Below are 55318 nucleotides of genomic sequence, written 5' to 3'. Positions count from 1 at the left end.
GGCCGACTCCGGCGGACGCGACGATGCGGCGCATGGTGTTCGCATCGTGCACGAAGTTCTGTCCGAGCTGCTTGGTCGGGCGGACGCCGAAGCGTTCGGCCAACTCCCGCACCTCGGCGGGACCGAGCAGTGCGGCTTGACCACGACCAGCGGTTTCGGATTCGGACACTCTGCGAAACCTATCAACCCCGGATCAGGGCGTGACAGGCGCGGCCAGAATGCGGTCGGCGAACGCGCCGATGGCGGCCCACATCTGGTCGTTCAGCTGGCAGTGCGTGCCGTTGCCCACGACGGTGCCGAAGTCCACGCCCGCGGCGGCGAACTGGGCGGCCAGCGCGGCGTGCAGCGGCGCGGGCACGGTGAGGTCGTTGGTGTTGAGCAGCAGCAGGATCGGCGCGTCGTAGCCGGTGGCAGGGATGGCCATGTAATCGGCGATGGCACTGCGAAAGCGTTCGTCGGACAGCGGCCGGGACAGCATCTCGCCCAGTGACACCCCGTCGGCGACCTTCATGATGTCGCCGAAGCACATGCTGCCCGCCCGATCCAGGATGTCGCGGCCGCGCGGGGTGAGGTAGCTGTTCATGTCGAGCTCGGGCCGGGTCTCGCGCAGGCCGACGAACATACTCAGCACGAAGGCGTCGACGGCATTGCCCGCCTGGCCCGGGATGTCGGGGACGTACGGTCCGCCCAGCGGCACCAGTTTCTCCACATCGGAGGCCGGGTCGACGGCGACGGTGCCGCGGAAGTCGAGTTCGGGCGCGAGGACCGACTGCAGGTTGGCGGTGCCGAGCGCGGCGTGCCCGCCCTGCGAGAAGCCGAAGACGCCCCAGGTGCGCGACAGGTCGGTGCGGGCCGCGCGGGCCGCCTTGACGATGTCGATGGTGGCGGTGGCCTCGCTGCGCAGTTCCAGGTACGGGTGCGGGCCGGTGTCGAAGCGGCCGAGTCCCAGGTAGTCCGGCGCGACGACGGCGAAGCCCTTGTTCACGAAGTACTGCAGGACCGCGTCCTCGTTGGGCCGGGCCACGCGGCTGTTGTCGGATTGCCCGCCGCAGCCGGGTCCGAGGCCGGAGGTGCCGTGGTCGTAGGCCATGATCGGCCAGCCGCCTTCGGGCGCGGGGCCGTCGGGGACGAAGAGCGCGCCGCTGGCCTGCACGGCGTCGCCATTGGAGCGGGTGGTCCAGTAGTCGACGGTGAAAGCGTTTGCCATGCCCCGGAATTCACCGGATTTCGCCGTCGCGGTGATCAGGTCGCCGGAGGCGGCGGCCTGGGCGGGTGAGCCGGGCAGGGTGAGCAGTGCGCCCGCTGACACCACGGTGGCGGTGAATACCCGTGCGCGCCAACCGAACAACCGCATAAATCCTCCATCTTCCCGACCCAGACGATTTCGTGTGCGCCGATGAGCCTAGCGGAATTGATCAACCGTCCAGTATGAGAAAACTCTGAGATCGCCGCCGCCGATGCCCTTTCCGGCCATTGACGGGCGCTGTAACTTGTTCTAATTTCTCGCCATGTTGCGCAGATACGAAAACCGCCGGGTCCTCGTCACCGGAGCCGGCTCCGGCATCGGCCAGGGCGTCGCCCTGCGATTGCTCGCCGAGGGGGCACAGCTGGTGGCCGCCGACATCAGTGACCAGGGCCTGCAGGCCACCCTCGAAGCTGTCCCCGCCGATCAGCGCGAGCGACTCGAAACCCTGACCCTCGATATCTCCGACCCGGAATCGGTGCGCGCCGCCACCGCCGCGGCCTTCGAATTCCTCGGCGGGCTCGATGTTCTCGTGAACGCCGCGGGCATCCTGCGCGCCGCGCACACCCACGAAATGCCGCTGGAGGACTGGAACAAGGTGATCTCGGTGAATCTCACCGGCACCTTCCTCATGATTCAGGCGGCGGTGCCCAAGCTGATCGAATCGCAGCGCGGCGTGATCGTGAACTTCTCCAGCACTTCGGCTTTCGGTTCGAATCCGTATATGGCCGCGTACGCCGCGTCCAAGGCGGGCGTCAACGCGCTCACCCACACCATCGCCCTCGAATACGTGAAGAAGGGCCTGCGCGCGGTGAATATCGTGCCCGGCGGCATCAGCACCGGCATCACCGCCGGACTGGCCCTGCCCGCCGACGCCGACTGGAGCCTCATGGCCCGGCTGCCCGGCTGGCTGGAAGGCGGCGCACTCGGCAAGCCCGAGGACATCGCGGGCGTGGTGGCCATGGCGGCTTCGGATGACGGCCGCTACATGACGGGCACCGAACTGCGGGTCGACGGCGGCGCGCTGATGTAACCCACCCTCGTCATCGCGGATTCGGCCGGGATCCACTTCGGGCAGAGGTGGATTCCGGCCGAAAGCATGCCGGAATGACGGGGTCGAGCACGCCCGGAAAGACGGGTCAGCTGATTCCCAGGCGGCTGGTGCAGGCGGGCCAGGCGCCCCAGCCCTGGCGCGCGCGGGTCACCTCGGCGATGGCGATCTGCTCCTCGCGGGTGGCGAGGTCGGCGCGAGGGGCGTAGCGCAGGCCGCCCTGGCGGGCCCAGGTGCTCGCGTCGAACTGGATGCCGCCGTAGTAGCCGTTGCCGGTGTTGATGGCCCAGTTGCCGCCGGATTCGCACTTGGCCAGCGCATCCCAGACGTGGCCGTCGCGAACCTCGGGGACCTCGGTGCCGGGCTTGGCGCCCTTGCGCACGGTCTTGGGCGCGGAGGGGACGATCACCGTCGAGCTGATCGGATCCTTGGCGGCCTCGACACCGTTCACCGTGGAGATGGCGAAGGTGACGTCCTGCACGCCGGGCGTGCCCGGGTTCTCCACGATGACGCGGCTCATGTTCATCGTCGGATCCTCGATGACGTTCTCGGTCGGATCCAGCGGAATGCGCTCGACGCGGTTGGTGACGGTCTTGCGGGTGACGGTGATCTTCATGCCGTCGGTGAGCGGGGTGCTCGCGGCCGGTTCCACGAAGTCCTGATTGATCAGCGGCCGGCCCTGCACCTGCAGCAGTTCGCCGACGGTCGGCGCGGCCAGGCGCACCAGCGACAGCGGATTGCCGTCATCGGAGAGTTCCACCGTGCGCGGGTTGGTGATGAGCATCTGCGCACCCTCGAGCGGCAGCGGCGAGGGGCGCGCGGGCGAGGTGAAGACGTCGTCGGGCAGGCCCAGCTTCACCACGGCTTCCGCGACGGTGAGCGCGGTGGTCCAGGCGGTGGAGGGTTTGCCGTCCACGATGAGCGCGACCTCGCGAGCCCGGTTCAGCGTGATGGTCTCGCCGTCGCGGATTCGCGATGCGGCGGAAGGGGATACGTCGTCGCGGTCGTCGAGGGTGAAACCGGCGTCCTTGAGCACACCGCGAACGTCCCGGAACATGCTGTGCTGCACGAGCTTCTGCCCGTCGACAACCAGCGTGACTTCCTTCTTGTTCACGATGGCCAGACCCGCACCCACGATGAGCGTGACGAGCATCGCCGCGATGGCTCCGTACAGGAGCGGCGATCGCGACGAGTTGATCTTCGCCAAAGCGTTCAACGGAAATCCCGGCATGGTCACAGTACGATAACGAGGGGGTCAGCGATTGACAACCTATCCACGCGGACCTGGATATCCGGAAATAACGAGCCGATATCGATTCCGCAGGTAGATCACGATCCGGCTCATCATAGTGAGCCGAAACACATTCCGCGAACCAACCTGCGGGTATGCACGTTTCGCCGGTTTCACCAGGCCATTCACACAGAAACCGTGCGAAACGTGAGAAAAGGTGCGAGAGAGCTAGATTCGGTACAGCCGCCGAGCCGTCGCCGTGGTGATCTCCGCGAGCTCCTGCGGATCCTGGCCGCGAATCTCCGCCAATGCCCGCACCGTGTACGGCAGCATGTACGACTCGTTGGGCGCGCCGCGGAAGGGATGCGGGGTCAGATAGGGCGCATCCGTTTCCACCAGAATCTGATCTTGCGGAACCAGTTTCGCGGCCTCCCGCAATTCATGGGCATTCTTGAAACTCACGGTGCCCGAGAAACTCAGCACATATCCCTCTTCCACGCAGGCGATGGCCATGTTGGCGTCACCCGAGAAGCAGTGGAAGATCACCTGATCCGGCGCGCCCTCGTCCAGCAGCACCGCCAGCAGATCGTGATCGGCCTCGCGGTTGTGGATCATGAGCGGCTTGCGCACCCGCTTGGCGAGATCGATGTGCCAGCGGAAACCCTCCACCTGCTCCTCGACATTCGCGCAGCCGTCGAGCTTGCCGGGCCAGTAGTAGTCGAGCCCGGTCTCCCCCACCGCGACCACGCGCGGATCCCGGGCCAGCTCCTCGAGTTCCTTCTTCGCGGCATCGTCGAGCGCGTTGGCCCGGGTCGGGTGCAGCGCGACAGCCGCGTAGACGCGATCGTCCCAGTGCGCGGCCCGCACCGCGGCGCGCGCGGCCTCGATGTCGTCGGCCACCGTCACGATCTTGCCGACGCCCACGGCTTCGGCCCGATCGACCAGCGCCGCAACCGATTCCGGATCGGTCGCGCCACAGGCGTCGATATGGGTGTGCGCGTCCACCAGCGGGGCCAGCGGCTCCGGCGGCTCGGGGGCGGGCCGGCGGCTACTCATGGGCGACACCGGTGACGGGGATATTCACGCGAGCGTGTAGAGGCACGCAGATAGAGTAGACACACCATGAGCGCATCCGACCGCCCCGCCTTTTACATCACCACGGCCATCGCGTACCCGAACGGCGCACCGCACATCGGACACGCCTACGAGTACATCTCCACCGATGCCCTGGCCCGCTTCAAGCGACTCGACGGCTTCGACGTGTTCTTCATGACGGGCACCGACGAGCACGGCCAGAAGGTGCAGCAGGCCGCCAAGGCCGCGGGCGTCCCGGAGCAGGAGTACGCCTCGCGCAACTCCGATGTCTTCGAGGCCATGGACAAGGCGCTCGACATCTCCTTCGACCGGTTCATCCGCACCACCGACGAAGACCATCACGCGGCGTCGGTCGCCATCTGGGAGAAGATGGCCGCGAACGGCGATATCTACCTCGACACCTACGCGGGCTGGTACTCGGTGCGCGACGAGGCGTTCTACACCGACGAGGAGACCACCGTCCTCTCCGACGGCACCCGCATCTCCACCGACACCAAGACCCCGGTGGAGTGGACCGAGGAGTCGAACTACTTCTTCCGCCTGTCCAAGTACCAGGACAAGCTGCTCGAACTGTACGAAACCCAGCCGGATTTCATCGCGCCCGCGACCCGGCGCAACGAGATCGTCTCGTATGTGAAGGCCGGGCTGAAGGATCTGTCCATCTCCCGCACCACCTTCGACTGGGGTGTGCCGGTGCCGGGCGATCCGGCGCACGTCATGTACGTGTGGGTGGACGCGCTCACCAACTACCTGACCGGCGCGGGCTTCCCGGATGTGAATTCGGCCGCGTACCAGAAGTTCTGGCCCGCCGACCTGCACATCATCGGCAAGGACATCACCCGCTTCCACACCGTGTACTGGCCGGCCTTCCTCATGTCGGCCGGAATCGAACTGCCCAAGCGGGTTTTCGTGCACGGCTTCGTGAACTACCGCGGCGAGAAGATGTCCAAGTCGGTCGGCAATGTGGTCGATCCGATGGCGCTGGTGGAGACCTACGGCCTGGACGCCGTGCGGTTCTTCCTGCTGCGCGAGATCTCCTACGGGCAGGACGGCTCCTACAGCGAGGAGGCCATCGCGGGCCGGATCAACACCGATCTGGCCAACGAGTTCGGCAATCTCGCGCAGCGCTGCCTGAAGATGGTGGCGCGCGACTTCGGCGGCGTGGTGCCGACCCCGGGCGAGTTCACCACCGAGGACACCGCCCTGCTGGAGCGGGCGGGCGGCCTGCTGGAGAAGGTGCGCGCCGAATTCGACCAGCAGCAGATCCATCTCGGCCTGGAGCAGCTGTGGCTGACCCTGGGCGAGACCAACCGCTACTTCTCGGCACAGGCCCCGTGGACGCTGGCCAAGTCGGGCACGCCGGAGGACATCGCCCGCGAGGGCACCATCCTGTACGTGACCATGGAGGTCGTGCGGATCGTGTCGCTGCTGGTGCAGCCGGTGATTCCGGCGTCGGCGGGCAAGATCCTGGATCTGCTCGACCAGACCGACCGCACCTTCGCGGCCGTCGCCACCCCGATCGCGCCGGGGGCCACCCTGCCCGAGCCGCAGGTGGTCTTCCCGAAGTACGTCGCGCCCAAGAACTGACGCGAGCCTCGTGGACCCGCACACGCCGATGTGTGCGGGGGTTCGAGGGCCGGGGTGCGGCACAGCCGTTCGTTCGGGGCACACCGCGCAGTGCGGTGGAGATTCCCCTCCGAACTCCACAACTTCTCAACCGGTAATACCTGCTGTGCCGACCGCAGCCCGAACAGCATCCGATTCGGGTCCGTCCCAGGTCAACTCGGGTCGGCGACACTTATTGGGGCACCGGCCCGGTCAGGCGCTGCGCGGGGTCAGCACGAAGAGCTGATATCCGGTGTCGTCGGGATGCACGGCGTTGTAGGAGCGCATGGTGAAGAACAGCTGCTCGCCGGAGTCCGGCACGTTCACCACCACGCGGGCGCTGTTGAACACTTCCTCGGTCATATCCGTCGACCACATGGCCTCGAAATGCGGGTTGCCCCGGCAGGTTTCGAGGATCTGCGCGATCCGCTCCGGCGGCACGATGCCGGGCGCGGCCACCCGCATGTAGAACAGCAGCCGGTGCACGATCTCGTACCAGTTGTCGAGCACCCGCGGGGCCTCCGGGGCCGTCATCATCTGCTCGATCACATTGGTCGGCCGGACCGCGCCCTGATCCGCGGGCAGCAGCCATGAAAAGGCTTCCCGGGCGGCCGCATTGGCGGCGAGCACATCGTATTCGGGCACGCGGTGGAAGAACGCCGGGAACGGGAAGGCCTCCAGGTGTTCGAGGTCCTCGTCCTTGAGCGCCGGGGGCCAGGAACCCTTGGCGATGGACGCCGACAGCATGGGCAGCGCGATCGACACCATCTTCTGCAGCATCCAGATGGGCGCGTTGACAGCCGCGCACCAGTCCTCGAGTCGGCTCATCGACAGCGGGCGTTCGCCCTTCTCCAGCTTGCGGTAGAGCGAGAGGCTGACGTACATGCGCCGCGCGACTTCCTCCTGGGTGAGCCCCAGGCCCTCACGCCGGTATCGCATATATCGCCCGAGCATCGGAATCTCGGGCAGGGTGTCCGCCTGACCGAATCTGCCGCCCACTGTGCCGCCAACCTCCTGAGACATTCCCAGGGCGATTATGGCGCACTCAGGCCAGTGCCCTCGCACGGGCCCGCAGCGCCCGCAGCTCCGGGCCGCTGTGGGCGGAGAAGACGGTCACCTCGTCGGCGTGATCGTGGGCCAGCTCACACAGTCGTTCCCAGTTGTGCCGGCGGGCCTTGCCGTCGGCCGCGGCGAAGGCTTCGAAAGCGGCGACGACCCATGGCCGTTCGATATCGCCGGGGCGGCCGAGCTGACCGAAGTGCGCGTCGCCGGCGTGCAGCAGCCACGAATCACCGGTGCGCACCGCCACTCCCGCGTGACCGCGACTGTGCCCGGCCAGCGGTACCAGCACGATCTCCTCGGGGATGCCGGGCAGGGTGCGCGCACCGGTGAAGCCGAACCAGGTGTCGCCGCCCTCGGCGTGTAGTCGCCAGCGTGGGCCGTGGCGCAGCTGCGGGGTGCGGTAGCGCTGGGTCTCGCCGATGCCGCGCGGGAATTCCATTGCGCGCAGCTCATTTTCGAAGACGTGCACGCGGGCGTTCGGGAAGTCAGCGAGGCCGCCCGCGTGATCGAGGTCCAGGTGGGTGAGCACGATGTCGCGGACGTCGTCGCGGTGGTAGCCGAGCGATTCGACCTGTGCCAGTGCGGATCCCGCGATATCGGGGTCGGGGCGGAAGACGCCGCACCAGGCGCGGCCCAGCCAGGCGGCGGGATCGCGTGCGGCCTGCTGGCCGAGGCCGGTGTCGACCAGGGTCAGTCCGGTGTCGTGTTCGATGAGCAGACAGTGGATCACCAGGTCCATGCCCCACAGCCACTCTCCGCCGAGCGGATCGATTCCGCCGCACTCCAGATGATGGACACGCATGGCAACCCCCTGCACCGGAACCACGCCGCGGGAGCCGAGAAAGTCGCGGCCTCAGCAGTTTTCGGTCTGCGAGGCTCGAACGTCAATGCCGCGGGCCGACACAATCTGGGTGCGGGGCCGCACGAACTCAGGGCGTGAGGCGGGTGACCGTACCCAGAAAACTTGTGGCATACAGGGAGTGGACATCCCAGCCCGGCCCGGAGCCGAAGCGGACGGACGTGGTGAAGGGCAGGCCATTGGCCACCACGCAAGTGCGCGCGGTATCCGGATCGACCCGGACCACCTGGCCGAGCACATTCAGGGCTACATATACCGCACCGTCCGGTCCGACCGTCAGATCGTCGGCGGCGTTCATCGGGCCCGGTCCGGGGATGGTGATGCGCTGCGGCTCCGCGGACAGATCGTCCACGTCGAAGACGGCGAGGGTGCTGGTCGCGTCGAAGGTGGTCGAGACGAACAGCTTTCGCCGTTCCGGATCGTAGGCGAGGCCGTTGGTGGAGGTGAGGCCCGGCGCGGGACGCTGCATCGAGCCGTCGGGCAGGACGCGGGTGAGGGTGGTGTCCGCGCCCATATCGCGACTGACCACGAATCCGCCGTCGGGCAGCTGCGCCAGGCCGTTGGGCATGGTCAGGCCGGTCGCGACGGGGCGGACGGCACCGGTGCTCAGGTCGACGGCCTGAATGGAGCCGTCCGCGAGGCCGGACAGTCCGCTGTTGGCGGTGTTGCCGGAGTTCACGAAAGCCGTTGCGCCGGAGACCACGATGCCGCCGGGCGCTTCGATGTCGGCCACGGTGGAGCGCGCCCCCTCGGCCGTGAGACGCTGCAGCGCGCCGCCGGAACCGCTGAGGCTGATCTCGGACAGCAGCAGGCCGCCGCGGCCGTCGAAGGCGAGGTTCTCCAGGCTGCCGTAGCCGGAGGCGACGGTCGTCTTGGCCCACTGACCGCAGCCGATGAGCCCGGGATCGGCCGTGGCGGGGGCGGTCGCGCCCAGGGCGGCCAGCACGGTCAGTTGTACGGCAGTGATGCCGCCGGTCATTACAGCCCGAAGTCGCACCCCCACAAGCTAATCGTGACGGCTCATGAAATCCATAGCGATTCGGGCAGTGAAAGGCACTGTCGCTCAGACAGTTTGCCGCTACCGGTAGACGCGACTCCGCCGCCGTGTGACGGATCACGTTCGGGCAGGACACCGATGGTGAAGTCTCTCACAGGGAAACTAGCAGTCCGATAACTCCGGAGGGCAAATCCCCCGATGGCGGAGAGATAGCGGAAGGCTATGTGCCACCTTCGAACCAACCGGCTGACCCGCTCGTTCTCCAGATTCAGCGATTGCTGACCGGTCACTACTGCCTGTTACCGGCAGTTCCATAAACAGCCTATTCGGGCATTGTCTCAGACAATGCCTCGACTTTGTGTCGGTCGCTCGCCTAGTTACCGTCGGGTAGCCTCAATCCATCCTGCTAGCGAGCGTAATTCTTCCTACTTACCAGGAGTTCCCCGTGCCACATTCTCGCTTCGAGTCGATCGGGGCTTATCTGCCCTCGAAACGTGTCACCACCGAAGAACTCATCGCGCAATTGCAACAGGCTCCGGGCTTCGATCTCGAGAAGATCACGGGCGTCAAGGAACGACGCATGCGCGATACCACCCCCGCGAGTCACGAGGACTCGTTCGTGCTGGCACTCAAGGCAATCGAAGACGCTTTGTCCAGGTCACAGTACTCGGCTTCGGACCTCGACGTGATCATCTCCACCTCGATCACGCGCAGCAAGGACGGCACCAAGATGTATATGGAGCCCTCCTTCGCGGGCTCCATCGCCCGCGCCATCGGAGCGCGCGCCGATGTCATTCATTTCGATCTGTCCAATGCCTGCGCGGGAATGCTCACCGGCACTTACATTCTCGATCGAATGATCCGGTCGGGCGCCGTGCGACGCGGAATCGTGGTGAGCGGCGAGGCAATTACTCCCATTGCGGAAACCGCCGTCGCCGAAATTACCGAAAAGTATGACCTGCAATTCGCTTCGCTGACCGTCGGCGATTCCGGTGCGGCGGCCATCCTCGACGAATCCGTCGACGAGAACGACCGCATCCACTACGTTGACCTGACCACGGCCTCGGAATACTCGCATCTGTGCCTCGGCATGCCCAGTGACAAGTCGCAGGGCGTCGCGCTCTACACCGACAACCGCAAGATGCACAACGAATCCCGCTTCCTGCTGTGGACCGACACCCAGGGCACCTTCCTGGAGAGCCAGGGCACCACCTTCGCGGACGAGAAGTTCGACTATCTGATCCACCACCAGTTCGGCGCGGGCGCGGTGCCTTTCATCAACGCCATCGCCGCGCGCGAGTTCGGCGTGCCCATGCCGCCGGATCTGAACGTGATCGAGAAGTACGGAAACACCTCCACCACTTCGCATTTCATTGTGCTGCACGATCACCTGAGCCAGCAGAACATCGAAGCAGGATCCAAGATCCTGATGATTCCCGCCGCCTCCGGCGTCGTCGCGGGTTACCTGTCCACCACGATTTCGTCGCTGAAGGTCTGAGGTCTGTCATGGGCGTGCGCATCAAATCCACCGGAACCAGCCGGGCCGGAGACACTTTCAGCATCGTGGAGCTCAGCGCGCGAGCGGCGAAGCAGAGCCTGGAGCGCGCCGGCGTGCGCGCCGACCAGGTCGGCGTGCTGATCAACGCGGGCATCTTCCGCGACTCCAATACCGTGGAACCGGCCGTCTCGGCGCTGATCCAGAAGGCCGCCGGGATCGGGCTGGACTACGAGAAGAACGACCCGCGGTCGTTCTCCTTCGACCTCATGAACGCCGGCGTCGGCGTGCTCAACGCCGTGCAGGTGGGGCAGTCGATCCTGGCGATGGGCGGGGTCGAGCACGTGCTCATCGTGTCGGGTGACACCCACCCGTCGATGCAGCGCGGAGCCGCCGACGACGAATTCCCGTACGCCAGTGCGGGTGCCGCGCTGCTGCTGGAGTACACCGAGGAGCCGGAGGGCTTCGGGCGGGTGCACACGGTGTCCGGCGAAGGCTCCCCCGCCATCGAGTCGTACGTGGACGTCGCGACCATGGGCACCCGCGGCCGGGAGATCATGACCCACCTGCGCGACGCCGACGCCGAGGAGCGGCTGCTCGCGGTGGCCGTCGACGCGGCAAGCGCCGTGCTCGCCGAGAACGAACTCCCCCTGGCCACCACGGCGCTCATCGCGTCCACCCCGACCGCCGGATTCCCCGCGCGGCTGGCCGCCGAACTCGGCATCGCCGCCGACGCGGTGCGGACGCCGGACCTGGCGCAGGGCGATCCGCACACAGCCGCCCTGCCGCTGGCCTACGACCTGGCGGTGCAGGACGAATCGCTGCGCGGGTGCACGCACGTGCTGTTCGTGGCCGCCGGTGCGGGGCCGTCCGCCGCCGCGGTCGTCTACCGGCTCCCGGCCCTCGTCGGAGCGGACGCGTGACCGTCGCGACCTACTGGGGCGCCCTCGACCGCTTCAAGACGGTCGTGGACGCCCATCCGGAGCGGGAGGCGGTGATCTTCCCCGACGGGAAGACCGCCTCCGGGCTCCCGGACTACCGGCACCTCACCTATCGGGAACTCGACGCCTGGTCCGACGCGCTCGCGACCCGGCTCGACACCGAGGGCGTCGGTCGCGGCACCCGCACCATCGTGCTGGTACTGCCCAGCCCGGAGCTGTACGCGATCATGCTGGCGCTGTTGAAGATCGGCGCGGTGCCGGTCGTCATCGACCCGGGCATGGGATTGCGCAAGATGCTCAACTGCCTGCGCGCCGCCAATGCCGAAGCGTTCATCGGCATTCCGCAGGCGCACGCGGCACGGGTGCTGTTCCGCAAGTACTTCCGCGAGGTGCGGATCCCGATCACGGTCGGCCGCCGCTGGTTCTGGAACGGGCCGACCCTGCGCGGGTGGGGGCTGACCAGCGCCAGCTGGGGCACCGTGGCGCTGGGTCCGGCCGCACAGGCCGATTCGGTTCCGCAGCGCATCGGCGCGGCCGTGAAGGGCGTCGCGAATCGCTTCGGCGCACCGGACAACTCGCACACCGGCGCCGCGCACGGTGGGGTGCTGAAGGGCCGGGTGCCCGCGCCCGCCGATGAGCTACTGCTGATCGCCTACACCACGGGCAGCACCGGTCCCGCCAAGGCCGTCGAGATGACGCACGGGAATCTGACCGCGATGGTGGATCAGGTGGACGCGGCACGCAATCGCGTCGCGCCGGGCACCTCGCTGATCACGCTGCCGCTGGTCGGGATCCTCGACATGCTGCTCGGGTCGAGATGTGTACTGCCGCCGCTGATTCCGAGCAAGGTCGGATCCACCGATCCGCTGCACGTGGTGGACGCGGTGAACCGGTTCGGGGTGCGGACCATGTTCGCCTCGCCCGCCGTGCTGATTCCGCTGCTGCGGCATCTGCAGCTGCATCGCACGGAAGTGCCTACGCTGCACAGCATCTACTCCGGTGGCGCGCCGGTGCCCGACTGGTGCATCGCGGGGCTGCGCACGGTGCTGGCCGCCGACGCCGAGGTGCACGCCGGATACGGCTCCACCGAAGCGCTGCCCATGTCGACCATCGAATCGCGGGAACTGCTGGGCGGATTGGTCGAGCGGGCGCATCGCGGCGAAGGCACCTGCATCGGTCGTCCCGCCGAGGGCGTGCGGGCGCGGCTGGTCGCCATCACCGATGACGCGCTGCCGACCTGGGCCGAGGTCGAGGCCCGCGCCGGGGAACTGAACGCTACGCGCGGCATCGGTGAACTGGTCGTCGCCGGGCCGAATGTGAGCACCCGCTATTACTGGCCGCACGAGGCCAATCGGGCGGGCAAGATCGTCGACGGCGACACCGTGTGGCACCGCACCGGCGACCTGGCCTGGATCGACGACGAGGGCCGGATCTGGTTCTGCGGGCGCAAGAGTCAGCGCGTGCACGCCGCCGACGGTCCCATGTTCTCCGTGCAGGTCGAGCAGGTGTTCAATGTGCTCGACGGCGTGGCGCGCACCGCCCTGGTGGGCGTCGACGCGAAGGGCGCGCAGGAGCCGGTGCTGTGCGTGGAGACCGAGGCGGGCGTGGACCGGGGCGCGCTCAGCGCCGTACTGCGCCGGCGGGCGGGCGAATTCGCCGTCACCGCAAAGGTTTCCAGATTCCTGTTCCATCCCGGTTTCCCGGTGGACATCCGACACAATGCCAAGATCGGCCGCGAACAACTCGCGGTCTGGGCGGCAGAGCAGATCGGAGCGGAGAAATGAAGGTACTGGCACTGCGGGCGGTCCCGGTGTTCGGCTGGCTCTACATCGCGGTCGGCGTGATCGCGATCCTCACCGACCGCGCACCCGCCAACCGGCTGCTGCGCGCGGCCTTCTGGATCGACGTCTTCCTCAGTGTCGTCGTGCACGCGGCGCAGATCCCGGCCGCCCTGCGCGCGTCGAAGGGCAGCGATCGGTCCGCGGTCGAAACCGCGGTCATGACACAGATCTTCGGACTCACCTGGTGGAAGACACAGGAGGCGGCATGAAGGCACTGGTGACGGGAGCGTCGGGGTTTCTGGGCGGCGCGCTGGTGCGCCGCCTGGTGCGCGACGGGGACTACCAGGTCGCGATTCTGGCGCGGCCGACCAGCAATCTGCGTGACCTCGCCGAGGTGATCGATCAGGTGGAGGTCATCCACGGCGATCTCACCGACGCGGTGTCGCTGCAGCGCGCCACCAAGGGCGTGGACGTGGTGTTCCACAGCGCCGCCCGGGTGGACGAGCGCGGCACCCGCGCGCAGTTCGTGGCCGAGAACATCACGGCCACAGAGCAATTGCTGCGGGCCGCGCGCGCCAACGGGGCGCGCCGGTTCGTGTTCATCTCCAGCCCCAGCGCGCTCATGGATCGCGACGGCGGCGACCAGGTGAACGTGAACGAGTCGCTGCCCTATCCGACGCGGTATCTGAACCTCTACTCGGAGACCAAGGCCGCCGCCGAGCGCGCCGTATTGGCTTCGAACACAGCGGAATTCACCACCTGCGCCTTGCGTCCGCGCGCCATCTGGGGCGCGGGCGACCGGTCCGGGCCGATCGTGCGGCTGCTCAGCCGCGCCGCCGCGGGCGCACTGCCGGATCTGTCGTTCGGCAAGCAGGTGTACGCCTCGCTGTGCCATGTCGACAATATCGTCGAAGCCTGCGTGAGAGCCGCCGCCTCCGAGAACGTCGGCGGCAAGGCGTATTTCATCGCCGACGCCGAGCAGACCGATGTGTGGGGCTTCCTCGGCGAGGTGGCGGGCGGGCTCGGATACGCGCCGCCGTCCCGGCAGCCGAATCCGAAGGTCGTGAACGCGGCCGTCGCGCTCATCGAAACCATCTGGCGCATCCCGTATGTCGCCACCCGCTGGTCGCCGCCGCTGTCGCGGTACGTGGTGGCGCTCATGACCCGCACCGCCACCTACGACACGACCGCCGCCGCACGCGATTTCGGCTACGCGCCGATCGTGGACCGCGCCACCGGGCTCACCTCGTTCCTGGCCTGGCTCGAAACCCAGGGCGGGGTCGTCGAATTGACCAAGGACATCCGGTAGGCCGCTACCGGGCTCATCGCGCGAGCCCGGTACCTGCCGCCCCCACGCCGCAGAGGACGCCATGACCTTCCGCCGACCCATCACCCCGACCGAGCTCATCTATTTCCCCATGCGGGATCTGGCTCCGCCGTTCCTCATGCAGATGGCCTTCGCGGGTGACGGCCGGATCGACCCCGAGGCCCTGCGCCGGGCGGTAGCCGTTGCGGCGGAAGCCAATCCGGGCGCACGCCTGGTGCGGGACGGCAAATACTGGGTGGACAGCGGGGTCGCACCCAGCGTGCGGGTGCTCCCGCATGCCCTGCAGTACCCCGCGCTGGAGGCGGATCCGGTGCTCACCAGCCCGATCGGCCCCACCCCGGAGTCCACGGTGGAGGTGCTGCTGCTCACCGCCGACCCGGTCACCGTCGTCTTCCGTATCTTCCACGGTGTCATGGACGGTATGGGCGCGGTCATGTTCGCCACCGACGTGTTCCGGGCGCTGCGCGGCCAGACCCCGATCGGCGCGGACGAACCCGTCGCCGACGCCGAACTGGTGGACCGGGTCGGCGCGCCCGGCCGCCCCACCCTCATGCAGCCGCGCTTCCGCGCCGCCGTCGGCCACGGCCGCCAGGATCCGGGCGAACCGCGACACCTGCTGCGCCACCGCACCATTCACGCCACCGGCCGCAATGCGCTGGAGCGGGTCGCCGCCATCCTGGCTTCGGAGGGCGGCCCGATCTCGCGCATCATGATCCCGGTCGACCTGCGCCGTCACCTGCCCGGCCTGCGCTCCACCGGCAATCTCGCCCTCCCCCTGTTCGTCGACGCCACCCCGGGTATGACCTGGCAGCAGATCCGCGACATCAAACGCGCCGGCCTGGACGAGGGCCGCGAACTCAACCAGATGGACAACAGCGGTCTCACCAAGCTGCCGCCCGCCGTCGGCCGCACGCTGGCCCGCACCCTCAATGTGCTGGGCGCCCGCCTGGGCCGAAACCTGGCCTCCGCCACCGTCTCCCACATGGGCCGCTACGACCTCGACGACCTCGCCGTCCCCGGCTGGCAGCCCACCTCGGTCCGCATGCTCCCCCAGCACAGCGTCGCCATGCCCCTGCTGTTCGCCCTCACCGAAGGCGGCGGCCGCACCGAACTCACCGTCTCCGCCCGCAGCGGCCGCGGCATCCCGCAACGCCTCGACGCCCTCCTCGACCGAATCGTCACCACGCTGGAAGCGGAACTGCCGCAACCCGACCACACCCCGGCCACCGCGAAACCAAGCCTCCCCCATCCGGATTCGGTAGCGCCGTAACGCTCCGCAGACAACGATCAGAGGTCGCACTATGAAGGTTTGGGCAGGGCTGGTCGTGGCGCGGCCGAAACTGGTGCTGGTGGCGGCCGTGCTGTTCGCGCTCGCGTGCGGCCTGTTCGCGACCGGGCTCGCGGAGAAGGTGAGCGCGGCCGGATTCACCGATCCGGCAAGCGAATCCAGTGCGGTGGACGCGTGGGTGAAAGAACAGTTCGGGCCGCAGAATCCGGATGTCATCGCGATCTACACCGCGCCCGAGGGGCAGACGCTCGACGATATCGGGGCGCGGGTGCAGGAGTCGGTGGGGCGGATCGATCCCGGTCTGCTCGACCGGCCGGTCGAAACCTATTGGAACAGTGCGCGCAAGCAGTACCTGCGGTCGGCCGATGGGCGCCACGCCGTGGCCGTGGTGTTCGCGGCCGGGGACGACAACCGGCGGATCGCGGTGTTCCCGGAAATCGAGGAGTCGCTGCGGGTTCCGGGCATCGAGACCGAGCTGACCGGATACAGCGCGCTGGCCGACGACATCAGCGCACAATCGCGGCGCGATCTGATCATCGCGGAGTCCATTTCCATTCCGCTCACCGCCATCGTGCTGGTGCTGGTGTTCGGCGGGGTGGTGGCCGCCGCGCTGCCGGTGGCGGTGGGCACGCTCGCCGTGATCGGAGCGCTGGGCGCGGTCGGGATCATCGCGCGGTTCACCGAGGTCAGCATTTTCGCCATGAACGTGGTGTCGCTGCTGGGGCTCGGATTGGCCATCGACTACGGGCTTTTCGTGGTGGGACGGTTCCGGGAGGAACTGGGCCGGGCCCGCGGCGGTGAACTCGGAGACGGCAGTGGCGGCTCCGGCCGCGACAGCCGAATCGGTGCCGACGCGGGCACCCGACGCGGCGACCCACTCGACGAGGGCGACAGCGCCGGCTCCGGGCGCGACCCCGATGTCGGCGCCGCGGTTGTCCGCACGCTGCAAACCGCCGGTCGCACCGTGCTGTTCTCGGCCCTGCTGCTCATGTGCGCGTTCGCGGGCACGCTGGTGTTCCCGCAGTCGGTGCTGCGGTCACTCGGGTACGGGGCGATGGCGGCGGTCGGGCTCGCGGCGCTGCTGTCGGTGACGGTGCTCCCGGCCGCGCTCGCGCTGCTGGGGACGCGGATCGGCAAGTGGAGCTGGCGGGCGGATGCCTTCGAACGCTCCGAGGAACGGGCGCAACGGTTCTGGGGCCGCGTGGTCACGGCCGTCATGAAGCGGCCGGGGACGGTGGCCATCGCGGTCGGCGCACTGCTGCTGGTGCTCGCCGCCCCGCTGACCGGAGTGCGGCTCGGCGACATCGACCACACCGCGCTCCCCGCGGGCAATGAAACCCGGCTCGCGACAGAGGAATTGGCGGCCGAGTTCCCCGCCGCGAACAGCGGCGCGACCGTCGTGCTGCGTGGAATCGACGGCGCGGCGCCGCGCTCCGCCGCTGTCAGCACGGCGCTGCGCGAGATCAGTGCCGTGCACGGCGTGCGCCAGGCCGTCCAGATCGGGACGAAGGACAATGCGGCGGTGATTCACGCCGCGCTGGCCGCGCCCGATCGGTCGCCGGACGCGCAGGAGATCGTGAAAGACCTTCGGGCCCTGGAGATCGACGGTGCGACGGTGCGGGTGGGCGGGCAGAGCGCCGCCACCGCCGACAGCGTCACGGCCGTGCTGGCGAAGCTGCCGCTCATGATCGTGGTCATGGTGGCGGTGACGCTGCTGATGCTGGCCCTGGCCTTCCGGTCGATCATCCTGCCGGTGAAGGCGGTGCTCATGGCCTTCCTCAGCCTGGCGGCCACCTTCGGCGTGCTGACCTGGATCTTCAGTGACGGGCATCTGGCCGGTGTGCTGGGTGTCAGCGTCGGTCCGCTCTCCGCCGGGATGATGGTGCTGATCATCGCCGTGGTGTTCGGCCTGTCGACCGATTACGAGGTGTTCCTGCTGTCGCGCATGGTGGAGGCGCACGAGGCCGGAGCCGATACCGAGGAGTCGGTCCGCATCGGCACGGTGCAGACGGCACGTGTAATCACCGCCGCGGCAACGCTGCTCGTGCTCATCACCGGCGCGTTCGCCCTCTCCCCGCTGACGCCCATGCGCTTCCTGGGCCTCGGCATGGTGATCGCGCTGGTCATCGACGCCACCCTGGTCCGCATGCTGCTCGTGCCCGCCCTGGTGAAACTCATGGGCGAGGCGAACTGGTGGACGCCGGGTCGGCGCACTCGCACGGCCGCTCTCGCCTCCGGCTACTCCGAGGAACCCGCCAAAACCTTCTGACGAGCACTGTCGCGCGCCACGCTCCAGCTCAGCACCAGCGCCGCCACCAGGAAACTCGCGCCCGCGTAGTAGCAGACCTGCGGCACGCCGAGCGTGTCGTCACCCATCACCAGGTACAGCGTCACGTTGATCAGCCAGTGCCCGATGGTGGCCGTCACCACCCGCTGCACGAAACTCCCGTTGGCCAGATATCCCAGCACCACCGCGAACCCCATGGCCGCCACCAGAAACGACCCCGCCACCACCGGCCCCATGGTGAACGCCCGCACATGCCACAGCGCCCAGATCAACCCGGTGACGCCGACGGCCACCAGCCGCCCGTACCGAAACTCCAAGGCGGGCTGCAGGAATCCGCGCCAGCCGACCTCCTCCCCCGCCGCCCCCACCAGCTGGAACACCAGAAATACCAGGAACGGGATCTCCCCCACCGCACGCGGCCCGACCAGTGTCATCCCCCCGAGCACCGCCGCCATCGCCACCAGCACCCCGAGCAACGCCACCACCCCCACCAGGGTCGCCACATCCGCCCCGACCACCCGCCACGGCACCGCCGCGGTGACCACCCCCCGAATCCGGTTCCCGCACACCACCACAACGACGGCCACCGCTACCGCCGGCCCGAACTGCGCCAGCGACAAGGCCGCCGCATCCAGCCCCACCCGCTCCTGCACCCCCAGCAGCACCCCCGAAACAACCACCGCGAGCACGACATACGCCGCAACAGCTCCCCACCCACAACCCGCACCGCGTATCCGACGTGTCACAGCCACCCCCCGATCTTCGCACCGCCGACCGACAGCCGGGTGGGGCTCCGAAGGCTCCCCGGCGTGTCCGCACCGGGGAGTCCCGCGCCCACCGCCACCGCCCGGGAACCCTTGCCGCACTGGACCTTGCCGAAGCGCCCGAGAGGGGGCGTGCTGGAAGGCCGCCGTGCGGAGAGCGGGCGGGGGCAACGGCGCGATACGCCAGGGGCTGTTCGCATAAGCCCCCGGCATCAGGGCACGAGCCCTGCGCCGAGCCGCTCGAAACACCAGGCGCTACTGAGGATGACAGCGCGATTTCGCGAGCGACCCTTGAGGCGACATCACGGGTTGAAGCTCACTAGGTTGCGCGAGCAGCGAGAACGGCGTCGTAGAGCTCTTTTCGCGACACCCCGGTGGCGGCGGCGACCTCGCCGCACGCGTCCTTGAGCCGCAGCCCCTTGCCGACCAACTCTTCCACCCGGTCCACCAGATCCTCCGGATCAGCGGAAACCGGTTGCGCGCCTTCGAGAACCACGGTGATCTCGCCGCGCGCACCGTCCACCGCCCAGGCCGCCAGCTCGGCCAATGTCCCGCGCACGACCTCCTCGTAGGTCTTGGTCAGCTCACGACACACCGCCGCCCGGCGCTCGGCTCCGAGCACCTCCACCGCGTCCGCGAGACAGTCGGCGAGACGGTGCGGCGCTTCGAAGAAGACGCAGGCGCGAGGTTCGGCCGCGAGGGTGCGCAGCCATTCCTTGCGCTGCCCGGACTTGCGCGGCGGAAATCCGTCGAAGCAGAACCGTTCGACAGGCAGGCCGGAGAGAGCGAGCGCGGTGGTGACGGCGGACGGGCCGGGGAGACAGGTGATCGGCAGATCACGGCCGACACACGCGGCCACCATGCGATATCCGGGGTCGCTGACCGAAGGCATGCCCGCATCGGTCACGAGCAGCACCGTGCGGCCGTTCTCGATCTCCTCCAGCAGCATCGGGATTCGCGCGGTCTCCACATGGTCGTAGAAGCTCACCACCCGCCCGCTGATCTCCACCTCGAGCGCCTTGGCGAGCGAGCGCGTGCGCCGGGTGTCCTCGGCCGCGACGACGTCCGCCGACGCCAGAGCGTCCCGCAGCCGCTGCGACGCGTCCCCGATATCGCCCATGGGCGTAGCGGCCAGCACCAGTCGGCCCGCCGCACTCGGTTCCGCGCTCATCGCACTCCCATTCCTCGCTCGACGATCGGGTCGTTCGACATTCGGCCCAGCAAAAACCATACGGCCGCAGCCGCATCACCCCACACGCGGACTTGGCGAGGGTGGCCTGGCCCCCTCCACGCTCCTATCGGCTTGTCGGGTGATGGTCCGGCCCGAGCGCACCACCCCGAGCGTTTCACACCTGTCCTTCCGTGGTTTTCGGGTCGGCATTGTGGATCGGGCCGGGAACGGTGTGGTCCGCATGGGACAAGGCCGGGCACCGACGGCGTGTGCCGACGACTCACCGGGGCGCGACTCGCGGGTGGGGGACCGCATACGATCGGGGGCGTGACCCAGGTGACCGACGTGCGACCGCCAGCTATGGAGGCGGGGGTGGCGATGTCCAGTCCGGCGCCGTTGCGTCCCTCGCCCGAGTACGGGCCGACGGATTGGGCCCGGGGGTGGGCGGTCACGCTGTTCCTGACGGCGATCGCCGCGCTCACGCGGTTCATCAATCTGCAGTATCCGACGGATGCGCGGACACCGGTGTTCGACGAGAAGCATTACGCGCCGCAGGGGTGGCAGGCGCTCACCAACGGCGGGGCCGAGGACAATCCGGCGTACGGGCTGGTGGTGCATCCGCCGGTCGGCAAGCACATGATCGCCCTCGGGGAGGCGATCTTCGGGTACACGCCGTGGGGGTGGCGGTTCACGGCGGCGGTGTCGGGAACCATCCTGGTACTGCTGGTGATTCGCATCGTGCGCCGGATGACGCGGTCCACGCTGATCGGCGCGTTCGCGGGGATCCTGCTCATCGCGGACGGGCTCACCTTCGTCTCGTCGCGGCTCGGGATGCTGGACATCTTCCAAGCCCTGTTCGTCACAGCGGCTTTCGGCTGTCTCATCGTGGATCGCGACGAGATGCGAAGTCGCATGGCCAGAGTCGAGGCCGAGGGCAGACTTGACGACAGCGAGTTCGGGCCGCGGTTCGGGGTGCGCTGGTGGCGGTTCGGGGCGGGCATCATGCTCGGGCTGGCCTGCGGCGTGAAATGGTCGGGGCTGTACTACGTGGCCGCGTTCGCGCTGCTGAGCCTGGCCTTCGATCTGGCGGCACGGCGCGGATACCGGGTGCGGCGGCCGTGGGCGGGGGTCGCGGTCCGCGATCTGATCCCCACCGGATACGCGCTCGTGGTGATTCCGTTCCTGGTGTACATGGGCAGTTTCTGGGCGTGGTTCGCCGGGGAGACCAGTTACGACCGGTATTCGGTGGGCGTGCGCGTCGGTGAGGGCGGCATGTTCGCGTGGGTGCCGTCGGCGCTGCGCTCGCTGTGGTTCTACGGCGGCGAGGTGCTCACCTTCCACGAGGGGCTCACCAATTCGGCGGGCAATCACCATCCGTGGGAATCGAAGCCGTGGACGTGGCCGATGGGGCTGCGGCCGATGCTCTACTACTACGCCGACTCCAATGTGACCGGCTGCGGGCAGGGCCAGTGCGTGCGCGCGGTCATGCTGATCGGCACGCCCGCCATCTGGTGGGTGGCCTTCCCCATGCTGGCGTGGGCGCTGTGGCGCACGGTGGTGCGCCGCGACTGGCGGTACGCGGCGGTGCTGGTCGCGTACTCGGCGGGCCTGCTGCCGTGGTTCCTGTCGCTGGACCGGCAGATGTACTACTTCTACGCGGTGCCGCTGGCCCCGTTCCTGGTGATGGGCGTGGCGCTCGCGCTCGGCGACATCCTCGGGCACGCGCCACCCAGCGGGCGGCGACTAACGGGCATTCCGGGGCTGCAGAACTTCACGCCGCCGAGTGAGCGGCAGGGGCTCGGGCTGCTACTGGTCTGCCTGTATCTGGGCCTGGTGATCGCCAACTTCATCTGGTTGTGGCCGATTCTCACGGGCATGTCGATCACACCCGCCGACTGGCACGACCACCTCTGGCTGCCCAGCTGGAGATAGGCCCCGCACCGGAGGGACTCAGGGCGTCGGAGTCGTCTCGCCGAGCGCCGCGCGCAGGTAGCGCAGCGCCGCCTCGTCGTCCAGGCCGAGTCGCCGGATGACCGCGACGTATTCGGTGGCGGCCCGCCCCGCCACGTCCCGGGTGGGATCGCCGGAGGAGGCGATGAAGGACCCTAGTCGCCCCCGGGTTTCCAGGACGCCGTCCTGTTCCAGCTCCCGGTAGGCCCGCGCCACCGTATTGGGCGCGAGTTTGAGTTGCGCCGCAAGGGCGCGCACCGTGGGGATCTTCGTCCCGGCGGCCAGTTCACCCGACCTCACCCGGGCCACGACGCCCTGACGCAGCTGCTCGTACGGTGGGACCGCCGAGTGATGGTCAACCGGGATGTCCAGCATGGCTTTTCACACCTCGTCACGCGCGAGCGGGCAGGACATGCAGCGCGGACCGCCTCGGCCGGAACCCAATTCGGATCCGGGGATGGGCAGCACCTCGATTCCGGCGTCGGTGAGCCGCGCGTTGGTCATTTCATTGCGTTCGTAGGCCACGACGACGCCGGGGGCCACCGCGAGGGTGTTGTTGCCGTCGTCCCACTGTTCTCGTTCGGCGGTGACACCGTCCAAGCCGGTATCGACGACCCGCAGTTTCCCGATCCCCATGGCCTCGGCCGCCGCCTTCAGGAAGGGATCGGGTCCGGCGATGTGCACGCCGGTGTCTTCTTTTCGAATGGTGAAGGCGCACAGGGAGTCCTGTACCGCCGGGTACATGACGACCGCGTCCACGTCGACCATGGTGCACACGGTGTCCAGATGCATGGTGGCACGCATCTGCGCGATCGGCACCACCAGCACGGTGTGCGCCAGATCGTCCTCGAACAGGCTGCGCGCCAAGGCTTCCGCGCCGGCCGGTGTGGTGCGCTCGCCGACGCCGATGGCCACCACACCCTTGGCGAGCAGCAGCACGTCACCGCCCTCGATGGGCGCGGTGTGCGATTCGTAGGCGCGCCGCACCCGCAGGAACCGTGGATGGAAGGCGTAGATCAGATCGGTCAGCGAGGTCTCACGCTGCCGGGCGGGCATGGCCAGCGAGGTGATGGCGAACCGATTACCCACCCACAGTGAGGAATCGCGGGTGAACAGCAGATTGGGCAGCGGGTCGATGACGAAGTCGTGCCCGTGGTGCATGCGCCGCACCAGCGAGGTGGCGTCCGGCCCGAAGGGTAGCTCGTCGAAGGTCATCCCCGTCATGAGGATGTCGGCGAGGTCGGGTGCGGGCACCGTGCGCAGGTAGGCGGCCAGCTCGTCGGCCAGGGTGTGCCCGAGGCGGCGCGCGTCCACCGCACCGGAGATGCCCTGGATCCGCGCGGCCCCGCTCACCCGCAGGGTTTCGGCGAGCAGATCGGCCAGCAGCAACACTTCGACGCCACGACTCCGCAACACCTCGGCGAAGGTGTCGTGCTCCTGCTGGGCGCGCTCCACCCAGGGGATGCCGTCGAACAGCAGTTGATCGTTGTTGCGAGGCGTGAGCCGGCGCAGTTCGTCGCCGGGCCGGTGCAGAAGCACCGTGCGCAGTGCGCCGACCTCCGAGGTCACGGAAAACGGTCGCGCCGGGGGTGCGGCCTCGGTTCCCATAACCTGACGGTAGTTCCCCACAGCAAAGATGGCATGCAATTCGCGCCGGGGAAAAACCTTCAGTAATGTTCAGGTATGGAGCACGTGTCCTGGCAGGCCAAGGAGCTGACCCCCGGTCAGCTGGCCCAACGCGCCGGAGTTTCGGTGTCCGCCTTGCATTTCTACGAACGTGAGGGCCTCATCACAGCCCGACGAACCAGTGGCAACCAGCGCCGCTACCCCCGGGAAACCCTGCGCCGGGTCGCCTTCATCCGCATCTCACAGCGTGTCGGGATTCCGCTCGCCGAGATCCGCAAGGCGCTGGACAACCTGCCGGACGGCCGCACCCCCACCCGGCGCGACTGGGAGAACCTGTCCACCATGTGGCGGGAGGATCTGGACGAGCGCATCGAACAGCTGATCGCCTTGCGCGACAACCTGTCCGGGTGCATCGGCTGCGGCTGCCTGTCGCTGGGCAGCTGCAAGATCGTCAATATTCACGATCATCTGGGCGACGAGGGACCGGGCGCGCGCACCCTCGACGTGTACGCGGCCAAGAACTGCGCCAAACCCGAGGACAAGGGGTGCGCGCCCGAGGCGGCGGGCGCGGCTAGCGCTGCTCCTCCGGCAGGAAGGTCGTGAACAGCGCGTTGGCCCGGCGCATCACGAATTCGTAGGGCCAGGCGAACTTTCGCGCCCACCAGTAGCCGAAGCGGATGTCGAACTGGGTGTGCACCAGGTAGGTGCCCTTCTCGACCCCGCGCACGATGATGTCGGCGACCTGCTCGGGCTTGCGCGCGTGCTTGCGGAATCGCTTGATCCAGTACTGGATTCGCGGATCGTCACGATCCGCGCCGACGATGTCGACCGAGTGCACCAGCGGGGTGTCCACCGCGCCGGGCACCACCAGGTGCACCTTGATGCCGTGCCGTTCCAGATCGAAGCGCAGCACATCGGAGACGCCGCGCAGACCGAACTTGCTGGCCGAGTACGCGGCATGCCAGGGCAGGGCGAGCAGACCGGCGGCCGAGGACACATTCACCAGTGCCCCACCGCGTTTCGCGTGCACCATGGGCGGGATGAAGTTCTCGATGACGTGGATCGGGCCCATGAGGTTGACGTCCACCATCTTCTTCCAATGGCGGTGTTCGAGGTTCTCGACGGTGCCCCAGGTGGAGACGCCGGCGATGTTCATGACCACGTCGAGCGAGCCGAGTTGATCGTGCACGCGCTTGGCGAACGCGGTCACCGCGTCGTAATCGCTGATGTCGAGGGCCTCGTAGAGGTCGACCGTGCCGCCTTCGGCGCGCACGAGACCGACCGTCTCGTCCAGGCCCTCGGCGTTCACGTCCGTGAGGACCAGGGGCGCGCCCTTGCGGGACGACGCCAGTGCGGTGGCACGGCCGATACCGCTGGCAGCGCCGGTTATCAGTGTTTTCTTGCCGTTAAGGCTGCGACCGCCCACCCGAATCCATCCTCAAATTGACAGCAGTGTCAGCGCGCACGCTACTACACGAACATTGGTGTTCGCGAGTCGGGTAAATACCCGACACGCCCCTATTTTCCTTGGGTTTCAGCGGAAAACCACCCCGGCGATTCAGGGGGCGGCGGCCCGGCCGGTACCGGGCAGATCGAGGTCGAGCGCAATGCGCCCGGACGCCAGATGCGTCTCCACCTCGTCGGCCGGCATGGGGCGCGCGATCAGGAAGCCCTGGGCGCGATAGCAGCCGAGCGCGACCAGGGTGCGAGCGGCGACCGTGGTCTCCACGCCCTCACCGACCACCCCCAGGCCGAACGAGCCCGCCAGGCCCACAATGGATTTCACGATCGCGAGATCATCGGCGCTGGCGCCGAGACGCTGCACGAAACCACGGTCGATCTTCACCGCGTCCACGGGTAGCGCCTTGAGATGCGACAGCGAGGAATATCCGGTGCCGAAATCGTCGATGGCGATCTGCACGCCCATGCGCTTGAGGCCGCGCAGCGTCACCTGCGTTCTGGCCAGATCCTGCACCACCACATGCTCGGTGATCTCCAGGCAGACCGAGGAGCCGTCGATGCCGAACCGGCGCAGTATGCCCTCCATGGTCTCCACGAAATCCAGCGAAACCAGCTGCACCGGAGACACATTGATGCGGATCACCACATTCGAGGCCAGACCGCGACGCCGCCAGGAGGCGAACTGCTCACACGCCGAGCGGATCACCCAGCGGCCGAGTTCACCGGCGAGGTTGGTGGCCTCCGCGACGCCCACGAACGCGCCGGGCGGTAGCAGCCCGCGGGTGGGATGCTGCCAGCGCACCAGGGCCTCCAGCGCGACCAGGCGACCGGTGCGCAGGTCCACCTCGGGCTGATAGTGCAGCAGCAGCGAGCCGTCGGAGACCGCGCCGCGCAGGTTCAGCTCGACATCGTCCTGCAGTTCGAACTGGGCGCGCATGGCGTCGGTGAAGACCGCGACGCCGTTGCCGCCGCTGGATTTGGCCGAGAGCAGGGCGTGGTCGGCGCGGCGCAGCACGTCGGCGACCGTGGTCTCGCCCGGGATGCCCACCGCCACACCGACACTCGCGCCACGGCTGACGGTTTCGCCGCCGACGGTGACGCGGCGGCCGATGAGGCGCTGGATGCGGGTGGCCTCCAGGTCGGCGGCCCCGGCGTCCATGGGTTTGGACGGGACGATGACGAATTCGTCGCCGCCCAGGCGGGCGATCATGTCGCCGCGGTCCAGGTTCTCGCGCAGGCGGGTGGCAAGGGTGCGGATGAAATTGTCCCCGGCGGTGTGGCCGAGGAAATCGTTGAGCGCCTTGAGCCGATCGAGGTCGAGGAAGAAGGCCGCCACCGGTCCGGGGTTGCCGGGCCGCAGCCGCTCCTCCATATGTTCGAGTAAGGCGCGCCGGTTGGCGAGGCCGGTGAGATCGTCGTGCATGGCGATGTAGCGCAGCCGCTCCTCGGCCACCACGCGCGCCTGCAGCTGGGCCAGCAGGGCGGCAATCGCCTTGAGCACGTTGAGCTCCCGGGTGCTCCACTCGCGGTCGCCCTCTTTGACGAAGCCGAGGACGCCGGTCGGCTCGCCGCGCGACACCAGCGGGACGGCGGCGGCCGACACCGACTGGATGCCCGTGGACTGGGCGATCAGCTTCTGATAATCGTCGAACTCCGGGCGCGGCCGGATGATCATCGGCTCGGTGGAGTGCTCCATCATGGCGAAGACCGAGTTGGTCTCGTCGAAGTAGGCCACCCGCAGCGGGTCGGTGTCGTTGCCGCCGGTGCGATGCGGCCACTCCGCGATGAGCACCGAGGCGCGGCGCTCATGGTCGGTATGTCGGAGGAAGCTGAAATCTACGTCGAAGTGCTCCACCAGCCAGGAGAGCACGCGCTCACTCGCCGCCACCATCGTGGTGGCGTCGACGGCCATCAACTCCGAGGCGACCTGGGTCACCAGTGAGTCGAGCGTTCGCCGAGGCACTTTGTCTCCGATCGCACTAACCGCGGGTTTCCGCGTCCGGAACCGGAAGTCGCCTGCTGCGAACCGTGACCTCCGCCGCATAGCCAAGGCGGAGTACCAATGCCACAGTTTCGTGCCCAGGCACTCCCAACAAGTCCAGGAAGCGGCCCTGAAGTGACGTTAGTGTATCGGCGAACTCCGGGGAAACAGTATGCAGCTCCTCGGCCCGTCGGGCGTACAGGAACACGGGCGAAACCGGCTGGACGGCCAGCCCGTGCCGCTGCGCCCGCGCCCAAACCCGTTGCAGCGCCTCCCCCGCCCGCGCGTAAGCGACCAGCTCATAAGGGTCGGCGGGCGGTGGCGCCGCGAAAGTCACCACCGCGACAGCCGACCCCGATCTGACCTGATCCTCGGTATGTCTCCCCAACGCCGTACCTCCCGCCCAGGACCGAATCTCGCCCATCACATCGGCGCGCCGCGCGATCTCCAGCACCGCCGCCTCCCCCGGAGCCAATTCCAGGGTCCGCACGTCCAGCCCCGTCCGCAGGTCGTCCCCCGGCCCTCTGAGCTCCGCGAACATCTCCTGATGCAATCGCGGCGTCAGACACCGGATGCGCTCCGCCTCCCCGAGTATCCCTGCGGCGGAATCGATCTCAGCCCTGCCGGTGATCCACCGCAGCCCGCCGCCGCCCTCGATGGCCGCCGCGGCCAGGGTGTCGAGCACCTCCGCCGGAATCGGGTCGCCGGTCCCGAGCCGCCGATTGGTGTGCCGCGCCAGCACCGACGAATAGTCCCGCGCCAGAACGGAATCCGTACAGTTGCCGAGCTGCACCTCCGCCGTCAGCAGCGCCGCGCCGCCCACCCGCAGGCCGCTCTCCGCACCGCCGCGCAGTGCGTCGGGCCGCGACACCGGCGCGTCGTCGAGTACACCGGGAGCGGCGGACGCGACCGGGTTCCAGGGTGTCGCCCCACCGAGCCGCACCTGCGGTCCGGACTTCGGCGGAATCCACACCGCACCGCCGTCGGGGCCCTGCCACAGGTCAGCGGGCAGCCAGGGCATGGTCCGGCCCCGCTGCGCCGAGACGACGCCCTCGAGGGGAGGCCAGGGCGCGGTACCGCCGTGGGGTCCGCGCGGCGGGGTGTCCGGTGCGGGGTCACCGGGTGGTTCACGCAGCAGAACCTCTGCGCGCACGCGTGATTCCTCGGGGAGACCCTGGCCCACGCCCGCGCCGCGGGGGCGGAAGCGGTCGGCGCGGGGCATGCCCTCGGAGCCGATGCCGGCGCGGGGGCGCAGTTCGGCGGGGCCGAGCAGGCCGAGGGCGGCGGCGGCTACGCGGGCGTTGTACCAGGCCGCGCCGAGTGCGAGCGCGCTGCCGCGGAAGCCGATGTCCATGGCGGAGGAGCGTTCGGAGGCGAGGGAGATCGTGATGCTGTGGGTGTCGGCGCGCAGGGTCCACGGTTGGGCGTTGCCGCCGGAGGGGGCGAGCTGGGCGCAGTGGAGTACGGCGGCGATATCGGTCGCGCGGGTGCGCTCCGCCGAGCCGGGCGCTCCGGAGACTGCGTCGATCGAGGCGGGTTGTTCGGGCGGCCAGGTCTTTTCGGGGGCGGCCATGGGTTCGGTGAGGTCGTCGAGGCAGTCCTCGAGATCCATGCGGGTGCGGCCCGACGGGAGGGGTTTGGCGAGGCCGATGCGGCGGACGGCGGCTGCCACGGAGGCGCCGCCGAGTTGGACGTCGCCGCCGAGTTGGGGCCAGCTGTTCAGGGTTTCGCCGATTTCGACCATGCTGGCGGCGAGGCGGGTGGAGAGTTTGCGGCCGTCCAGGATGCGGATGACGTGGGGGGCCTTGTCGCGGGTGGAGAGGCCGCGGAGATCGGCGGTGGTGGTGCCGCCGAGCAGGCCGTGGAAGGGGAGGCGGGCGGGGTCGAGGTCGAAGCGTTCGATGTCGAGCAGGCCGCGGTCGCTGGATTGCATGATCAGCGGGAGGCGGTGGCGGCGGGCGGCTTCGCGGACGGCGAGTTTCACGTCCAGGGAGTCGCACTCCTCGACCACGAGGGTCAGGCCGTCGAGGAAGGCGTCCATGCTCGCCTCGCCGAGGGGGGCGGTGACGATCTCGACCGGGAGGTACGGGTCGAGTTCGGCGATGCGCCGGGCGGTGACCACGGCCTTGTTCACGCCGATGTCGAACAGCGTGCCGGGGACGCGGTTGAGGTTGGTGAGTTCGAGGGTGTCGAAGTCGGCGAGCCGTAGTCGGCCGCAGCTGCCCTCGAGGGCCAGCGTGTGCGCGACCGCGTGGCCGACGCTCTGCCCGACCACGCCGACGACCTGCCGGGCCAGTGTGTCCTGTTCGGTGCGGGTGAGGTTGTTGCGGTTGCGGTCCAGCCGCAGCGTGCGCATGTGTCGCGGTCCGAGCACAGCTACCACCGCGCGTCGCCACGGAAAATAAACCCATCGGTCCGATTCGGGGCCTTCCGCCGATTCCGGCGGCGCTACCAGAAGATCGAATTCAGCCCGCAGCAAATCTCGCAAATCGGAAAATTCAATACTTTCATCCGCGCGTAATTCCGCGAGCCGCGCATTGTCTTCAAGATCGAATTCGTTGAGCAGTCGCGGCCGGTATTCCGAGGCGGCACGAGGGTCCGTTGTCATGCCGGGGCCAGGCCCTCACCGTGCGTCCAGGACACCGGCGGAACCGGCCCACTCGCCAGTAACTCGGACAATTCGGAATCAATCAGCCGCACTTGCGATTCCGTGGCCTCGGACCGAAACGTGTTCATATCCCACCACACCGGCACGGTGCTGTACCGCTCGTCCGGATACGAGGTCGGCGGCACCCACCACGCCACCTTCGCCCCGCTGCTGCGATACCGCGGCAGCGCGTGATCCGGGGCCACCCCGACCACGTACCGCACCCCGAGCAGCGCACTGCAGTGCACGATCGCCCGCGCCACCCAATCCGCAAGCTGCGCACGGTTTTCCACACCGCGGGCGACCCATCCGGCCTTGCATTCGATGACACCGTCGGGGATCTGGTCGGCCACCATCCGGCGGAACGACGACTCGCCGGGCAGCCCGGCCCAGCTCGCCACCGCGTGCACCTCGTCGACGTGCCGATGCGGCCCCTCGGCGCGTACGCCGGCCACCGCGCGCCCGCTGGAATTCAGCGCCACACAGAAAAGAGTTGTGGTATGCCCGTCGATCACGGTGTCGTATTCGAGGGCGTCCTCGGCACCGTAATGTCGATAAACCGCGAGCGCTCCAGCCATGAAGTCAGCCCACAGCATCGGATCGGCCTGGGGTGTGCCCACCAGGAATGTGCATCCGGACTGCGGATCGTGAAATTGGAGCATGCCGTCACCAACACCTTCTGCCGGGACGAGCGCGATCGATTCGACTGCCATCAGGTTCCCACTCCATATACTGCAATGTCTCCACGCGGCTACCGAGCTCCCGCCCGATACGGTCCTGTATCGACCGTGCCTGGCATGGGCACCTAGGGGAGTATCCGTCACGGGGATAAAATTGTCCAGGTGTCCGGCAAACGTTCCGAAACCCGAATGGGGATGCGGAAATCCGCGCTGGTCAAACCATTGCTATCAGTCATGAATCACAACCACGAGACCGGTCGGTTCCGATTCAGTTAATCTGCAGCAATCAAACCAGGATGGAGATGAAAAGCTCCAGTTCAGTGGGACCGGACCAGATCTCGATCTCTTCCCGGTAGGCCCGGGTGATCTCCGCCGACGCCGTGGCGTCGTCGACCTGCGCCCACACGTCCTCGGACGGATCGTGGTAGTCGCCATTGGGCTGGAAGCGGGCGTACACGCCCTTGGGAACCCGGATCAGCACATCGCCGGCCGGGACGTCGTGCGGCGTCGGGTACTCGTAGGACACCAGCACGTTGTAATTGCCCGCCGGATCCGGCACGTACACCGTGGCCAGCGGACGATCGGCGGCATCCTCACGATCGCGCAGCCGGTCGCGCAGGAATTCGATGAGCTCGCTGTTGCTCACCTTGAAGCTCGGCCGCACCCGGGGCACCACGAGGCCGCCGTACACGCCGCCGGAGCGGACCACGATCGAATAGGTCATGAGGGTTCGACCGCCAGATACAGCTCGATCTTGTAGGCGTGCGGGTAGCACTCGAAATCCCCGGAGTAGGTGCGCTTGATCTGCTTGTGCTCCTCGGCGAAGGCGATCTGCGTCCACAGATCCGTCATGACCTGCGGGAAGTTGCCCACCGAAGAGAACCGGGCATAGGTGCCGCGCGGTAGTCGCGCCACGATGTGACCGCGCGTGACCCGCTCGAACGACTCGCACTGGTAGCCGACGATCTGCGTGTTGTAGGTGCCGAGTTCGGTCGCGTAATCGGTGTACGCCGAGGCCAGCGGACCGCCCAGCTCCTGATGCAGGACCGAGGCCCAGGCCACTTCCAGGTCGTGATCGCGCAGTTCCCCGAGGGCACGTTTGGGGCTGCGCACCGGCAGCCCGGCCACCCACGTCTCGTCCCGCTCGACGATCTCAAACTGCATTGGTAGGAACTCTCTCGGAGATGTGATGCACAGCCCGTCGGCCAACCTTCGCCATGCTATCAACCGTCACCGACGCTGTTCCGCGACACGACATGTGACTCTGCGCGCGACTTGCGGCAGGTGTGTCGTGCCTGGTCGCGGGGGCATCGAACGCCCGAATGCGAACGCCTGCCGGTGCGCTGCCCGCGCCGGGGAAGATCGCAGCGGGACGTGACCCAAGATCACGCGCGGAAGCGGCGCAAGATCAAGCCGGGCGCGGCGCGAACATCGTGCCCGCGCTCCGGCACACAGGACCGTGCCCGGACGCAGCACACCCCCGCACTCGGACACCGGCCGAGATCACACCGCGTCACGGCGGCGGTGCGGGCGGGCGACGGGGGCATGCCAGTGCCGCCACAGCGCGACGAGCCGCAGGGCGACCGCACCCGCACCGGCGAGACCGCCCGTCCAGTACGTGTACCAGCCGTAGTGCAGCAGGGCGGCGGTGACCGCGGAGCCGAGCAGCGCGGGCACCGCGTACAGCTCGCCGTCGCTGAGCACGCTGGGCGTGACGCCCGCCAGCACATCGCGAATGATGCCGCCGCCCACCGCGGTCACCACGCCCAGGGCCGCGGACGCCCAGGTCGACATGTCGTGCTGGAAGGCGGTCACCGTGCCGGTGACGCAGAAGATGCCGAGCCCGATGGCGTCGGCCACCAGCAGCGGTGTGCGGACCAGCTTGCGCGGCGGATGCCAGAAGAAGATGACGACCGCCGACAGCAGCGCCACTCCCGCCAGCATCGGATTCACGAAGGCCGTCGGCGGCGTCTCGCCGATGATGAGATCGCGGATGATGCCGCCGCCGGTCGCGGTGGCCACGGCCAGCACCGCGATACCGACCACATCGAATCGTTTGCGCACCGCCAGCAGCGCGCCGGAAACCCCGAAAGCGAACACGCCCAGCGTATTTCCCACGCGCTGGGCGGCGTCGACGGCGGAGCCGAGCACGACGAGATCACTCATACGGGCCGGTTCCCTTCTTTATTGCAAACACTCGGCTACCGGCGCACAGTATGCCGGTCCGCACGCCTCGCCTCGCAGCCGCCGCGCATGTGGTTGAGTCGGTCGGGTGTGCCGCACCATCGCCGAGCTGGACACCGAGATCACCACATGCCGCGCGTGTCCGCGACTGGTGGCGTGGCGCGAACAGGTGGCGCGGGAGAAGCGCGCCGCCTTCCGCGACGAAACCTACTGGGGTCGACCGGTTCCGAGCCTCGGACCCGACGATGCGCGACTACTGGTGGTCGGCCTGGCTCCGGCCGCGCACGGCGGCAACCGGACCGGGCGCATGTTCACCGGCGACCGCGCCGCCGACGTGCTCATCGCGGCCATGTACGCCAACGGGCTCGCCAACCAGCCCACGAGTATCAGCGCCGACGACGGCTTGCGATTGCTCGGCGCGCGGGTCACCGCGCCCGTGCACTGCGCGCCGCCCGACAACAAGCCGACGCCCACCGAACGCGACAACTGCCGGCACTGGCTGGATCGCGAATTGCGGCTGCTCGCACCGACTCTGCGGGCCGTCGTGGTCCTGGGCGGCTGGGGCTGGCAGGCATTGTTCCCCGCGCTCGCCGAATCCGGTTGGGCGGTACCGAAACCCAGGCCACGGTTCGGCCACGGCGCACACGCCGTGCTGGATTCGGCCACCGGCGGCGGCCCGCTGGCGGTGTTCGGCTGCTACCACCCGAGCCAGCAGAACACCTTCACCGGACGCCTCACCCCCGCCATGATCGCGGCGGTTTTCGCCGATGCCGCCACCGCGGCCGGACTCCGCCCCGCACCGTGATCAGGCATATTCGGCCGCTTCCGGATTGATCGCGCCCCGGCCGGACCGGCCGGGCATCCGCGCTACGCTCTGTTGGTGAGCAGGGGCGGAAATTCGGTCAACGGCAGCGCCGGGGAGGGCGCAACCTCGCCCGTGCGGGTGAAACGCCGCCGCTCGGAAACCAGGCAGCGGCTGCTGGACGCCGCCTTCGAAGCCTTCGCCGAGGACGGCCTCGGCCGCTGCACCGTCGAACAGCTCTGCGACCGCGCCGGCTACACCCGCGGCGCCTTCTACTCCAACTTCACCTCACTGGACGAACTCTTCCTCGCCATGTGGGAGCAGCGTTCCGCCGCCATGCTCGCCCAGGTGACCGCCTTCCTCGACGACGACACCGCCATCGACGTCTCCGACCCGCGCCGCGTGGTCGAACACATCCTCGAAGCGGTTCCCGTGGACGACAAGTGGTTCCGCATCACTTCCGAATTCACCGCCCACGCCCTGCGCCACCCGCCGCTGCGCCAGGTCATGGTCGCCCGCGAGGCCGCGATCAGCAGCGCCCTCACCCCCGTCGTGGTCCGCCTCCTGGAGCGCATGGGCCGCCGCGTCCCCGATCCCACCGCGCTCGGCCGCGCCCTGGTAGCCGTCCACGACGGCACCCTCGCCCAATGCCTCCTGGAACCCGGCAACCCCGCCGTCCAGGCCCAGCGCGTAGACCTCTTCCTGCGAGTCCTCGACTCCTACAGCACCCCCGCCTGACCCCCGAACTCCTGCAGCGCCACCCCGATTCGCCGCACACTCCACTCGGTGAACTCCACCATCCCGTGCTCGATCCCGTGCAGCGCGTCGATAGCCGAATCCGCGCACGCCCAGAACACCAACTTCCTCCGCAGCCGCTCATCGAACGCCCGCCCCCGCCGATCCTGCACCCGCCCAACGAATTCCGCCCCCGCCCCCATGAACAGATAACACAGATCGAAGTCCGGATCCCCGATCTGCAGATCCCCGAAATCGATCACCCCACTGACCCGATTCCCGGTCACCAACAGATGATCGAGACTCACATCCCCGTGCATCACAGTAGGCGTGTACCCGAAGTTCCCCGCCTCCGCGAGATACCCCTCCCACCGCTCCACCAACGCCCGCCCCACCCGCTCGGACAACAGCGGAACCACCTGCGCCCGAACCGATTCCAAATCCTCCGCGAACTCCCCCCGCATATCCCGCACCGGCACCCCGAGCTCCATCGCCCGCCCCACCGGAAACCCCTGCACCTCGTCGATGAACCGCCCCACCGCCCCCGCCACCGCATCGTCCGCCAACATCCCCCGCTCCCGCCACTCATCCGCCCCCAACGACTCCCCCGGCACCGCCGCATAAACACAGCACTCCCCCGGCCCCAACGGATTCCCCGCCAAGAACGCGAACCGAGGAATCGGCAACGAAACCCGCTCCCCCAGCTCCGGCAACACCCGAGCCTCCCGAGCAACCCCCTCCGCCCCATCCCGCCCCTTCGGCAACCGCACCACGAACTCCCCGCCCCCGCCCTCCACCAGCAGCGCCACACTGTCCATCCCCGCCCCCAACACCCGCATCCGCCCCTCCGCCAACCCCGGCACAGCCGACCCGCCGAGCATCCCCCGAACCCTCTCCTCCCACCCGTCCACCATCCCCGTAAACCCCGTCATATCCATCCCCCAACCCTAGTAAAACCCCCCATAACCAGCCGATTCGGAGTCTCCCCACCCCACCTGCTAAAGTTCTTTCCCGCAGGCCGGAAACGGTCAGCGGCTGGGGCTATAGCGCAGTTGGTAGCGCGTCTCGTTCGCATCGAGAAGGTCAGGGGTTCGATTCCCCTTAGCTCCACAAACAAAGCACCGCCCGTGACCTCGGTAGAGGCCACGGGCGGTTGCCGTTTCGGGGCTATTCAGAACGTTGGTCGTCGGTGCCCGTCCGCAGTTCGTCCGCAGCAGCGGCGATAGCGGACCGGGCGGCAGCGTCAAGAGCCTCGGCGACGGACTCGAGATCATCCGGAAACAGGTCGGCGTAGGTGTCCAGGGTCATCGCCGCGGACTTGTGACCGAGCATGGTCTGCACCGCCTTCACATTCGCGCCGGCACTGATCGCGAGCGACACGGCTGTATGCCGGAGGTCATGCGGCGAGACATACGGGAACTGCGGCGCCGGATCTTTGGAGCCTTTCGCGCGGGCCTGCTTCCTCTTCGGATCCCGTAGACGGGAGACCGCCGGCCGGAACACTCGCTTCCGGTAGGTGGACACTCGCAGGACTGCACCCTGTGGCGAAGTGAATACGAGAGCGTCGCGATCTTTGCCGCGCATGTGGCCGGCCAGCTCTTCTGCCAGGAACTTCGGGAACGGAACCGAACGACGCGCGTGGGTCTTGGTTGTCGACCAAACGGCCTTTCCCTTCACCTCGGCGACGGCTTCAAGGACGTTAACGCGTCGCCGAAGCATGTCGAAGCTGGAGACTTTGAGCGCGGCCATCTCGCCCCACCGCAGTCCGGTGTACGCGAGAAACCGTATGACCGTGGACATTTCGGTCGCCTCACGGGCCAGCTGTTCGACCTGAACGTGCGTGAGGTACCCCCGGGCTCGATGGGATCGTTTCGGGAGTTTCACTCGCGCACAGGGGTTACGTGGAATCTGGCGGTCTTCCACCGCCGTCTCGCAGATCATGCGGAGGATGCCGACGGCATTCTCGATGGTCGGCACCCCTGCTTTCTTCGCGATCATCTCCGCGACCCACGCCCGGACATCGGTGGTGCGCACGTCTCGGACCTCGGTACTACCCCAACGGGGTTTGACATGCAGTCCCCAGGTGTGGCCGCGGTTGAAGGTCGTGGTCTCCTTCAGATGGGCTTGCGCTTTGAGCCACCGCTCACCGATCGCGCCGATGGTCTCGCGGCCGGCTGAAGGTGCTACGTGTGTTCCCGTGACCAGGGAGCTGGTCGCGGCGTCCAGCCAGTCCTGGGCATCGACCTTGCGAGCGAAGGACTGCACATGCTCCTGGCCCTCGTCGTCGACGTACCGAGCGCGCCAGCGTTTCGCACAGCCGTAGTTCGCGGATTTCGCGCGTTCGCGCGTGGTGGTTCCGTCCTCTCGTCTCGTGGAAACCGTCTTGTACCAACGGTCTTCGACGCCAGCGCGCCGGTTACGTCGTGCGGCCATGTTGCTAGACGGCCTCTCCACGCGCGGTGTCGGCTTCTTGCTGCTCGATCCAAGCCAGCACCTTCGTCAAGCGCCACACGCGGCGGCCTCCAAGTTTGAAACTGGCTGGGCCGGAACCGATATGCGCCCAGTATCGCCATGTGGCTGCGGGTATTCCGGTCAGCTTCTCGCAGTCCTTGGCCTGCAGGAAACGCTCATCGATGATCATGGCGTTCATCTCTTTCTCTAGGCGGCAGGTGGAACGTAGGTGCCGCCGCAGTAGTGGCGGCCGGTTCCGGTTTTGAGCGGGCCGACGAAGGTGAAGTTTTCGATGCGGCCGCCGATGGCGAGTTGGGCGTCGGCGGTGCGGAGGGCTTCGCGCAGGGCCTTCTGGACGTCGCGGTCCAGGCGCAGGGTGCGCAGTCCTTCGTCGTTTTCGTCTTCGGGGCAGTCGATTTGGATGATGAGGCTGGAGTCGATGACGGGCCGGCCGGTGGTCGGGGTGGTGGCGGGCCGGTTCTCGTGCCAGTACAGGGGTTTGCCGGTCTCGTCGGTGCGGTGGCGGCGCGTCACTTCGACGATTTCGCCGGTGAGGCTGTCGCCGGGCTTGGCGGCCTTGCTGAACGCGTTGCGTGGTGTGCCGTCGCCGAGCAGTTCGGCGTTGATCAGGTCCAGGTCGTTCATTGCGGTCATGGTGTTGTCCTCCAAAGGATTTCGGTTATCAGGAATGGGTGGGGCGGACGGCGTTGTCCACCCCGGGTGTGGTGATCGGTCAGCGAACGATGCTCAGAACGTCGGCGCCGCCTCCTTTTTCGGTGTCGGCGATGCGGTGTTCAGTGCGCTGGCGGGTGACGATCTTGGCGATGGTGCCGTGGTGTAGTCCGACTTCGGCGCCGATTTCGCGGGTGGAGTGGCCGGCCTGGTGTCGCGCCCAGATGTAGGCGTCGCGTTCGGCTGTCGCTTCCGGCCCGGGTGCTGTCGCCTCGGCGTCGCCTGCTGTCGCCTCGGCGTCGCCCGGGTCGTCGCCTCCGTCGCCCGGGTTGTCGCCGGTTGTCGCCTCGGTGTCGGCAGGCGACAGCGAGGCGACGGGCCGCGTGACGGCGATTTCGGCTCCCGCTGGGAGGTTGCAGGGGTCGGCGGCTCGGGGGACTTCCAGCAGGGTGGTCAAGGCGTGGGTGACACCCAGCGCGGCGACTGGTGCGGCGCCGGCCACCGCGGCGGCCGCCAGCCCGGACAGCACCTTCTCCTCGACCATGGTGGCGTGGGCGGCGTTGCCGATCAGCGAAATCAGTTCCGCCACAGCCAATTCGCCCCAGAAGAACCGGTAGGTGCCTTTCGGGATGGCGACCCCGGCCCGTTCGCGGCGGCGCAGGGTCACCAGCGCGAACGCGGCCTGCACGATCGGCCCATCCACGATGACCGGAGCACCCCAGGCCAGCCAGGAAGTGATCCCGGCACCTTGCGCGAGGCCGTGCAGGGCGATTGCTGACCATCCGAACGCGGCGACGGACACTGCGGCCACCGCCAGCAGCGCCACCGCCTCGGCGACATTCCATTCCGCCGCCGTTGTCGCCCGGGTGTCGCCTGTTTTCGTCTCGCTGGTTCGAGACGACAGTCCGGCCGGTGCGGGCGACGGCTCGACCGGGTCGGGGGCGACGGTTGCGGTAGGGGCGACGGGGGTTGTCGTGTCGGTGTCGCTCATCGGTCCCATCCGTTCGCGTTCGCGTGGGCGGCGCGGGCGAAGGCGTTGACGTACCGGTTCGGCACGACCGCGAGGCGCTCGTGGTCGGCGTCGAGGGCGTGCTCGGTGGCGATGTCGAGCGCGTCATCGAGGTCACTGGCCATCTCCCGGTTACGGTCTTCCAGCTCCGCAGCGCGGTGTTCGGCGGCGTCACGTTCGGCGGTGACCGTGACCAGTTGCTCCTCCAGGCGGGCGGCGCGCTCGTTCGCGGCCGCCAACCGCAGATGCAGGGAGACAATGTCTTCGGCGACCGCGGCATGGTCGCTGGGCTGTCCGTAGGGGCGCAGCGGCTGGAATCCGCTGTTGTCGAAGGTGGTCGGGGTCTGCTGGATGGTGGTCATCGCTCAGTTCCCTCCCGTTCGGCCCCTGCGGCAGCCGCCGCGAAAGCATTGACCTGCTGGGGTTCCTGCTGACGGCCGTGACCGGTGAGGTCACGGGCCTGCTCCTGGCTGCGCCACTGCATCTCGGTGAGCGGGCAGACCCCGGTGTCACTACGGGCCTTGTGCAGGTGCTGGAACAGTCCCTGCATGGTGTCGGGGAACTGGTCCCATTCGAAGTGCGCTCGGTCCAGGTAGTCCCAGTCGGCGGCGCGATCGCTTGCCTTCCAAGCAGATTCGATGTGGTTGGCCCGTTCGGCACATTCGATCGACCAATGCCAGCCCGAGGTGCGGGATTCGGCGAGTAGCGCCTTCACCCTGGCGAAGTCGGTGCGCATGGTGGTCTCGTTCTTCTCGAACGCGGCCTGCGCCTCGATCTTCACCGCGGCCGGCGGTTCGATACCGGATCCATCGCACACCGAGCAGGGATAGATATGGATCTCCGGCTCGTAAGTCCCCTCGTCGGAGACCTGATAGCCCTGGCCCTCGCAGGCCAGGCAGTCGCGGCTGTCGCTCATCGCTCGGCTCCGTCTCGCTCGGTGCCGTGCTCGGCGGCCGCCGCGGCGGCGAACGCGTTCACCGGCCGGGCGTGGCCGGAATCGAGCGCGGGATGCCATTCGCCGTTGCCGGTGAGTTCACGGGCCTGCTGCTGGCTGCGCCACTGGTGCGGTTCCACCATGTCGAAGCCCTGGCTCTGGTTGAACGCGATGTTCTCGTGCATCCGGTGCATCACCTCCGGCGCGCGGCGCCAGTCGTCCACGGCGTCGCCCAGGTAGTCCCACCGCTGCCGAACATCCTCGTCGGGGTGGTCGTTCCAGCGGTCCTCGATCGCGTTGGCCCTCCAGTGCAGCTGCTCGTTGGCTTCGCTCGGATCGGACTGATACATGCGTTCCAGCTGGTAGGCGTGGGCGAAGTCGGCGCGCATGGCGTGCTCGTCGGCCGGTGCCCGGTCGGTGTAGTAGCCGGGTTGGGTCGGGTCGGTGGCGTTCATCGCTCGGCTCCGTCCCGGTCGTTGTCCTGCTCGGCTTCGGCGGCGGCAGCGAATGCGTTGCGGGACTTTCCCGTTCGCGGTCGCGTCTGGCCCGTCTGCGTGGCCCCGGTGCCGTTGGTGGCGCGGGCGCCGCGCTGAGTGCTCTTGGCCTTGGCGACCGGGTCTTGCGGGTTCGGCTGCTCGGTGGCGTGTTCGGCGGTGGTGGTGCGCGGTGTGCTGGTGTCGATGCGCCAGCGGCTGGTGTCCTTGCCGATGTCGGCCTGGTTGCCTTCGGCGACGTAGAACGGGGTTGTGGTGCCGGCCTCGCGGGCGCGGACGGTCAGTGTGGTGCCCGGCTGCCATTCGGTGCCGGTGACGGCCTGGTGCGCCCATTGCGCGGCCTCGGCTTCGGTGGCGAAGAACCCTCGGCGGGTGCGGGTTTCGCCGTTGCGGTCGGCGGAGGTGACCGATACCCGGCAGCGGCTGTTGCCGTCGGCGTTGTCGAATTCCCAGCGGATCTGCTCTTCGGACAGCCCGGCCGCCTGTGCCCGCAGGACCGCGGACCGGATCGCGGACTGCCGCAGTCGCGCCATGTCCCGCGCGGCTTTGCCCGCGGTTTCGAGTTTCCAGTCCTCGCTGGCGTGCATGGCCCAGATCGCTTCGTACCCGGCCCGATTCGCGTCCTGGGCGTCGTTCCAGTCGACCTGGACCGCGCGGATGTTCTGCACGGCCGCGAGCTGCTGATCGGTCAGCCACGGCGGGTTCGGCGGCCGCGACGCCGGCGCCTGCGGAGAGGCGGTCGTGTCCTGTGCTGCGGTCGGTCCCTGCGCGCGCTGGGCCGCGTGCTGGTCCAGGTGCTGCTGATCCTGTTGCCGCACACCGGTCACTAGGCGGTCCAGTTCTTCCTGGCGGGCGTGGTGGCGCAGTTCGGATTCCACGCCCGCGGCTCGGGCGTACATGGCCTCGGTCGCGTCCATCTCCCGGAACACGCGCCCGGGCGGGGTGACGGGGTCGCGGTCGATGCCGTCGAGGGCCTGGGAGACCTGGCCGCGGTGCTCAATCGCCAATCCGCTGTTGTGCAGGGTGGTTTCGATGCGGTGCCGCATCGCCTGCAGCCGGTCCTGGCGCGCGGTGACCATGTCGGGGTGGTAGAGGTGCGGGTTGCCGCGCATCGCCGCGACGGTCAACGCTTCCTGCTGGTAGTCGCCGACGCGGGACTGCAACCAGGCGGTCGCGATCCGGTCGCCTTCCACCTGCGCCTGGATGTGTTCGGCCAGTTGCTTGCGCTCTTTGCGGGTCATGCGCTGGCCCTGCCGGTTGGACAGCTGGCGGGCCCACATCCATTCCCGGGCGGCGGTGAGGATCTGGCGGAAGGTGCGGCCGGTTTCCTGGGTGATCTGATCGGTTTCGTTCTGGGACATGGCGGATTACTCCTCGGTGGTGTCGATGCTGGTCAGGTACAGCGCGGTGTCGGGGTCTTCGTCGGTGGCGAAGGAGGCGAGCAGCACGTCACGGTCGCGGGCGGTGTGCAGCGGCAACGGCAGGTGCTGGGCATGGAAGTCGCCGAACTCGTACCCGGCCTGATGCAGGGTCCAGCGTTCGCGCCACGACAGGCCGCGGCGTACGGGATCGCTTGTGCGGCGGTCGTATTCGGCTTCGAGCGCGTCGGTCTGCTCACGCCACTGCCGCACGACCGGGAACCCGTCCAGGCACCCGGAACCGGTGTGCGCGGTGCACGCGGTTTCGGCCATGCGCCGCCAGATGATGGCTTGGCGGAATTCGGCAACCAGCTGGGTCGCGCTCAGCTCCATCAACCCCCTCGGCTCACCGATCAGGGATTCGGCGTCGATGAGCAGTTCGGGGCGGAATTTCGACCGCTTGCTCTCCCGCTCGTGCAGCAGTCGTTGCTCACGCTCCCAGTCGTAGCCGTACCGTTCGCGGGTCCTCTGCTCACGCAGTTCGCGGCGTTCGGCGGCCGTCAGATACCGGCGCCGATACCGGTCGACTCGCCAGTGGTACAGGAAGTAGTAGATGTCGGCGCGCGCCCACAGGAACGTGATGAGTACGGCGGCGGCAATGATGAAGGGAATCATCGGTTTTCACTCCTCGGTGATGGTGGTGATGTTGGTGATGGTTTGGGCCTCGTCGGCGGTGTCGCTGTCGGGGCCGGTGAATGCCGGATAGGGCGGGTACTTTCGGGTACCGACGGGCCGCGCCGGCGGGCAAAGCAGCGCGTCCCCGGTGTCCGCGGCCGCCGTGGAGGCGGCGACTGGCGCGAATTCGTGGCGTTGGCGCTGGATTTCGGCGTCGGCGACCTCCAAACGCGTTTGGTCCAGCAGCGACAGCCGGTGTTTGATGCTCCACACGCTGCGACGGTCGAATTCGCTCAGAAGCGCCGCGCGCTGGTCCCACCACAGGCGGGCGGCTCTGCCGCTCATGCAGTAGCGGTGCACCAATCCGAATCCCCGCACGAGCTCCTCGACAGTGAGCTCCTCGACGGTGGTGGCGTCGCTGTTGTAGGGCAGCAGATCCGGATCGAACATGGCCCGGACCGCGGCCGCCTGCTGCTCGCGGGCGCTGATCCGCTGGGCCTGCTGCTCAGCCTTCTGCGCGGTGAGCTGGTCGAGTTCCCAGCGCTGAGCCGGGCTCAACCCCCGACGGGCCACCGCGCGGCTCAGCTTGTCGAGCGCGCCGTAGTCGTCGCAGGCGATGATCCCGGCGACAGTGACGATCCCGGCCACGACACCGGCGGTTACACCGATTCCTGTGGCTCGAATAGTGTTGTGGTGCATTGGTTTCCTTTCTTTGTTGGGTTACTGAGATACGGGCAGTTTCGGGGTGGGCATTTGATCCCAGCGGCGGCCGTCGAGTTCGCGGCCCGCGGTTTGGGGGGTGCGGCCACCCCATTGCTTGAAGAAGAACGGCACGCCAGCGGCAAGGGTCTGGTCGCGCAGGTCGCGCACCCAGTCCGCCTGGACGGGGCGGGCTTTGGGGCCGGATTCGCCGCCGACGATCACCCAGTCCAGCGCCGGCCGCGGCCGCCACTCCGCACACGGGCCACCGCAGGCGCACTCGAACCGGTCGGCGTCGTCGGGGCGGCGGCAGCCACACCCATCGGGGCAGCGGTCTCGGAACAGGAGCTTGTCGAGGTCGATCGGTCCCAGCAGCGGCTCACACGACAGGAACCGCAGGGCCGCCGGCACTTCCAGCAGGGCATCAACGCGATGAGTGACCGCGGCGTTCTCGATGGAGGTGCCGACCCACAGATTCCGGGGGAACACCAGCCCACGCGCGGCCAGGCGGCGGGCGCGGCCGGGGCGTTTGGTCAGTACCTGGTAGGTGTGCTGCGGGGTGTCGGCGATGACGTCGAACACGGCGCGGATGAAGTCCTCGGTCACCTTGCCGTGGAACAGATCCGACATGGAGTTGACGAACACCAGCCGGGGTTGACGCCACCGGTCGGGGATCCGCAGTGCCGCGTCGTGCATGGCGATCCCGAACCCGGGTCCGGAGGTGCGCGGGTCTCCGTCGGCCTGGTACTTGCTGGTGCCCATGGCCTGCAGGCGTTTGGCCATCGCCAGGGCGTAGCAGTGGTCGCAGCCGGTGCTGATGCGGTCGCAGCCGGTCACCGGGTTCCAGGTGACCTGGGTCCATTCGATCCCGGTCATCACGCGCCCCCGCCCTGGGTGCTGGTGCGCCGGGCTTCGTGGTCGCTGCGGCGCACGGCCAGGCAGGTGACCGCGGCCCGGATCCGGGTGCCGGCGTCGCGGATGGTGTTGGTGAGCATGCGGATCGACTCGATCGGCCCGGGGCGGCCGGCGGCGTGCCACCAGCCGAATCCGACGATCGCCAGGCCGTAGACCAGCAGCGGCCCGGGGACGGGGAACACCGCGATGACGGTCAGGAACACGAGAGTGGCGATGAGGCCGGGTGCCCAGATCCGCAGGCTGTCACGGATACTGGTGGCCTTCTTGACGTGTGGGGTGATCTTCTGGCCGACGATGCCGCCGTCGGGGACGACGGGGACGAGCTGGGCGGCCAGGCATGCGGCTTCGCTGCCTTCCAGGTCGGAGGCCAGCTGCGAGAGCCGGGCCGCGATGAGCGGGTTGGTTTCGGGGTTGATCTGTTCGCCGTGGAATTCGGGATTGGTCATGGCAGAGTTGTTCCTTTGCAAAACAAGGGGTTCAGTGAGTGGGCCGCCGTTTGGGCAGCTCGATGACCGGTGCGATCGGTGCCAGGTCGGGTTCGCGCATCGCCGCCAGACCGGGCAGGGGCCGCAGCATGGCCAGCTGGTCGTCGTCGAGCGGGGCGACGTGGCCGTAGCGGGCGCGGCCGCCGGAGACCCACACGATGTCGCCGCGTTCGAACAGCCGCAGTTTCGTGGGTGAGACCAGGAACTGTTCGGAGGCTTGGACATTGCCTTCGTCGCCGGCCCCGGCGCCGTTGATCAGCTTGCGCGAGAGCTCGAACCGGCGGCCGGTGCCGAAGGTCTCGCACAACTTGCTGCCGCGTTCCTGCCGTCCCAGGATCGCCCCGCCGGCGCCCGCGGCGACCAGAGATTCACGCTGGTCGTCGTCGGCTCCGAGCCCGTTCCAGTCCTGCGCGATCCACAGAGTGCCGATGTGGGCCTTGCGCATCCGCATCACCCACGCGTCGGCGCGGGTGCGGCCGTTGGACACCGCGGAGAACTCGTCCACCGCGAGCAGCGCCTCACGGCCGTGGTCGACGTCGGCCAGCTGCTCCAGCAGGTACCCGATCGCCCCGAACTGGGCGCGGGCGCGGTCGGGTTGGGTCGCGCCGTCCAGCACGCAGTACAGGACGTCGAAGTCGGTGATGGCGTGCTCGCCGTCGAACGCATCCCCCAGCGCGCGGAACAGGTTGCCGAATTCCATTCGGGCGCTGTCCATCACGGGCTGTTTGCCGTTCAATGCTGCCTGAATCTCACGGTCCACACCGGGCACTCCGGTCCAGGGTTTGGTGGATTTCGGGTCCGGGTCGTAGACCCCGCCCCACAGCTGGGCCAGGTAGGCGGGATCGAAGCGGGCCAGGAACTCGATCACGTCCCCGGGCGGGTTCTCCCCGATCGGTTCGCCGTCGATCACCTGCGCCGGCGCGTGGGTGATGAGGTTGATCAGGCCGACGCGGATCTCGTAGAAGTACTTTTCGGTGTCCGTGGACGGGACGGTGCCGCCGGAGACCATCGCGTTCAGCACCCCACGCAGGTGATCGCGCGGCAGCCCGAACACCTTCAGCTGCACATCGCGCGGGAACTCGCCGATGCGCTCGGCGGGCACGCCCAGTCCGAGGAACCAGCGCTTGACCCGCGCGGACAAACCGATCGAATCGGGGCCGCCGTTACAGTCGATCACCACGACCATGGGGCGGCCGGGGCGGCGCGGGTTCCACCACTGCCGGTGCCGCAGCCACGCCACCACGTACCAGCTCAGCAGCAGCCGCAGCATGAGCGTGGACTTACCGGCGCCAGAGTTGGCGACCAGCACCATGTGCTCACGCAACTTGATCCACGGCACCACCAGCAACGTGCGGGTCCGCTGGAACAACGCCTGCAACCGCGACCGGGGTGGGGCCGCGTGCTCCTCGCGCGCCAGGCGCCCGAACACGATGTGCGGGTTGAGCCCACCGGAGGTGAACGGCAGCCGATATCGAGACAGCCGGGCGGCGGCGCGCTGCTGACGCTGGGCATAGGCCCACATCGCGCGTTCGGTGCGCGCGGGGTCGGGGAATCCGTTGGTGAACAACCGGGTCAGATGTGAGGCGTAGGCCAGGGCCGCGACGATCCAGGCCGCGGGCACGATCACGATGCCCATGACTGCCAGCCCGTAGCCGTAGCGGCCGTCGAGGAACATCGTTGCGCCGGAAACGAACTGGGAACCTGGTGTGACGGGGTCCAGGCCGTGGGTGAGGGTCGACAGGCCGGGCAGCGCGAGCAGGGATGCGAGAGCCCAGTTGCGCAGGCGGGCGACCTGCCAGCCCAGGAACCACGCGGCGGCGCTCATGCCCATGGCCAGCACCAGCAGCGCGCCCAAGACCGATCCGGCGACGATCAGGACATGCCCGACATCGCCCCAGCTCCACTGCTCCGGAATGGGCAGCAGCCCACCGAAGATCGCGTCTTTCGGGCCGTCACCGAACAACGGGCCTGGGTCCGGAGCCTCGCCGGTCGGGGCCGGTGCCGTGGTCGCCGGCGGCGCGGTGGGGTCGGGAGTGGTTGTGGCACAGTCGGTTTGGAACGGGTAGCAGGTGTTGTCGTCCTCGAATTGGATTTGTGTGCGGTTCATCGGTTCACCGCCTGACCGGACTCGGGACCGCCGGTGATCACGCGCAGCCCGCCGCGGGCGGGGGTGCCGGCCTTGGCGGCGGCCCGCGCGGCAGCGCGTTCGGCGGCCTGCTCGGCGGCTTGCTTCTCGGCGGCTTCGAGCATGGCGTCGAGGTCGGCGACCACGAATTTGCAGTCGGTGGACAGCTGCAGGCCCCGGGCCGCGGTCTCCACGACGGTGCGGACGGCTTCGCCGCGGCAGTAGTAGACCAGCCCGTCGCATCCCGCGAGTCGCGCGGCTTCGTAGGCGCCGTGCACCGCCTCGCGGGCCTTGACGGGGTCCTTGGCTGTCAACTCCACTTCGACCGCCCAGAAACTGCCGTCGTCGGCGGTGTAGCGGCCGTCGTGGATGTGTGGGCGGCGCACGCCGCGGAAGCTCTGGCCGGCCTGCGAGTCGTAGCGGATGCGCCGCTCGCTGACCCAGTTCCCCACGGTCGGGCCGACCAGTGCCAGCCGGACGCGCAGCACGGTGAGCACGTGATCGGCCATCGTCGGGGTCGGTTTCCAGTACCGGCACGGGAATCCCTGTAGTTCTTCGGCCGATTTCGCGGTGCAGTACACCCACGTCATGCCGGGGATCGGTTTGACCGGGGTGTCGGCCATGAGCCCGGCGTTGCGCCAGCGCGCCACGATCCGGCGGGTGTTGGGGATGCTGGTGTCCAAGATGGTGGCGACCTGATCCAAGGGGGCGCCGTAGTGTTCGGCTACCACGGTCGCGCTGGTCATGTCGCGGATTCCGAGCCTGTAGCTCATCGGTCGAATTCCTCTCGCTCAGAAGTCATTTCGTGTGCCGCCGCGGCGGCGAAGGCGTTGGCCGCCCGCACACGCGGTGCGGGTGGGGCGGGCCGTTCCGGGCAGGCGCACGGATCCGGAAGCCGCTCACCGCATCCGAGCCACTGGCCTGGTTCCCGCCCGGGTGTCTTGATCTGCGGCGGTGCGGGCGCATCCACTCGCACCAGGCGGTCGGTATGCCCGAGCCGCCGTGCGGCGGCGGCCAGGTGCGGAATCTCGGTGATCGGGATCAGCACCGCTCCTTCGGTTTTCGCATCGTTTCGCCGGAAATTGGCCGCCTCCCCCACAGCCGGTGTGTCCGACTCCCGGTGGGTGTTCGCGCTCATCGCTCCCACCCCTGCCGGTCTTGGCCCTGGTCAGCGGCCGCCGCGGCGGCGAAGGCGTTCGTCGGGCGCGGGCGGTCGTGATCGCGGGTGTAGGAGCAGTCCGGGCACAGCCGGGCGGCGTTCTTGAACCCCTTCAGCTCCCGTTCCAGGGCGCGGCCGCCGTCCCACGTGCGGGCCAGATGCCAGCCGATGCCGTGCTCTTTGAGCACCTGCAGCAGCCTCGCGCCGCGGCCGTCCGCGTGGGCCTGCAGCCGGGCCTGCAAATCGCGGGTGGTGCCGATGTAATGGCCTGCGTGCCGGTACTTCTGGTCGAAGTGCAGCAGGTACACCTGCTCGTGCCGCTCGCTCATCGCTCCCACCCCCGCTCGGCGTCCAGGGCCTCGCGGGCCGCGGCGGCCGCGAACGCGTTCACCGGCCGCGCCGGCGGTTGCGGCGCGGTGTCCCAGCCGGGGTCGGTGTCGTGCTCGAACTCGGTCCGGTCGATGCCGTGCCGTTCCGCGGCGCGCAGCTGGCGTTCGCGGGTGGCCTTGGCCAGGGCCGTGCGGTGTGCGGCGGTGCACGGGCGTTTCGGGGCAGCCAGCCGTACGTCGTAGAGGTAGGTTGTCTTGCCCCACCGGCCCGGCGGCAGCGTGCCCGCGATGTCCTGGCCGTTGGTCCGCAGGCCCTGCGCGGCCAGCTGCCGCCGGGTCCGCAGATGCGCCGGAGCCATCCGCCACGGGTAAATCGGAATCCCACCCGCGGGCACCTCGTCCTGAGGGTCGGTGGTGGTCATGATCGGGCCACCTCCACCAGGGCGTACGCAGACCGGGCCGTGCGGGCGGTGCAGCCCAACTCCCCGGCGATCTCGCCCCACGAACGGCACTGCACCGCGCGCAGCTCGGCGACGCGCACCTGAAACTCGATGTCCTGCGGACGATTCCGGTTCCGGCGCCGCGGCCGCGACACCATCGGCTCGACCGTCACGGCTGGTACCGGGATGGGGTGTGCCGGTGCGGGAGTCGGCTTGGCTCGCAGGTAGCAGCCGCGACATTGGCTGCCGGTCTGCTGGCGCGCCCATCCCTCGGGCACCCGGCCCGGGGTAGCGTTCGGCACCATCCGTCGGCCACAGCCCCGGCACACCAGCACCTGCCGTGCCTGGGCAGTCTCCGGGCTGCCGAGCAATCCGAGCATCGCCAGCAGCTCCCGGCATTCACCGTGATCAGCGGCCCGGCCAGCGACCTGCAGTTGCGCGCGCCGGATCTGGTCGACTCCGAGTGCGACTGTGCGGCCGCTCATTTCGCGTCCCCGTCCTCAGTGACGCGCGGGCGGCGCCAGACGATCTCGCGGGATCGGAACGTCGGTGAGACCACCATCGCCGCCCCGTGCACGATGAACAGCCGGTGCCGACGCGGATAGAACCGCTGGCGCAGCCGCTCGCATCGCGCATCGACCTCGGACATCGCCGCGGCGAACGCATCGGCATCCGCACCGGTCAGCCCCCGGGCATTGGCGGCCCGCAGCCCTGCGAACGCGGCCTCGCGGGCGTCGTCGATCGCGGTCGCCTCGGTGATGAAGTCCGGCATGGCCCCGGGGCGCAGTGAGGTTTTCGGCATGATCATCGCCCCCGTTCCGGAACCGGTGACGGCGCAACGCAATCGGTGCGGACACCCACTTCGTCGGCGCGGCAGACGTTCGGCGACGGCACGTAGTCCTGCTGGTCGATCCATGCGGCCGTGCAGCCGGCCATCGCGACCAGCAGCGCGGCCGCGAGCACGATCAGGCGGATTCCCAAGGGCAGCAACGCCAGCCCGTGACCCAGGCCCCGCGCGACCGCGATATCAGTGCGGACAACCGGGCCGATCATCGCCATACCCCCCGACGCGGGCGGGTCGCGGCGCGTGCGAACCAGCGGATCAGCAGCACGGTCACCACCGCCGTGATGACCACGCTGAAAACGAACCCGGGCGCGATGATCACCGCGAACAATCCGGCGACCAGCATGAACAGGACGAATGTCAGGCGGTTCATCGCACACCGCCTGCGGCTTCGATCTCGTCTAGGGCGCGGTACAGCGCGGCCTTGGCCTCATCGATCTGGCCCTTGGACACCGCGATCCGCTGCCTGGCTGTGGTCCGGGCGGGGCCGGCCTGACCGGGCAGCGCCGAACCGACCGGAGACCAGTCGGAGTTCAACCAGTCGCGGGCCTCCGACAGCGAATTGCGTGCCGCGTTAACGGATTCCAGCGCCTTCAGGAAGATGTCAGCCTGAGTGGGCAGATTCGCGCTCATTACTCGTCCCCCTCAACGTCGTCACGGTCGATGTAGAGGTGGGAGAGTTCGGCGCTGGCCTTCTCCAGATGCTGAGCGAGATGGTTCATGTCGCAGGAGCCGTCGAACAGCCAGTTCCCCGCAGCGGCCGCGGCGGCGATCGCGCGTTCCTGGTCGTTGCGGGCAGCGTCATGGATCAGGCCGTCGTCGTCCTGCAGGTCGGCGGCCCAGTTCGCCAGTTGGGCAAGAGCCTGCATCGCACTGCGGGCCGATGTCATGAGGGCACCGACTGCCAGATAGACATCGGCGGGCTGCTCGCAGGCATCGCTGGTGCCTCGGGTCGCGTGGGCCAGGTAGCGCCACAGGTCATCGATCGCGTTCGCGGCGGCGATCATTGATTCGGGGGTGTGCGGGCCGTCGGTCGGCCACAGCATCTGCACCATGTCCGAGCGGTTGATCCTGCGCGGGTCGCTCATCGCGCCACCGCCTTCGACGATTCGGCCAGGAACTCGGCGTAGTCGTGCTGAGCCAGCACCAGCGGGAGCGCCTCCAGCAGATCGGCGGCGCTAGCCGGGGACAACACCACCCGGACACTGCCCACCCGGAATTCGACGTACGATGCGGTGCCGGGCGCCAGCTCACCCGAACTGCACGGCACGTACTTGACCGCGTGCAATTCACCGACGATGGCCGGGACGCTCGTGTGCGAAGGCAGCACGCACGTCGAATCCGATTGCTGGGTGGGATGCTCGGTGTCATGCGGCACAGCGAGGTCTACGCGGTTCGGCGAGATCAGCCGGTGTGCTGCACGGAATTTCGATTGATCTTGCGAGTTAGCTAATCTGGACATACTTCAGGCACTCCTGATGCTTGAGGTGTGTGAAAACTGCTGAAGCGGCTGGAACCGCTTTGGCGAATCGGCTCCCCGGCAGCGCCAACTGCTGGGGAGTTTTCGCGTCACGCCCGGACGGCTGCGATCCTTGCTCGCCCCGAGCGTTCAGGCGTCCAATCTGAACGCCTTATCCGAACGTGTCTGACCTGGATATTCCGCCTCCAATCCGAGATTTCAATCACATCTGAACGCCTTCAAAGATATCAACTGATCGCCTTGATCATCAAGGTTTTCAACCTCTTTTCCTCGGTAAATGTGCAGCTAAATCGGCATGACGAGAAAGCATCGCAGCCAGGGCCTGGACGTCGGCCTGATAGATTCAAGGGCGGAGTGTCAGCGAACAGAAAGCGATCAGACCGGATGTCAGATCCGAACACGGCGGATGCTCGGTATCGCCAGATAGCCCACCAGCTCGAAAACGACATAGAGGCCGGCCGACTTCGCCCTGGACAACGCATCGCGTCCACTCGCGAGCTTGCCGCGCAGTTCGAAGTGTCGGTCGGGGCGATCAACGACGCCATGGAGCTGTTGATCAGCAAGGGGCTGGTTGTCAGCCGTTCGCGTTCTGGCAGATACGTTGCCCTCGACGCCGCGCCAATCGACAGGATCCGTGAGCGCCCGAAGCCACGCGCGGTACTTGTCGGCGGCTACGCCGGTTCCGGCAAAACCGAGTTCGGTCGGATCTTCGCCCGTGAAACCGGCTGGGCCATGCTGGACAAGGACACCCTGACCCGATCGGTGGTAGACGCCGCTCTCGTCGAACTGGGTTCCTCGATGCAGGATCGCGACAGCGATATCTACCGCAACTCGATCCGACCAGCGGAGTACGAGTGCCTTCAGGCAGCGATGCTCGAGAACATCGCGTGCGGTGTGAGCGTCGTTTGCACGGCTCCGTACCTCCGCGAGTTCAAGCAGCGATCATGGTTCGAGAGAACATCCGCAAGGCTGGAGGCGCTGGGTGCCGACATGTCCGTCATCTGGATCGAATGCGATATCGACTCAATGCACACGTACGTGAAGCGACGGGGCGCCATCCGTGACACCTGGAAACTCGGTCACTGGGCCGACTACCTGGCGCGCGATGTAGACGTGACGTTCCGACCGCCGTGGCCGCACACGGTCATATCGAATAATCAGGACAGCGAACCTCTTCAGGCACAGGCGAAGTCGTTCCTCCGAACGCTGTCCGAGTAGTCACATGCCTGCAGCAGTCATCCTCTACGGTCCACCAGCGGCTGGGAAAGACACGATCACCGCGGCCCTCATCGCCGAGGACTCCTCCTTCACCTTGTTTCGGCGGTTGAAGGTCGGAGGTGGACGTACCGACACCTACCGCATGGCAACTGCGGAAGAAGTTGCAGAGCTGTCGCGATCAGGCGAGATCCTCTGGCAGAACAGCAGATACGACGCCACCTATGTCGTCGATCGTCCAGAGCTTCGGATGCTGCTGAACTCCAACATGATTCCCGTCCTCCATCTCGGGCAGGCCGAAGCTATCGATGCACTCAGAGCGGCTGTGCCGGAAGTCCGATGGACGGTCGTCGAACTGTGGTGCACACGAGCCGTGGCCGAACAACGGATCCGCGACCGAAACACCAATGACACCACCGCACGTCTGGACGCCTGGGACGAAACCCTCCCACTCCGACCAGATCAGGTCGACCTACGAATCGATACCACTGACAGCTCGCCGGCGGAGTCAGCATCCAGGATTCGTCGTGCGTTGGAGACCTCATGCCGTTCGACGTAGTTGTTCCAGCCCTCACGATTCCAACAACGGCCGGCACCCCGGACCACTCCGCCACGCGGAGGTACGCCGCGCGAGCCGCAGCTACATGGGTGGACTACTTCATCCTGTCCGGCAGCACATCTCGCGGCGATCAGTACAGCCCAAACGACCGGGCCGCCGTCATCGACCTGTGGTTGGAAGAAGCCACACCCGATCGGCTTCTCGCTTGCTGCTGGGTGCCTGAAGACATAGAACATGCGGTAGCGCGTTCCATCACCCCGATGGCGGTCCTCACAGCGGCAAGCACGGCCGACAGCATCGCATTCCTCCGCGGCCTGCCGCGTGGCTCAACCATCTACAGCCACCCCATGTTCGGCGGTGCGACCTTCGATGCTGAGCTTGCTCAGCGTGCCCAGGCACTCGACATCGTTCCGGCAGGCGGAAAGCTCGCGAAGGTCACAGTGGACGAGATTCCAGCGATTCGCTCGGCAACGAACAGCCGATTCCGCCTGTGGGATGGCTCATCTCGGCACATAGCAGCGTCGCTCGCGGCTGGTGCCGCAGGCGTCGTTGCCACTCCGCTCAGCGCCTTCAGCACGGCCATGCCGGAGAAGGAGATCGGAACCATACAAGCCGTAGTCGATTCCATGCAGACGACGCTTGATGGGCTGCGTGATCGGAGCGCCCGCAGCGACTTCCTGATTCGTGAAGCGACCCTGTGACGAAGGTCTACCACCGCGACTAGCAGCAGTCGAAATTAGCTGCACTGCAGCGTGTTTGAATCGTTTCCATGACAGATTATCGACAAATGAACATCGTATTCGTGATGAACTCTTGAAACGTAGCCCGACTCAAATACGCACTCTGAACTGCCGTAATACCGGTCACCGGCACGTATTCGCCGCCCGACCACCGTCGCCCCGGCAGACCTACGAACCGGAAGGTCTCTCCCCTGTCCCTCTGGGCGGCCTGCCCCGCCGGCGAGGCGATGCCCTTCACACGGCCGCGAGGCCGTGAAGCTGTTCGGCCCGAAGCGCGCATGCCTGACTGGCTGTCTGTCCCTCCGGTATGGCCTGAGGGCGTCAGATCACGCCGCGGTTCTGGCCCGCCCCTTCGCCGTCAACGCAACGGACGCTCCCAAGCTGGCGGGCCAGGTTCCGGCGTGATAGCCCTCGGGAAGGCCATACCGGAGGGACAAACAGCCCGCGCGCCGGACCGCGCGAGCACCGCTCGCGGAACCACGGCACTCACCCCCGCCAACTCCACGCACCGAAACCGGCGGCCGCCATGCAATCGGCCACGCTCGAAGACTGTGGCGCCCACGGCAACCGACCGCCGGTCGCCGACGCGATAACCCTCGGCACACGAATCTGGCGATGCCAACCGCAGCGTCCGCGCTCGACGTGCCCAGCAAGCCGGAGGTGACCCAAGCTAGCGACGCTGGCAACAGCGTGGCACACCAAGGCCCCTCAGGGCCGACTGTGACACGCTAGCCCGTCGCGGAACCACCCACCCAACGCAACATCACCACCCGACGCAACCACGCACCCAGCTCGAACCACTCCCGGCACCCTCCCTGACCTGTCCTCTGGATGTAATGGAATTCCACCCCTCCCCTTCGCCATCTCATCGACTGTTCACGAAGTGGGCGATGAGATGGCGAAGGGGAGGGGTGGAATGGAGTGGAACGTTTACGCAGGTCAGGGAGGGTGCCGGGAGTGGTTCCTCATGCGAAAAAGTGTGATCATGGGGTACTCGTGATTCACCAGTGATTACACGCTTTTTCGCACCGCTGCACGGCCTTCTGAATCCGCGCTCCGCCGGTACGAGCCTCGATAGTCGTATGCCGATGCCCGCTCCCTCAGCGGCCGATTGTGTGCCACCTCCGGGACTGCATCAAGCACGAAGGCGCCTACGGTGTCGCTCCGCGATGGCCTACGGCCACCTTCGCGCTTGACCCAGTCCCTGCGGCGGCACAGCACGCTTTCGGAGGGAGCGGGCAAAGAAACGGTTACCTGATGCCAGCCGAAGTGGCGAACCTCGATCTCGCCCACTCCAGCGTTTCCCGTCCGGGGCATCCGCGGCCGAAACGACGTGGCCCGCTGGGACGATGATGACCGTACGGGGACGGCTGCCGCCACCCGCACCGAGACCGAAAGGCGTCGCACAGGTGACACCGCCAGCACCACCGCCCGGCCGAACCCGTCGGGCCCTAGCTTGGATACGAGGGCATTGGATCCGATGCATCGCAGGGCTTTTGGGCGTCGCAGCAATCGCGACCCTGGCCACCTTTCTCGTCAGAAGCCGGTGGGAAGTTGGCTCAAAGGCCGAGTGGGTTGCCGGCCTAGGCGCTCTGTCCGCTGTCGTTGTCGCGTTGTGGCAGACAATCAGGATTCAAAAGCAGGCCGCCGAGGATGCGCAGGAGGCTGCAACCAGGCTTCGCCAAGAGCTAGACGCTGCAACCGACCGCATGAACACCCAGCTTCAACAGACACGCGAACTGCATGCAGCTGAGCTGGATTCGGCGAGGGCATTGGCCCGGGTGCAGCGTATCCATCTGTGGGAGCAGGAACAGAAGCAAGCCATCACGCAGGTTGTCCGAGCTATGCATCAGTTCAGCGATACCGTCCCTGAACTTTGGCAGATGGCGGTCGATATAAGCGCCCTACCGACTCGTGAGGAGAGGGGCAGGGCATTCCGCCCAATCGACAAGAAGATCGGCCAAGCAGCCAAAAAGTTCTCAATTGAAGCCGACATGGCCGCATTGATCATCGACGACCCGCAGGTACTCGACACCCTTCGGGATCTCGGCCTAGCGCTTGAGAGCACGGTAGTGCAAACACTCGCGGTTCGCGAAAAGGTCGAGGCCGGACAAACGCCGAACATCCCACAGCTTATGGCGCAGCAGGAAGCTATGTTTAGGGCCGCCACAAGCGCCCTGCATACTGCTTCAATCCGATTGCGAACTGGATTGGACGCCTAGCCACAACGGTCTCCCATTGGATGCTTCCCACCCCCGCCCTCGCCGTCCGCAAGTCGTCCGCAGCAGCGCCAGGAACCATCCGCAAGATCCAACGTGACCAAGCCTCAACCGCGCAGTTGAAGGCACGAATCCAACAGGATCAGCAATTTTCAAAAACGGACAATCCGGGTTGTTCTGTCGTTCGCATCGAGAAGGTCAGGGGTTCGATTCCCCTTAGCTCCACTTCACGGCGAAGCCGCCGGTCATCGAC

The 55318-nt window shown here is 67.8% G+C and carries 60 protein-coding genes and 1 tRNA gene (1 of these 61 cut by a window edge); 18 read left to right on the top strand and 43 right to left on the bottom strand.

Features of this window, described 5'->3' with window-relative positions:
• Positions 1-169, bottom strand: the 5' end (the start) of a protein-coding gene (rsmA, locus tag JK358_RS34510; protein WP_201956209.1) for a 16S rRNA (adenine(1518)-N(6)/adenine(1519)-N(6))-dimethyltransferase RsmA. The gene continues 722 nt to the left of window position 1, outside the view; 169 of the gene's 891 nt are visible here — the first part of the coding sequence; it begins with the start codon at positions 167-169; its stop codon lies off the left edge, out of view.
• A gap of 24 nt (positions 170-193) precedes the next feature.
• On the bottom strand, positions 194-1354 hold the full coding sequence (locus tag JK358_RS34505; RefSeq protein WP_201956206.1) for an alpha/beta fold hydrolase: 1161 nt from the start codon (positions 1352-1354) through the stop codon (positions 194-196).
• Between the two features lie 157 nt (positions 1355-1511).
• On the opposite strand from JK358_RS34505, the gene JK358_RS34500 reads away from it, so the two are divergent.
• Positions 1512-2276, top strand: a complete 765-nt coding sequence (locus JK358_RS34500) for an SDR family NAD(P)-dependent oxidoreductase (RefSeq protein ID WP_201956529.1) — start codon at positions 1512-1514, stop codon at positions 2274-2276.
• Positions 2277-2382: 106 nt separating this feature from the next.
• On the opposite strand, the gene JK358_RS34495 is transcribed toward JK358_RS34500, so the two are convergent.
• Both JK358_RS34495 and JK358_RS34490 read right to left on the bottom strand, forming a co-directional pair.
• A complete protein-coding gene (locus JK358_RS34495; RefSeq protein ID WP_232852406.1) occupies positions 2383-3510 on the bottom strand; it encodes a resuscitation-promoting factor in 1128 nt (375 codons plus the stop codon).
• Between the two features lie 243 nt (positions 3511-3753).
• A complete protein-coding gene (locus tag JK358_RS34490; RefSeq protein WP_201956201.1) occupies positions 3754-4581 on the bottom strand; it encodes a TatD family hydrolase in 828 nt (275 codons plus the stop codon).
• Between the two features lie 66 nt (positions 4582-4647).
• On the opposite strand from JK358_RS34490, the gene metG reads away from it, so the two are divergent.
• Complete coding sequence (gene metG / locus JK358_RS34485) at positions 4648-6207, top strand: methionine--tRNA ligase (RefSeq protein ID WP_201956199.1); 1560 nt, start codon at positions 4648-4650, stop codon at positions 6205-6207.
• A 231-nt stretch (positions 6208-6438) separates the two neighbouring features.
• Here the strand turns inward: metG and JK358_RS34480 are convergent, their stop codons facing one another.
• The 3 genes from JK358_RS34480 to JK358_RS34470 form a co-directional block, all read right to left on the bottom strand.
• Complete coding sequence (locus tag JK358_RS34480; protein WP_201956196.1) at positions 6439-7248, bottom strand: helix-turn-helix domain-containing protein; 810 nt, start codon at positions 7246-7248, stop codon at positions 6439-6441.
• Between the two features lie 22 nt (positions 7249-7270).
• Positions 7271-8089 carry an MBL fold metallo-hydrolase gene (locus JK358_RS34475; RefSeq protein ID WP_201956193.1) on the bottom strand — a complete coding sequence of 273 codons (819 nt, stop codon included), beginning with the start codon at positions 8087-8089 and terminating at the stop codon, positions 7271-7273.
• Positions 8090-8216: 127 nt separating this feature from the next.
• Positions 8217-9143: an SMP-30/gluconolactonase/LRE family protein gene (locus JK358_RS34470; protein ID WP_307817882.1), complete on the bottom strand. Its 927-nt coding sequence runs from the start codon at positions 9141-9143 to the stop codon at positions 8217-8219.
• A 445-nt stretch (positions 9144-9588) separates the two neighbouring features.
• On the opposite strand from JK358_RS34470, the gene JK358_RS34465 reads away from it, so the two are divergent.
• The 7 genes from JK358_RS34465 to JK358_RS34435 all read left to right on the top strand — a co-directional run bounded on the left by JK358_RS34465 (position 9589) and on the right by JK358_RS34435 (position 18244).
• Positions 9589-10641 carry a 3-oxoacyl-ACP synthase III family protein gene (locus JK358_RS34465; protein WP_201956191.1) on the top strand — a complete coding sequence of 351 codons (1053 nt, stop codon included), beginning with the start codon at positions 9589-9591 and terminating at the stop codon, positions 10639-10641.
• Positions 10642-10649: 8 nt separating this feature from the next.
• On the top strand, positions 10650-11561 hold the full coding sequence (locus JK358_RS34460; protein WP_201956189.1) for a beta-ketoacyl-[acyl-carrier-protein] synthase family protein: 912 nt from the start codon (positions 10650-10652) through the stop codon (positions 11559-11561).
• Positions 11558-13363 carry a fatty acid CoA ligase family protein gene (locus JK358_RS34455; RefSeq protein ID WP_201956186.1) on the top strand — a complete coding sequence of 602 codons (1806 nt, stop codon included), beginning with the start codon at positions 11558-11560 and terminating at the stop codon, positions 13361-13363. Before JK358_RS34460 ends, JK358_RS34455 begins: the two co-directional genes overlap by 4 nt.
• Positions 13360-13629 carry a hypothetical protein gene (locus tag JK358_RS34450; protein WP_201956183.1) on the top strand — a complete coding sequence of 90 codons (270 nt, stop codon included), beginning with the start codon at positions 13360-13362 and terminating at the stop codon, positions 13627-13629. Before JK358_RS34455 ends, JK358_RS34450 begins: the two co-directional genes overlap by 4 nt.
• Positions 13626-14669 carry an NAD-dependent epimerase/dehydratase family protein gene (locus JK358_RS34445; RefSeq protein WP_201956181.1) on the top strand — a complete coding sequence of 348 codons (1044 nt, stop codon included), beginning with the start codon at positions 13626-13628 and terminating at the stop codon, positions 14667-14669. Before JK358_RS34450 ends, JK358_RS34445 begins: the two co-directional genes overlap by 4 nt.
• A gap of 61 nt (positions 14670-14730) precedes the next feature.
• Positions 14731-15957 carry a peptide synthetase gene (locus JK358_RS34440; protein ID WP_201956178.1) on the top strand — a complete coding sequence of 409 codons (1227 nt, stop codon included), beginning with the start codon at positions 14731-14733 and terminating at the stop codon, positions 15955-15957.
• A 31-nt stretch (positions 15958-15988) separates the two neighbouring features.
• A complete protein-coding gene (locus JK358_RS34435) occupies positions 15989-18244 on the top strand; it encodes an MMPL family transporter (RefSeq protein WP_201956176.1) in 2256 nt (751 codons plus the stop codon).
• Here JK358_RS34435 and JK358_RS40535 read toward each other — a convergent pair.
• Complete coding sequence (locus tag JK358_RS40535) at positions 18214-19014, bottom strand: CPBP family intramembrane glutamic endopeptidase (RefSeq protein WP_201956173.1); 801 nt, start codon at positions 19012-19014, stop codon at positions 18214-18216. The two genes, JK358_RS34435 and JK358_RS40535, sit on opposite strands and share 31 nt — an antisense overlap.
• 331 nt (positions 19015-19345) lie before the next feature.
• A complete protein-coding gene (gene rsmI, locus JK358_RS34425; protein ID WP_201956170.1) occupies positions 19346-20197 on the bottom strand; it encodes a 16S rRNA (cytidine(1402)-2'-O)-methyltransferase in 852 nt (283 codons plus the stop codon).
• A gap of 378 nt (positions 20198-20575) precedes the next feature.
• On the opposite strand from rsmI, the gene JK358_RS34420 reads away from it, so the two are divergent.
• Positions 20576-22129: a dolichyl-phosphate-mannose--protein mannosyltransferase gene (locus tag JK358_RS34420; protein ID WP_201956524.1), complete on the top strand. Its 1554-nt coding sequence runs from the start codon at positions 20576-20578 to the stop codon at positions 22127-22129.
• 18 nt (positions 22130-22147) lie between these two features.
• Here the strand turns inward: JK358_RS34420 and JK358_RS34415 are convergent, their stop codons facing one another.
• Both JK358_RS34415 and arcA read right to left on the bottom strand, forming a co-directional pair.
• Positions 22148-22522, bottom strand: a complete 375-nt coding sequence (locus JK358_RS34415) for a GntR family transcriptional regulator (RefSeq protein WP_201956168.1) — start codon at positions 22520-22522, stop codon at positions 22148-22150.
• A 6-nt stretch (positions 22523-22528) separates the two neighbouring features.
• Positions 22529-23755 (bottom strand): arginine deiminase, encoded by a 1227-nt coding sequence (gene arcA, locus JK358_RS34410; RefSeq protein WP_201956165.1) that lies wholly within the window; start codon positions 23753-23755, stop codon positions 22529-22531.
• 75 nt (positions 23756-23830) lie between these two features.
• Between arcA and soxR the strand changes: the two genes are divergently transcribed.
• Positions 23831-24376, top strand: coding sequence for a redox-sensitive transcriptional activator SoxR (gene soxR / locus JK358_RS34405; RefSeq protein WP_201956156.1), 546 nt, complete (start codon positions 23831-23833; stop codon positions 24374-24376).
• Here soxR and JK358_RS34400 read toward each other — a convergent pair.
• From JK358_RS34400 to JK358_RS34370, 7 genes are all read right to left on the bottom strand, one after another.
• Entirely contained in the window at positions 24345-25199 is an 855-nt protein-coding gene (locus tag JK358_RS34400) for an SDR family oxidoreductase (protein WP_201956154.1), read from the bottom strand. The two genes, soxR and JK358_RS34400, sit on opposite strands and share 32 nt — an antisense overlap.
• Positions 25200-25331: 132 nt before the next feature.
• Complete coding sequence (locus JK358_RS34395; RefSeq protein WP_232852421.1) at positions 25332-27146, bottom strand: putative bifunctional diguanylate cyclase/phosphodiesterase; 1815 nt, start codon at positions 27144-27146, stop codon at positions 25332-25334.
• 67 nt (positions 27147-27213) lie between these two features.
• Positions 27214-29823 (bottom strand): Rv1355c family protein, encoded by a 2610-nt coding sequence (locus tag JK358_RS39650; RefSeq protein ID WP_232852405.1) that lies wholly within the window; start codon positions 29821-29823, stop codon positions 27214-27216.
• The gene (locus JK358_RS34385; protein ID WP_201956152.1) at positions 29820-30575 is read right to left on the bottom strand and encodes a hypothetical protein; all 756 of its coding nucleotides are present in this window, start codon (positions 30573-30575) and stop codon (positions 29820-29822) included. The genes JK358_RS39650 and JK358_RS34385 overlap by 4 nt, the downstream gene beginning before the upstream one ends.
• A gap of 253 nt (positions 30576-30828) precedes the next feature.
• Positions 30829-31266: an effector binding domain-containing protein gene (locus JK358_RS34380; RefSeq protein ID WP_201956148.1), complete on the bottom strand. Its 438-nt coding sequence runs from the start codon at positions 31264-31266 to the stop codon at positions 30829-30831.
• Positions 31263-31706, bottom strand: a complete 444-nt coding sequence (locus tag JK358_RS34375; protein ID WP_201956146.1) for a GyrI-like domain-containing protein — start codon at positions 31704-31706, stop codon at positions 31263-31265. The genes JK358_RS34380 and JK358_RS34375 overlap by 4 nt, the downstream gene beginning before the upstream one ends.
• 339 nt (positions 31707-32045) lie before the next feature.
• Positions 32046-32708, bottom strand: a complete 663-nt coding sequence (locus JK358_RS34370) for a trimeric intracellular cation channel family protein (RefSeq protein WP_201956143.1) — start codon at positions 32706-32708, stop codon at positions 32046-32048.
• Positions 32709-32814: 106 nt separating this feature from the next.
• Between JK358_RS34370 and JK358_RS34365 the strand changes: the two genes are divergently transcribed.
• Together JK358_RS34365 and JK358_RS34360 are read left to right on the top strand one after the other, a co-directional pair.
• Positions 32815-33531 carry a uracil-DNA glycosylase gene (locus JK358_RS34365; RefSeq protein ID WP_201956141.1) on the top strand — a complete coding sequence of 239 codons (717 nt, stop codon included), beginning with the start codon at positions 32815-32817 and terminating at the stop codon, positions 33529-33531.
• A gap of 75 nt (positions 33532-33606) precedes the next feature.
• The gene (locus tag JK358_RS34360; RefSeq protein WP_307817881.1) at positions 33607-34266 is read left to right on the top strand and encodes a TetR/AcrR family transcriptional regulator; all 660 of its coding nucleotides are present in this window, start codon (positions 33607-33609) and stop codon (positions 34264-34266) included.
• On the opposite strand, the gene JK358_RS34355 is transcribed toward JK358_RS34360, so the two are convergent.
• Positions 34248-35102, bottom strand: a complete 855-nt coding sequence (locus tag JK358_RS34355) for a phosphotransferase family protein (RefSeq protein WP_269811970.1) — start codon at positions 35100-35102, stop codon at positions 34248-34250. The two genes, JK358_RS34360 and JK358_RS34355, sit on opposite strands and share 19 nt — an antisense overlap.
• A gap of 198 nt (positions 35103-35300) precedes the next feature.
• Here JK358_RS34355 and JK358_RS34350 point away from each other — a divergent pair.
• Positions 35301-35373 (top strand) — tRNA-Ala (locus tag JK358_RS34350).
• A 57-nt stretch (positions 35374-35430) separates the two neighbouring features.
• Here JK358_RS34350 and JK358_RS34345 read toward each other — a convergent pair.
• The 24 genes from JK358_RS34345 to JK358_RS34230 form a co-directional block, all read right to left on the bottom strand.
• Positions 35431-36696 carry a tyrosine-type recombinase/integrase gene (locus tag JK358_RS34345; protein ID WP_201956121.1) on the bottom strand — a complete coding sequence of 422 codons (1266 nt, stop codon included), beginning with the start codon at positions 36694-36696 and terminating at the stop codon, positions 35431-35433.
• Positions 36697-36700: 4 nt separating this feature from the next.
• The gene (locus JK358_RS34340; RefSeq protein ID WP_201956119.1) at positions 36701-36913 is read right to left on the bottom strand and encodes a helix-turn-helix transcriptional regulator; all 213 of its coding nucleotides are present in this window, start codon (positions 36911-36913) and stop codon (positions 36701-36703) included.
• A gap of 8 nt (positions 36914-36921) precedes the next feature.
• The gene (locus JK358_RS34335) at positions 36922-37368 is read right to left on the bottom strand and encodes a hypothetical protein (RefSeq protein ID WP_201956117.1); all 447 of its coding nucleotides are present in this window, start codon (positions 37366-37368) and stop codon (positions 36922-36924) included.
• Between the two features lie 79 nt (positions 37369-37447).
• Positions 37448-38377 carry a DUF2637 domain-containing protein gene (locus JK358_RS34330; protein ID WP_201956115.1) on the bottom strand — a complete coding sequence of 310 codons (930 nt, stop codon included), beginning with the start codon at positions 38375-38377 and terminating at the stop codon, positions 37448-37450.
• Positions 38374-38757: a hypothetical protein gene (locus JK358_RS34325; protein WP_201956113.1), complete on the bottom strand. Its 384-nt coding sequence runs from the start codon at positions 38755-38757 to the stop codon at positions 38374-38376. The genes JK358_RS34330 and JK358_RS34325 overlap by 4 nt, the downstream gene beginning before the upstream one ends.
• Positions 38754-39311, bottom strand: a complete 558-nt coding sequence (locus JK358_RS34320) for a hypothetical protein (RefSeq protein ID WP_201956110.1) — start codon at positions 39309-39311, stop codon at positions 38754-38756. Before JK358_RS34320 ends, JK358_RS34325 begins: the two co-directional genes overlap by 4 nt.
• On the bottom strand, positions 39308-39784 hold the full coding sequence (locus tag JK358_RS34315) for a hypothetical protein (protein ID WP_201956108.1): 477 nt from the start codon (positions 39782-39784) through the stop codon (positions 39308-39310). The genes JK358_RS34320 and JK358_RS34315 overlap by 4 nt, the downstream gene beginning before the upstream one ends.
• The gene (locus tag JK358_RS34310; RefSeq protein WP_201956106.1) at positions 39781-41184 is read right to left on the bottom strand and encodes a hypothetical protein; all 1404 of its coding nucleotides are present in this window, start codon (positions 41182-41184) and stop codon (positions 39781-39783) included. Before JK358_RS34310 ends, JK358_RS34315 begins: the two co-directional genes overlap by 4 nt.
• Before the next feature lie 6 nt (positions 41185-41190).
• Positions 41191-41856, bottom strand: a complete 666-nt coding sequence (locus JK358_RS34305; protein WP_201956104.1) for a hypothetical protein — start codon at positions 41854-41856, stop codon at positions 41191-41193.
• 6 nt (positions 41857-41862) lie between these two features.
• Positions 41863-42555: a hypothetical protein gene (locus JK358_RS34300; protein WP_201956103.1), complete on the bottom strand. Its 693-nt coding sequence runs from the start codon at positions 42553-42555 to the stop codon at positions 41863-41865.
• A 21-nt stretch (positions 42556-42576) separates the two neighbouring features.
• Positions 42577-43431 (bottom strand): DUF5131 family protein, encoded by an 855-nt coding sequence (locus JK358_RS34295; protein WP_201956101.1) that lies wholly within the window; start codon positions 43429-43431, stop codon positions 42577-42579.
• A complete protein-coding gene (locus tag JK358_RS34290; RefSeq protein ID WP_201956100.1) occupies positions 43431-43916 on the bottom strand; it encodes a hypothetical protein in 486 nt (161 codons plus the stop codon). The genes JK358_RS34295 and JK358_RS34290 overlap by 1 nt, the downstream gene beginning before the upstream one ends.
• 31 nt (positions 43917-43947) lie before the next feature.
• A complete protein-coding gene (locus JK358_RS34285; protein ID WP_201956099.1) occupies positions 43948-46062 on the bottom strand; it encodes an AAA family ATPase in 2115 nt (704 codons plus the stop codon).
• Positions 46059-46853 (bottom strand): hypothetical protein, encoded by a 795-nt coding sequence (locus tag JK358_RS34280; protein WP_201956079.1) that lies wholly within the window; start codon positions 46851-46853, stop codon positions 46059-46061. The genes JK358_RS34285 and JK358_RS34280 overlap by 4 nt, the downstream gene beginning before the upstream one ends.
• A complete protein-coding gene (locus tag JK358_RS34275) occupies positions 46850-47218 on the bottom strand; it encodes an RbsD/FucU family protein (RefSeq protein ID WP_201956075.1) in 369 nt (122 codons plus the stop codon). Before JK358_RS34275 ends, JK358_RS34280 begins: the two co-directional genes overlap by 4 nt.
• Positions 47215-47568 carry a GIY-YIG nuclease family protein gene (locus JK358_RS34270; RefSeq protein ID WP_201956071.1) on the bottom strand — a complete coding sequence of 118 codons (354 nt, stop codon included), beginning with the start codon at positions 47566-47568 and terminating at the stop codon, positions 47215-47217. Before JK358_RS34270 ends, JK358_RS34275 begins: the two co-directional genes overlap by 4 nt.
• Entirely contained in the window at positions 47565-47990 is a 426-nt protein-coding gene (locus JK358_RS34265) for an RRQRL motif-containing zinc-binding protein (protein ID WP_201956060.1), read from the bottom strand. Before JK358_RS34265 ends, JK358_RS34270 begins: the two co-directional genes overlap by 4 nt.
• Positions 47987-48493, bottom strand: coding sequence for a hypothetical protein (locus tag JK358_RS34260; RefSeq protein WP_201956056.1), 507 nt, complete (start codon positions 48491-48493; stop codon positions 47987-47989). Before JK358_RS34260 ends, JK358_RS34265 begins: the two co-directional genes overlap by 4 nt.
• On the bottom strand, positions 48490-48816 hold the full coding sequence (locus tag JK358_RS34255; RefSeq protein WP_201956054.1) for a hypothetical protein: 327 nt from the start codon (positions 48814-48816) through the stop codon (positions 48490-48492). The genes JK358_RS34260 and JK358_RS34255 overlap by 4 nt, the downstream gene beginning before the upstream one ends.
• Positions 48813-49067 carry a hypothetical protein gene (locus JK358_RS34250; RefSeq protein ID WP_201956052.1) on the bottom strand — a complete coding sequence of 85 codons (255 nt, stop codon included), beginning with the start codon at positions 49065-49067 and terminating at the stop codon, positions 48813-48815. The genes JK358_RS34255 and JK358_RS34250 overlap by 4 nt, the downstream gene beginning before the upstream one ends.
• Positions 49058-49225, bottom strand: a complete 168-nt coding sequence (locus JK358_RS34245) for a hypothetical protein (protein ID WP_201956050.1) — start codon at positions 49223-49225, stop codon at positions 49058-49060. Before JK358_RS34245 ends, JK358_RS34250 begins: the two co-directional genes overlap by 10 nt.
• Positions 49222-49485 carry a hypothetical protein gene (locus JK358_RS34240; protein ID WP_201956047.1) on the bottom strand — a complete coding sequence of 88 codons (264 nt, stop codon included), beginning with the start codon at positions 49483-49485 and terminating at the stop codon, positions 49222-49224. Before JK358_RS34240 ends, JK358_RS34245 begins: the two co-directional genes overlap by 4 nt.
• Positions 49485-49940: a hypothetical protein gene (locus JK358_RS34235; protein ID WP_201956046.1), complete on the bottom strand. Its 456-nt coding sequence runs from the start codon at positions 49938-49940 to the stop codon at positions 49485-49487. Before JK358_RS34235 ends, JK358_RS34240 begins: the two co-directional genes overlap by 1 nt.
• On the bottom strand, positions 49937-50182 hold the full coding sequence (locus JK358_RS34230; protein WP_201956043.1) for a hypothetical protein: 246 nt from the start codon (positions 50180-50182) through the stop codon (positions 49937-49939). Before JK358_RS34230 ends, JK358_RS34235 begins: the two co-directional genes overlap by 4 nt.
• Before the next feature lie 390 nt (positions 50183-50572).
• Between JK358_RS34230 and JK358_RS34225 the strand changes: the two genes are divergently transcribed.
• From JK358_RS34225 to JK358_RS34210, 4 genes are all read left to right on the top strand, one after another.
• Complete coding sequence (locus JK358_RS34225) at positions 50573-51550, top strand: winged helix-turn-helix domain-containing protein (RefSeq protein ID WP_232852404.1); 978 nt, start codon at positions 50573-50575, stop codon at positions 51548-51550.
• Between the two features lie 4 nt (positions 51551-51554).
• Positions 51555-52106: a phosphotransferase-like protein gene (locus JK358_RS34220; protein ID WP_201956039.1), complete on the top strand. Its 552-nt coding sequence runs from the start codon at positions 51555-51557 to the stop codon at positions 52104-52106.
• An 89-nt stretch (positions 52107-52195) separates the two neighbouring features.
• Positions 52196-52807, top strand: coding sequence for a hypothetical protein (locus tag JK358_RS34215; protein ID WP_201956038.1), 612 nt, complete (start codon positions 52196-52198; stop codon positions 52805-52807).
• Positions 52808-54342: 1535 nt separating this feature from the next.
• On the top strand, positions 54343-55068 hold the full coding sequence (locus JK358_RS34210; RefSeq protein ID WP_201956035.1) for a hypothetical protein: 726 nt from the start codon (positions 54343-54345) through the stop codon (positions 55066-55068).
• Positions 55069-55318: the final 250 nt, after the last annotated feature.

Source organism: Nocardia acididurans (genome assembly GCF_016741815.1).
Classification (GTDB): Bacteria; Actinomycetota; Actinomycetes; order Mycobacteriales; family Mycobacteriaceae; genus Nocardia; species Nocardia acididurans.
Note: the sequence above shows the minus strand (reverse complement) of the source record. Positions and strands in the feature narration are given on the sequence as shown.

What these genes read in the sequence shown, in the direction of transcription:
- JK358_RS34505 (WP_201956206.1), bottom strand. Translation starts at nt 1,354, where the DNA reads ATGCGGTTGTTCGGTTGGCGCGCACGGGTATTCACCGCCACCGTGGTG.
- JK358_RS34490 (WP_201956201.1), bottom strand. Translation starts at nt 4,581, where the DNA reads ATGAGTAGCCGCCGGCCCGCCCCCGAGCCGCCGGAGCCGCTGGCCCCG.
- metG (WP_201956199.1), top strand. Translation starts at nt 4,648, where the DNA reads ATGAGCGCATCCGACCGCCCCGCCTTTTACATCACCACGGCCATCGCG.
- JK358_RS34480 (WP_201956196.1), bottom strand. Translation starts at nt 7,248, where the DNA reads ATGTCTCAGGAGGTTGGCGGCACAGTGGGCGGCAGATTCGGTCAGGCG.
- JK358_RS34475 (WP_201956193.1), bottom strand. Translation starts at nt 8,089, where the DNA reads ATGCGTGTCCATCATCTGGAGTGCGGCGGAATCGATCCGCTCGGCGGA.
- JK358_RS34460 (WP_201956189.1), top strand. Translation starts at nt 10,650, where the DNA reads ATGGGCGTGCGCATCAAATCCACCGGAACCAGCCGGGCCGGAGACACT.
- JK358_RS34450 (WP_201956183.1), top strand. Translation starts at nt 13,360, where the DNA reads ATGAAGGTACTGGCACTGCGGGCGGTCCCGGTGTTCGGCTGGCTCTAC.
- JK358_RS34445 (WP_201956181.1), top strand. Translation starts at nt 13,626, where the DNA reads ATGAAGGCACTGGTGACGGGAGCGTCGGGGTTTCTGGGCGGCGCGCTG.
- JK358_RS34440 (WP_201956178.1), top strand. Translation starts at nt 14,731, where the DNA reads ATGACCTTCCGCCGACCCATCACCCCGACCGAGCTCATCTATTTCCCC.
- JK358_RS34435 (WP_201956176.1), top strand. Translation starts at nt 15,989, where the DNA reads ATGAAGGTTTGGGCAGGGCTGGTCGTGGCGCGGCCGAAACTGGTGCTG.
- rsmI (WP_201956170.1), bottom strand. Translation starts at nt 20,197, where the DNA reads ATGAGCGCGGAACCGAGTGCGGCGGGCCGACTGGTGCTGGCCGCTACG.
- JK358_RS34420 (WP_201956524.1), top strand. Translation starts at nt 20,576, where the DNA reads ATGTCCAGTCCGGCGCCGTTGCGTCCCTCGCCCGAGTACGGGCCGACG.
- JK358_RS34415 (WP_201956168.1), bottom strand. Translation starts at nt 22,522, where the DNA reads ATGCTGGACATCCCGGTTGACCATCACTCGGCGGTCCCACCGTACGAG.
- arcA (WP_201956165.1), bottom strand. Translation starts at nt 23,755, where the DNA reads ATGGGAACCGAGGCCGCACCCCCGGCGCGACCGTTTTCCGTGACCTCG.
- soxR (WP_201956156.1), top strand. Translation starts at nt 23,831, where the DNA reads ATGGAGCACGTGTCCTGGCAGGCCAAGGAGCTGACCCCCGGTCAGCTG.
- JK358_RS34395 (WP_232852421.1), bottom strand. Translation starts at nt 27,146, where the DNA reads ATGGCCGTCGACGCCACCACGATGGTGGCGGCGAGTGAGCGCGTGCTC.
- JK358_RS39650 (WP_232852405.1), bottom strand. Translation starts at nt 29,823, where the DNA reads ATGACAACGGACCCTCGTGCCGCCTCGGAATACCGGCCGCGACTGCTC.
- JK358_RS34385 (WP_201956152.1), bottom strand. Translation starts at nt 30,575, where the DNA reads ATGGCAGTCGAATCGATCGCGCTCGTCCCGGCAGAAGGTGTTGGTGAC.
- JK358_RS34380 (WP_201956148.1), bottom strand. Translation starts at nt 31,266, where the DNA reads ATGACCTATTCGATCGTGGTCCGCTCCGGCGGCGTGTACGGCGGCCTC.
- JK358_RS34375 (WP_201956146.1), bottom strand. Translation starts at nt 31,706, where the DNA reads ATGCAGTTTGAGATCGTCGAGCGGGACGAGACGTGGGTGGCCGGGCTG.
- JK358_RS34370 (WP_201956143.1), bottom strand. Translation starts at nt 32,708, where the DNA reads ATGAGTGATCTCGTCGTGCTCGGCTCCGCCGTCGACGCCGCCCAGCGC.
- JK358_RS34355 (WP_269811970.1), bottom strand. Translation starts at nt 35,102, where the DNA reads ATGCGGGTGTTGGGGGCGGGGATGGACAGTGTGGCGCTGCTGGTGGAG.
- JK358_RS34345 (WP_201956121.1), bottom strand. Translation starts at nt 36,696, where the DNA reads ATGGCCGCACGACGTAACCGGCGCGCTGGCGTCGAAGACCGTTGGTAC.
- JK358_RS34340 (WP_201956119.1), bottom strand. Translation starts at nt 36,913, where the DNA reads ATGAACGCCATGATCATCGATGAGCGTTTCCTGCAGGCCAAGGACTGC.
- JK358_RS34335 (WP_201956117.1), bottom strand. Translation starts at nt 37,368, where the DNA reads ATGACCGCAATGAACGACCTGGACCTGATCAACGCCGAACTGCTCGGC.
- JK358_RS34330 (WP_201956115.1), bottom strand. Translation starts at nt 38,377, where the DNA reads ATGAGCGACACCGACACGACAACCCCCGTCGCCCCTACCGCAACCGTC.
- JK358_RS34325 (WP_201956113.1), bottom strand. Translation starts at nt 38,757, where the DNA reads ATGACCACCATCCAGCAGACCCCGACCACCTTCGACAACAGCGGATTC.
- JK358_RS34320 (WP_201956110.1), bottom strand. Translation starts at nt 39,311, where the DNA reads ATGAGCGACAGCCGCGACTGCCTGGCCTGCGAGGGCCAGGGCTATCAG.
- JK358_RS34315 (WP_201956108.1), bottom strand. Translation starts at nt 39,784, where the DNA reads ATGAACGCCACCGACCCGACCCAACCCGGCTACTACACCGACCGGGCA.
- JK358_RS34310 (WP_201956106.1), bottom strand. Translation starts at nt 41,184, where the DNA reads ATGTCCCAGAACGAAACCGATCAGATCACCCAGGAAACCGGCCGCACC.
- JK358_RS34305 (WP_201956104.1), bottom strand. Translation starts at nt 41,856, where the DNA reads ATGATTCCCTTCATCATTGCCGCCGCCGTACTCATCACGTTCCTGTGG.
- JK358_RS34300 (WP_201956103.1), bottom strand. Translation starts at nt 42,555, where the DNA reads ATGCACCACAACACTATTCGAGCCACAGGAATCGGTGTAACCGCCGGT.
- JK358_RS34295 (WP_201956101.1), bottom strand. Translation starts at nt 43,431, where the DNA reads ATGACCGGGATCGAATGGACCCAGGTCACCTGGAACCCGGTGACCGGC.
- JK358_RS34290 (WP_201956100.1), bottom strand. Translation starts at nt 43,916, where the DNA reads ATGACCAATCCCGAATTCCACGGCGAACAGATCAACCCCGAAACCAAC.
- JK358_RS34285 (WP_201956099.1), bottom strand. Translation starts at nt 46,062, where the DNA reads ATGAACCGCACACAAATCCAATTCGAGGACGACAACACCTGCTACCCG.
- JK358_RS34280 (WP_201956079.1), bottom strand. Translation starts at nt 46,853, where the DNA reads ATGAGCTACAGGCTCGGAATCCGCGACATGACCAGCGCGACCGTGGTA.
- JK358_RS34275 (WP_201956075.1), bottom strand. Translation starts at nt 47,218, where the DNA reads ATGAGCGCGAACACCCACCGGGAGTCGGACACACCGGCTGTGGGGGAG.
- JK358_RS34270 (WP_201956071.1), bottom strand. Translation starts at nt 47,568, where the DNA reads ATGAGCGAGCGGCACGAGCAGGTGTACCTGCTGCACTTCGACCAGAAG.
- JK358_RS34265 (WP_201956060.1), bottom strand. Translation starts at nt 47,990, where the DNA reads ATGACCACCACCGACCCTCAGGACGAGGTGCCCGCGGGTGGGATTCCG.
- JK358_RS34260 (WP_201956056.1), bottom strand. Translation starts at nt 48,493, where the DNA reads ATGAGCGGCCGCACAGTCGCACTCGGAGTCGACCAGATCCGGCGCGCG.
- JK358_RS34255 (WP_201956054.1), bottom strand. Translation starts at nt 48,816, where the DNA reads ATGATCATGCCGAAAACCTCACTGCGCCCCGGGGCCATGCCGGACTTC.
- JK358_RS34250 (WP_201956052.1), bottom strand. Translation starts at nt 49,067, where the DNA reads ATGGCGATGATCGGCCCGGTTGTCCGCACTGATATCGCGGTCGCGCGG.
- JK358_RS34245 (WP_201956050.1), bottom strand. Translation starts at nt 49,225, where the DNA reads ATGAACCGCCTGACATTCGTCCTGTTCATGCTGGTCGCCGGATTGTTC.
- JK358_RS34240 (WP_201956047.1), bottom strand. Translation starts at nt 49,485, where the DNA reads ATGAGCGCGAATCTGCCCACTCAGGCTGACATCTTCCTGAAGGCGCTG.
- JK358_RS34235 (WP_201956046.1), bottom strand. Translation starts at nt 49,940, where the DNA reads ATGAGCGACCCGCGCAGGATCAACCGCTCGGACATGGTGCAGATGCTG.
- JK358_RS34220 (WP_201956039.1), top strand. Translation starts at nt 51,555, where the DNA reads ATGCCTGCAGCAGTCATCCTCTACGGTCCACCAGCGGCTGGGAAAGAC.